The 57671-nt window shown below is 64.0% G+C and carries 50 protein-coding genes and 1 tRNA gene (1 of these 51 running past the window's edge); 14 read left to right on the forward strand and 37 right to left on the reverse strand.

Going from position 1 to position 57671, the window contains the following annotated elements; genetic code table 11:
* The first annotated feature begins 129 nt into the window (after positions 1-129).
* The gene (locus tag F1735_RS13480; protein WP_187364239.1) at positions 130-339 is read left to right on the forward strand and encodes a type II toxin-antitoxin system RelE/ParE family toxin; all 210 of its coding nucleotides are present in this window, start codon (positions 130-132) and stop codon (positions 337-339) included.
* Between the two features lie 162 nt (positions 340-501).
* A complete protein-coding gene (locus F1735_RS13485; protein WP_167237417.1) occupies positions 502-1323 on the forward strand; it encodes a hypothetical protein in 822 nt (273 codons plus the stop codon).
* A gap of 74 nt (positions 1324-1397) precedes the next feature.
* Here the strand turns inward: F1735_RS13485 and F1735_RS13490 are convergent.
* Both F1735_RS13490 and F1735_RS13495 read right to left on the reverse strand, forming a co-directional pair.
* A tRNA-Asn gene (locus tag F1735_RS13490) sits at positions 1398-1473 on the reverse strand.
* Positions 1474-1588: 115 nt separating this feature from the next.
* Positions 1589-2803: an amino acid aminotransferase gene (locus F1735_RS13495; protein ID WP_167237418.1), complete on the reverse strand. Its 1215-nt coding sequence runs from the start codon at positions 2801-2803 to the stop codon at positions 1589-1591.
* A gap of 113 nt (positions 2804-2916) precedes the next feature.
* Between F1735_RS13495 and uvrB the strand changes: the two genes are divergently transcribed.
* The gene (gene uvrB, locus F1735_RS13500; protein ID WP_167237419.1) at positions 2917-5004 is read left to right on the forward strand and encodes an excinuclease ABC subunit UvrB; all 2088 of its coding nucleotides are present in this window, start codon (positions 2917-2919) and stop codon (positions 5002-5004) included.
* Positions 5005-5061: 57 nt separating this feature from the next.
* Here uvrB and F1735_RS13505 read toward each other — a convergent pair whose 3' ends face one another.
* Positions 5062-5574 carry a hypothetical protein gene (locus F1735_RS13505; protein ID WP_167237420.1) on the reverse strand — a complete coding sequence of 171 codons (513 nt, stop codon included), beginning with the start codon at positions 5572-5574 and terminating at the stop codon, positions 5062-5064.
* A 196-nt stretch (positions 5575-5770) separates the two neighbouring features.
* Positions 5771-6370 (reverse strand): MarC family protein, encoded by a 600-nt coding sequence (locus F1735_RS13510; RefSeq protein WP_126074293.1) that lies wholly within the window; start codon positions 6368-6370, stop codon positions 5771-5773.
* A 481-nt stretch (positions 6371-6851) separates the two neighbouring features.
* Here F1735_RS13510 and F1735_RS13515 point away from each other — a divergent pair, with 481 nt between their 5' ends.
* On the forward strand, positions 6852-7616 hold the full coding sequence (locus tag F1735_RS13515) for a hypothetical protein (protein ID WP_167237421.1): 765 nt from the start codon (positions 6852-6854) through the stop codon (positions 7614-7616).
* 87 nt (positions 7617-7703) lie between these two features.
* Here F1735_RS13515 and F1735_RS13520 read toward each other — a convergent pair whose 3' ends face one another.
* From F1735_RS13520 to ndk, 17 genes are all read right to left on the reverse strand, one after another.
* Entirely contained in the window at positions 7704-8846 is a 1143-nt protein-coding gene (locus tag F1735_RS13520) for a hypothetical protein (protein ID WP_167237422.1), read from the reverse strand.
* A gap of 234 nt (positions 8847-9080) precedes the next feature.
* Complete coding sequence (locus F1735_RS13525) at positions 9081-9626, reverse strand: phosphoribosyltransferase (RefSeq protein ID WP_166881114.1); 546 nt, start codon at positions 9624-9626, stop codon at positions 9081-9083.
* Between the two features lie 36 nt (positions 9627-9662).
* Complete coding sequence (locus F1735_RS13530) at positions 9663-10976, reverse strand: adenylosuccinate synthase (RefSeq protein WP_166881113.1); 1314 nt, start codon at positions 10974-10976, stop codon at positions 9663-9665.
* A gap of 5 nt (positions 10977-10981) precedes the next feature.
* A complete protein-coding gene (locus F1735_RS13535) occupies positions 10982-12142 on the reverse strand; it encodes an ATP phosphoribosyltransferase regulatory subunit (RefSeq protein WP_167237423.1) in 1161 nt (386 codons plus the stop codon).
* A gap of 295 nt (positions 12143-12437) precedes the next feature.
* On the reverse strand, positions 12438-13337 hold the full coding sequence (gene hflC, locus F1735_RS13540; RefSeq protein WP_167237424.1) for a protease modulator HflC: 900 nt from the start codon (positions 13335-13337) through the stop codon (positions 12438-12440).
* A complete protein-coding gene (hflK, locus tag F1735_RS13545; RefSeq protein WP_167237425.1) occupies positions 13337-14614 on the reverse strand; it encodes an FtsH protease activity modulator HflK in 1278 nt (425 codons plus the stop codon). Before hflK ends, hflC begins: the two co-directional genes overlap by 1 nt.
* A 1-nt stretch (position 14615) precedes the next feature.
* Complete coding sequence (hflX, locus tag F1735_RS13550) at positions 14616-15851, reverse strand: GTPase HflX (protein ID WP_167237426.1); 1236 nt, start codon at positions 15849-15851, stop codon at positions 14616-14618.
* 48 nt (positions 15852-15899) lie between these two features.
* The gene (gene hfq, locus F1735_RS13555) at positions 15900-16136 is read right to left on the reverse strand and encodes an RNA chaperone Hfq (protein WP_026354376.1); all 237 of its coding nucleotides are present in this window, start codon (positions 16134-16136) and stop codon (positions 15900-15902) included.
* Between the two features lie 266 nt (positions 16137-16402).
* Positions 16403-17746, reverse strand: coding sequence for a ribosome biogenesis GTPase Der (gene der / locus F1735_RS13560; RefSeq protein WP_166894064.1), 1344 nt, complete (start codon positions 17744-17746; stop codon positions 16403-16405).
* A gap of 7 nt (positions 17747-17753) precedes the next feature.
* The gene (bamB, locus tag F1735_RS13565; protein WP_167237463.1) at positions 17754-18908 is read right to left on the reverse strand and encodes an outer membrane protein assembly factor BamB; all 1155 of its coding nucleotides are present in this window, start codon (positions 18906-18908) and stop codon (positions 17754-17756) included.
* 46 nt (positions 18909-18954) lie between these two features.
* Complete coding sequence (locus tag F1735_RS13570) at positions 18955-19608, reverse strand: YfgM family protein (protein WP_167237427.1); 654 nt, start codon at positions 19606-19608, stop codon at positions 18955-18957.
* Between the two features lie 55 nt (positions 19609-19663).
* The gene (gene hisS, locus F1735_RS13575; RefSeq protein WP_167237428.1) at positions 19664-21019 is read right to left on the reverse strand and encodes a histidine--tRNA ligase; all 1356 of its coding nucleotides are present in this window, start codon (positions 21017-21019) and stop codon (positions 19664-19666) included.
* A gap of 88 nt (positions 21020-21107) precedes the next feature.
* Positions 21108-22376: a flavodoxin-dependent (E)-4-hydroxy-3-methylbut-2-enyl-diphosphate synthase gene (ispG, locus tag F1735_RS13580; RefSeq protein WP_167237429.1), complete on the reverse strand. Its 1269-nt coding sequence runs from the start codon at positions 22374-22376 to the stop codon at positions 21108-21110.
* 22 nt (positions 22377-22398) lie between these two features.
* Positions 22399-23388, reverse strand: coding sequence for a helix-turn-helix domain-containing protein (locus F1735_RS13585; RefSeq protein ID WP_167237430.1), 990 nt, complete (start codon positions 23386-23388; stop codon positions 22399-22401).
* Between the two features lie 13 nt (positions 23389-23401).
* The gene (gene pilW / locus F1735_RS13590) at positions 23402-24265 is read right to left on the reverse strand and encodes a type IV pilus biogenesis/stability protein PilW (protein WP_187364240.1); all 864 of its coding nucleotides are present in this window, start codon (positions 24263-24265) and stop codon (positions 23402-23404) included.
* Complete coding sequence (rlmN, locus tag F1735_RS13595; protein WP_167237431.1) at positions 24262-25431, reverse strand: 23S rRNA (adenine(2503)-C(2))-methyltransferase RlmN; 1170 nt, start codon at positions 25429-25431, stop codon at positions 24262-24264. The genes pilW and rlmN overlap by 4 nt, the downstream gene beginning before the upstream one ends.
* A 107-nt stretch (positions 25432-25538) precedes the next feature.
* On the reverse strand, positions 25539-25964 hold the full coding sequence (gene ndk, locus F1735_RS13600; RefSeq protein ID WP_167237432.1) for a nucleoside-diphosphate kinase: 426 nt from the start codon (positions 25962-25964) through the stop codon (positions 25539-25541).
* 228 nt (positions 25965-26192) lie between these two features.
* Here ndk and F1735_RS13605 point away from each other — a divergent pair, with 228 nt between their 5' ends.
* Positions 26193-26870: a Bax inhibitor-1/YccA family protein gene (locus F1735_RS13605; protein ID WP_167237433.1), complete on the forward strand. Its 678-nt coding sequence runs from the start codon at positions 26193-26195 to the stop codon at positions 26868-26870.
* A gap of 102 nt (positions 26871-26972) precedes the next feature.
* On the opposite strand, the gene rlmD is transcribed toward F1735_RS13605, so the two are convergent.
* The 7 genes from rlmD to F1735_RS13640 all read right to left on the reverse strand — a co-directional run bounded on the left by rlmD (position 26973) and on the right by F1735_RS13640 (position 35386).
* Positions 26973-28325: a 23S rRNA (uracil(1939)-C(5))-methyltransferase RlmD gene (rlmD, locus tag F1735_RS13610; protein WP_373888517.1), complete on the reverse strand. Its 1353-nt coding sequence runs from the start codon at positions 28323-28325 to the stop codon at positions 26973-26975.
* A gap of 72 nt (positions 28326-28397) precedes the next feature.
* Entirely contained in the window at positions 28398-29441 is a 1044-nt protein-coding gene (gene rpoS / locus F1735_RS13615) for an RNA polymerase sigma factor RpoS (protein WP_167237435.1), read from the reverse strand.
* 46 nt (positions 29442-29487) lie between these two features.
* Positions 29488-30441, reverse strand: a complete 954-nt coding sequence (locus tag F1735_RS13620; protein ID WP_167237436.1) for a peptidoglycan DD-metalloendopeptidase family protein — start codon at positions 30439-30441, stop codon at positions 29488-29490.
* Between the two features lie 85 nt (positions 30442-30526).
* On the reverse strand, positions 30527-31426 hold the full coding sequence (locus tag F1735_RS13625) for a protein-L-isoaspartate(D-aspartate) O-methyltransferase (RefSeq protein ID WP_167237437.1): 900 nt from the start codon (positions 31424-31426) through the stop codon (positions 30527-30529).
* On the reverse strand, positions 31423-32160 hold the full coding sequence (gene surE / locus F1735_RS13630) for a 5'/3'-nucleotidase SurE (protein WP_167237438.1): 738 nt from the start codon (positions 32158-32160) through the stop codon (positions 31423-31425). Before surE ends, F1735_RS13625 begins: the two co-directional genes overlap by 4 nt.
* Positions 32161-32238: 78 nt before the next feature.
* Positions 32239-34638, reverse strand: a complete 2400-nt coding sequence (locus tag F1735_RS13635; protein ID WP_167237439.1) for a tetratricopeptide repeat protein — start codon at positions 34636-34638, stop codon at positions 32239-32241.
* Positions 34639-34648: 10 nt separating this feature from the next.
* Positions 34649-35386, reverse strand: a complete 738-nt coding sequence (locus F1735_RS13640; RefSeq protein ID WP_229505757.1) for a toll/interleukin-1 receptor domain-containing protein — start codon at positions 35384-35386, stop codon at positions 34649-34651.
* A 54-nt stretch (positions 35387-35440) separates the two neighbouring features.
* On the opposite strand from F1735_RS13640, the gene F1735_RS13645 reads away from it, so the two are divergent.
* Positions 35441-36421, forward strand: a complete 981-nt coding sequence (locus F1735_RS13645) for an NADPH:quinone oxidoreductase family protein (RefSeq protein ID WP_167237440.1) — start codon at positions 35441-35443, stop codon at positions 36419-36421.
* Positions 36422-36569: 148 nt separating this feature from the next.
* On the opposite strand, the gene F1735_RS13650 is transcribed toward F1735_RS13645, so the two are convergent.
* The 3 genes from F1735_RS13650 to F1735_RS13660 are packed head-to-tail and all read right to left on the reverse strand — an operon-like array spanning position 36570 to position 40713.
* Complete coding sequence (locus F1735_RS13650; protein ID WP_167237441.1) at positions 36570-38420, reverse strand: DUF885 domain-containing protein; 1851 nt, start codon at positions 38418-38420, stop codon at positions 36570-36572.
* 3 nt (positions 38421-38423) lie between these two features.
* Positions 38424-40457 (reverse strand): ATP-dependent DNA helicase, encoded by a 2034-nt coding sequence (locus tag F1735_RS13655; RefSeq protein WP_167237466.1) that lies wholly within the window; start codon positions 40455-40457, stop codon positions 38424-38426.
* Positions 40458-40512: 55 nt separating this feature from the next.
* Positions 40513-40713, reverse strand: a complete 201-nt coding sequence (locus tag F1735_RS13660) for a YdcH family protein (RefSeq protein ID WP_166881122.1) — start codon at positions 40711-40713, stop codon at positions 40513-40515.
* A 222-nt stretch (positions 40714-40935) separates the two neighbouring features.
* Between F1735_RS13660 and F1735_RS13665 the strand changes: the two genes are divergently transcribed.
* Complete coding sequence (locus F1735_RS13665; protein WP_167237442.1) at positions 40936-41742, forward strand: PP2C family protein-serine/threonine phosphatase; 807 nt, start codon at positions 40936-40938, stop codon at positions 41740-41742.
* A 263-nt stretch (positions 41743-42005) separates the two neighbouring features.
* On the opposite strand, the gene F1735_RS13670 is transcribed toward F1735_RS13665, so the two are convergent.
* From F1735_RS13670 to F1735_RS13695, 6 genes are all read right to left on the reverse strand, one after another.
* Positions 42006-42707, reverse strand: coding sequence for a hypothetical protein (locus tag F1735_RS13670; protein ID WP_167237443.1), 702 nt, complete (start codon positions 42705-42707; stop codon positions 42006-42008).
* A 44-nt stretch (positions 42708-42751) separates the two neighbouring features.
* Positions 42752-43849, reverse strand: a complete 1098-nt coding sequence (gene zapE, locus F1735_RS13675; RefSeq protein WP_167237444.1) for a cell division protein ZapE — start codon at positions 43847-43849, stop codon at positions 42752-42754.
* Between the two features lie 68 nt (positions 43850-43917).
* Entirely contained in the window at positions 43918-45351 is a 1434-nt protein-coding gene (gene lpdA / locus F1735_RS13680; RefSeq protein ID WP_167237445.1) for a dihydrolipoyl dehydrogenase, read from the reverse strand.
* A gap of 16 nt (positions 45352-45367) precedes the next feature.
* Positions 45368-45709 carry a PspC domain-containing protein gene (locus F1735_RS13685; RefSeq protein WP_167237446.1) on the reverse strand — a complete coding sequence of 114 codons (342 nt, stop codon included), beginning with the start codon at positions 45707-45709 and terminating at the stop codon, positions 45368-45370.
* Between the two features lie 60 nt (positions 45710-45769).
* Positions 45770-47053 carry a 2-oxoglutarate dehydrogenase complex dihydrolipoyllysine-residue succinyltransferase gene (odhB, locus tag F1735_RS13690; RefSeq protein WP_167237447.1) on the reverse strand — a complete coding sequence of 428 codons (1284 nt, stop codon included), beginning with the start codon at positions 47051-47053 and terminating at the stop codon, positions 45770-45772.
* Between the two features lie 68 nt (positions 47054-47121).
* Positions 47122-49977, reverse strand: a complete 2856-nt coding sequence (locus F1735_RS13695; RefSeq protein WP_167237448.1) for a 2-oxoglutarate dehydrogenase E1 component — start codon at positions 49975-49977, stop codon at positions 47122-47124.
* 421 nt (positions 49978-50398) lie between these two features.
* Here F1735_RS13695 and F1735_RS13700 point away from each other — a divergent pair, with 421 nt between their 5' ends.
* The 7 genes from F1735_RS13700 to F1735_RS13730 form a co-directional block, all read left to right on the forward strand.
* Positions 50399-51037: a PepSY-associated TM helix domain-containing protein gene (locus F1735_RS13700; RefSeq protein ID WP_167237449.1), complete on the forward strand. Its 639-nt coding sequence runs from the start codon at positions 50399-50401 to the stop codon at positions 51035-51037.
* 34 nt (positions 51038-51071) lie between these two features.
* Positions 51072-51587 (forward strand): DUF2271 domain-containing protein, encoded by a 516-nt coding sequence (locus tag F1735_RS13705; protein ID WP_167237450.1) that lies wholly within the window; start codon positions 51072-51074, stop codon positions 51585-51587.
* Between the two features lie 9 nt (positions 51588-51596).
* The gene (locus F1735_RS13710; RefSeq protein WP_229505758.1) at positions 51597-52433 is read left to right on the forward strand and encodes a DUF4198 domain-containing protein; all 837 of its coding nucleotides are present in this window, start codon (positions 51597-51599) and stop codon (positions 52431-52433) included.
* Positions 52434-53444, forward strand: coding sequence for an FAD:protein FMN transferase (locus tag F1735_RS13715; RefSeq protein WP_167237451.1), 1011 nt, complete (start codon positions 52434-52436; stop codon positions 53442-53444).
* Complete coding sequence (locus tag F1735_RS13720; RefSeq protein ID WP_373888519.1) at positions 53444-54784, forward strand: sulfite reductase subunit alpha; 1341 nt, start codon at positions 53444-53446, stop codon at positions 54782-54784. The genes F1735_RS13715 and F1735_RS13720 overlap by 1 nt, the downstream gene beginning before the upstream one ends.
* Before the next feature lie 296 nt (positions 54785-55080).
* On the forward strand, positions 55081-56328 hold the full coding sequence (locus F1735_RS13725) for a sensor histidine kinase (RefSeq protein WP_167237453.1): 1248 nt from the start codon (positions 55081-55083) through the stop codon (positions 56326-56328).
* Positions 56329-56422: 94 nt separating this feature from the next.
* Positions 56423-57671, forward strand: partial view of a phosphoethanolamine transferase gene (locus F1735_RS13730; protein WP_229505759.1) — the 5' portion only. 392 nt of this gene lie beyond the right edge of the window; the window shows 1249 of its 1641 coding nt (coding positions 1-1249); the start codon lies at positions 56423-56425; its stop codon lies beyond the right edge, outside the window.

Consider the following 57671-nt stretch of genomic DNA (forward strand, 5'->3'; position numbering starts at 1 on the left):
TCGCCTACCTTCGCATGTCCAAGTTTAAAAACCTTCCGGCCAATCCACTACAACCAGCCGCCGCTCCGTTGCGATCTACCATCTACCGTGCCGGCTGTCCAGTTCCACTCAAAACGGCATAGAGCCGTCTTGAACAAGCCCGCAGCGGCGCGGACGCTAAAGTCACTGGTGACTGCCCCGGCAAGCCTGCTGAGCAATCCGCGCATTGGAGAAAAGCTCGACGAATTCGAACCGCGCGAGGTGCGCAGGATCTTGGCCGTCCACTACGAAATGCGCTATGAAATCGTGAGGGCGAATATCGTCATCCTGCGTGTGTGGCACACGCGCGAGCAACGCTGACATGGGCTCCTGACCTCCGCTTCGCCTGGGAGGGGATGACTTCGACACCGCGCAAGCCGGCAGCAGGATGACTGACGTAAGCTGGCCTTTCCGCGGGCAGATCAATAGGGCACCAACCACTCCCCGCCCGATTTTCTGGACATCAAGGAACAGGAGAACATCATGAGCGGCACCTTCCAGGTCAGCCTGCCCGCTACCGCAGCGCCGGTGGTGGTCGGCATCGCCAACCCGCCATCCCAACTGCTGCTGTTCGCGGGCATCGCAACAAACAGCAAAGGCCAAATTCTGGGCAATTGCGACGAGGACACCAGCCGCATGACGCTGACCCTGCATCTGAACCGGACCGCCACGCGCATCTTGCAGCACTCCTCCACTGCGGCGCTGGCCAGCATCAGCAGCGATGAGGGCGAATGGCAAGTCGCGGTCGACGCCAGCGAGGTACGGCTCGATCCTGCGACGGGCGAAATCCTGCTGGTGGTCGAACTGGCGGCGACCGGCGAATCGATGGGCTTTCTCGACGGCGCCACCTGCGTGTATATCGACCGCATTTCGTACACCGCCCACGTGCTGGTGGACATTCAGGCGCCGCTCATCGCCGGCACCGTACGCTGGCGGGCCAGCGATTTCGCGGCCCACGGCTGGCCCGCGCTGGCAGTCGTCGCCGGCTACTGGATCACGACACCGGCCAGCCCGGGATCCTTGTTCGGCAGCTCCACCTGGGTTGTGGTTGCCACCGGCATCCTCGAGCAGCCAATCCTGGTTGACGGAACCTACAGCGCCGATTATGTGATCCAGGGCGTGCCCTTCGGGCGACCGGTACAGGTCCTTCTGACCTCGCTGCCCAATTTCGTCGCCAGCGCGCCATCGGCGTCGCCGGGGTTTTGGCGCGAACACAATCTGCTCGATCCCATCATGCTCACCCCGGGACAGCCGCAACAGTTGAACGTGGACTTCATTGCCAACACGATCTTCCCGCCGCGCTAATGCACGACAGCGCTTCCTGACATGCGCGCACCAACGAAAAAAGCCACGCAAACGCGTGGCTTTTTTCTCAATTCTGGCTCCCCGACCTGGACTCGAACCAGGGACCTGCGGATTAACAGTCCGTCGCTCTACCAACTGAGCTATCAGGGAATAAAAGAAACATTATATGCTGTAATGATCAGACCATCAAGTTGTTGGCAGTAATCGCTGCAGCACCATGCTCTTCTTCGAATCCACCTTGCGATCAATTCGAAGAAGCAAGATCTTAAAGGACTTTGGCGATGGCGTCAATGACGCGGTCGATATTTTTCGAATTCAGGGCCGCCACGCAGATGCGGCCCGTGTCCACCGCGTAGATCGCATGTTCCGTGCGCAGGCGCTCGACCTGCTGCTTGGTCAGGCCCGAGTACGAGAACATGCCGACCTGCTCGCGCACGAATTCGAAATCGTGCGCCGGCGCTTTTTCCTTGAGCTTTTGCACGAAGGTGTTGCGCATCTCCTTGATGCGCACGCGCATGCCGGCCAGTTCGTCTTCCCACAACTGGCGCAGTTCCGGCGTGGTCAGTGCAAGGGCGACCACTTTGCCGCCGTGGACCGGCGGGTTCGAGTAGTTGGTGCGCACCACCCGCTTGAGTTGCGAAAGCAGGCGCGCCGCTTCTTCGGCGCTGGCGCCCACCACCGACAAGGCCCCCACGCGCTCGCCGTACAGCGAGAACGACTTCGAGAACGAATTCGAGATCAGCAGCGGTCCGCCGGCGGCGGCGAACTTGCCCACCACCGCGCCATCTTCGGCGATGCCGGTGCCGAAACCCTGGTAGGCCATGTCGAGGAAGGGAATCAAACCGCCCGCGCCGATGGCCGCGATCACCTCATCCCATTGGGCCGCGCTGATGTCGGCGCCGGTCGGGTTGTGGCAGCACGCGTGCAGCAGCACGATGGCGCCCTTCGGCATGGCTTTCAGGTCGCCCAGCATGCCGGCAAAATCGACGCCGCGCGTGGCCGCATCGTAATAACGGTAGGTGTGGACGGTGAAGCCGGCGCTTTCGAACAGGGCGCGGTGGTTTTCCCAGCTTGGATCGCTGATGTACACGTCGGAACCGGGCGCGAAGCGCTGCAGGAAGTCGGCGCCGATCTTGAGTGCGCCGGTGCCGCCGATGGCTTGCACGGTGACCGCGCGCTTGTCTTGAATAATCGCGCTGCCGGCACCAAATACCAGCTCTTGCACAGCGGCGTCGTACGCGGCCAGGCCTTCGATCGGCAGGTAGGTGCGCGGCGCCGGTTGCTCCATCAGCAACTCCTCGGCTTTGCGTACGCAAGCGAGCAGCGGCACTTTGCCATTGTCGTCATAATAGACACCCACGCCGAGGTTGATTTTGGCGGGGTTGGTGTCTGCATTGAACGCCTCGGTGATGCCCAGGATCGGGTCGCGCGGGGCCATGTCGATGGCGCTGAAGATGGTGGCGGAAGCTGTTGAAGTCATCGTGGTAGATTGAGTGTCGGCTGGGTTGTATAGACAGCGACCCATAGTCTGATTACTGATTGGGTGTTTCCTGGGCCGCGAGCGGGACACCATTCTAACAAAGGTCTGATCGTATGGCTGAATTATCCGTTGCACACGACCCGTCGCCGACGGTCGTCACTTTCCCCGATTCCCCGTTCAAGCTGCACCAGCCGTTCGAACCGGCCGGCGACCAGCCGAGCGCGATCGCCGGGCTGGTCGAAGGCATCAACGACGGGCTCTCGTTCCAGACCCTGCTCGGCGTGACCGGCTCCGGCAAAACCTACACCATGGCCAACGTGATTGCGCGCTGCGGGCGTCCGGCGATCATCTTCGCGCCGAACAAGACCCTGGCCGCGCAGCTGTATTCGGAGTTCCGCGAATTCTTTCCGCAAAACGCGGTCGAGTATTTTGTCAGTTACTACGATTACTACCAGCCGGAAGCCTACGTGCCGCAGCGCGACCTGTTCATCGAAAAGGACTCGTCGATCAACGAGCATATCGAGCAGATGCGCCTGTCATGCACCAAGTCGCTGATGGAGCGGCGCGACGTGGTCATCGTGGCCACCGTGTCGGCCATTTACGGCATCGGCAACCCGAGCGAATACCACCAGATGATCCTGACCTTGCGCGCCAAGGACAAGCTCGCGCAGCGCGACGTCATCGCGCGCCTGATCCAGATGCAGTACACGCGCAACGAAATCGACTTCGGGCGCGGCACCTTCCGCGTGCGCGGCGACACCATCGACATCTTCCCCGCCGAGCATGCCGAACTGGCGATCCGGGTCGAGATGTTCGACGATGAAATCGAATCCCTGCAGCTGTTCGATCCGCTGACCGGGCGCATTCGCCAGAAGATCCCGCGGTTTACCGTCTATCCGGGTTCGCACTACGTCACGCCGCGCTCGACCGTGCTGCGCGCGATCGAAACCATCAAGCTCGAACTGCGCGAGCGTCTGGAGTACTTCCGCAAGGAGAACAAGCTGATCGAAGAGCAGCGCCTCGAACAGCGCACCCGCTTCGACCTCGAGATGATGGCCGAAATCGGCTTCACCAAGGGCATCGAGAACTACTCGCGCCACCTGTCGGGCGCCATGCCGGGCGACCCGCCGCCGACCCTGGTCGACTACCTGCCGAAGGACGCGCTGATGTTCCTCGACGAGTCGCACGTGCTGGTCGGGCAGCTCAACGCCATGTTCAACGGCGACCGTTCGCGCAAGACCAACCTGGTCGACTATGGTTTCCGCTTGCCGTCGGCGCTCGACAACCGGCCGCTCAAGTTCGAAGAATTCGAGGGCAAGCTGCGCCAGACGGTGTTCGTCTCGGCCACCCCGGCCGACTACGAGAAAACCCATTCCGACAATGTGGTCGAACAGGTGGTGCGCCCGACCGGCCTGGTCGACCCGCTGGTGATCGTCAAGCCGGCGCTGTCGCAGGTCGATGACCTGATGTCCGAAATCGTCGACCGCGTCAAGAAAGACGAGCGCGTGCTGGTGACCACGCTGACCAAGCGCATGTCGGAGCAGCTCACCGAGTACCTGAGCGACCACGGCATCAAGGTGCGCTACCTGCACAGCGATATCGAAACGGTGGAACGGGTGGAGATCTTGCGCGACCTGCGCCTGGGGACCTTCGACGTGCTGGTCGGGATCAACCTGCTGCGCGAAGGTCTCGACTTGCCGGAAGTGTCGCTGGTGGCGATCCTGGATGCCGACAAGGAAGGCTTTTTGCGCTCCGAGCGCAGCCTGATCCAGACCATCGGACGCGCCGCGCGCAACCTGAACGGCGTGGCGATTTTGTACGCCGACCGGATTACCGATTCGATGGCAAAAGCCATCGGCGAGACCGAGCGCCGGCGCGCCAAGCAGATCGCCTACAACATCGAGCATGGCATTACGGCGGTGGGGATCAAGAAGCAGATCAAGGAATTGATCGACGGCGTCTACAGCCCGCAGCAGGCGCGCGAGCAGCTCGAATCGGCCAAGGAAACCGCCAAGGTCGAGTCGATGAGCGAGAAGCAGATCGGCAAGGAGATCAAGCGCCTGGAAAAACTGATGGTCGACCACGCGAAAAATCTCGAATTCGAGAAGGCGGCGCAGGTGCGCGACCAGTTGCACATCCTCAAGCAGCAGGCTTTCGGGGCGCCGGGGACAGACAACGTGGTCTCCATCCTCGGCAAATAAAGCGTCGTTGCATTGTTGTCGAGCCGGGCTTTGAATGCATGCGTCAGCCCGGTGCCCTCACTGCACCTTCATGAACTTGAAATTCAAAAACCATCCACGGTCCGTTTCCTTCAAATGAAAAACGGTCGTGATATCGCTGATTTCGCCCCGCACAAAGGTGCATGCGTCAACCTGGCCACCACCGTCGGGTACGCGGAGCCTGTCGTCGTCGAACAAATAGAGCTTGTACTCGTCGAACCTGCCAGCACCCGGTGTGGTGATATAACGTGCCCAGGTCGTCACGTCTTCCTGCACGGGCACGGGCGCTGTGCTGTCGAGATCTTCAAAATACCCGTAGGCATCCAGCGTATCAAACAGATGGTCGACGATCATCTTCACCCCAGCCGGATCGTTAGCCTCACCCTGTACTTCTTTTCCGTTCAACGTCAGCGCCGCGTTGGCATAGTCGAAAACAGGACACACTTCAAACGCTTTCCCGAATTCGCCTTGCGACATGCAGTGCATGAATTGCATCACCGCTTCCTGCAGTTCGGTTATCTGCGGTTTCTTTTCCCACGACTTGAAAGGCATGTTTCCTCCTGAGTGACAAAAAGCCCCTCAACACCAAGGGCCTTCGCAATGACGTATTCCGACGAATCAGTTCACTCGAATCGGGTTCGAACCGGACCTGCCGAGGGTACGCCCATCGTATTCTTTTGGCAAGTAACCATTATCGGCATCCGATCAGTTCGAAGTGGGTACAAGCTTGCGCTACCGGTGCAGCGGCTCACAGCGATTTGATGAATTCCCGTATCCCGGCCAGGAACATCTCGACCGCCATCGCGCTCAGGATCAGTCCCATCAAGCGCTCAAAGGCGGCCATCACCTGCGGGCCGAGCTTTTCCTGCAGGCGCTCGGCCGGCAGGAACACTGCCAGCCAGACCAGCGCCACCGCCACCAGCGCGCCGACGTGGATCACGATTTCGGTGGTCGTATTCGACGAGAACAGCAACACGGTCGCCAGCGCCGACGGACCGGCAATGGCGGGAATGGCGAGCGGCACGATGAACGGCTCGCCGCCCTTGCCGTTGTCGCCGAACATGCCGCCCGGCTGGGGGAAGACCATGCGCATGGCGATCAGGAACAAGATCACGCTGCCGCCGATGCGCAGCGAAATTTGCGACAGCTGCATGGCCGCCAGCAGGTGACGTCCGAAGAACATGAACAGCAGCAGCACGAAGAAAGCGATCGCGCACTCGCGCACCACGATCTTCCAGCGCCGCTGTTTCGGCACCTGGGCCATGGCGCTGACGAACAGCGGAACGTTGCCGAACGGGTCGGTGACCAGGAACAGCAGGATGAAGGTTTGAATGAAAGTTTGCGTCATCCCACATGATAACTTGCCGCACAGCACATGCACCAGCATGCTGGATGCGTGGCGAAAATCAGACAGTCATCCCTGCGCGCAGGCAGGCCACGATCTTGAACACGGCGCCCATGACAGCGCAGCAATGTGCGCGCTAACATCGGCTCCCGCAGGCGCCGCACGCATCTCTTTCCGTATTGACATTTGCAACACAGCCGCCTAGCCTGAATTTTGCACAAAAAAGGGCAAGAATGCAGTAAGTGATTGATAGAATGGGAATTATCTAAAAACCTACCCTATCAGCACGAACACACCTTGCCCGACATGAATTCTACCCCAGAGCAGCTCCGTTTTGCATCTATTCCCGCTCATAGCGTTCGCGCCGATTATGCGCAAGTGCTCATCAACCGCAAGAGCATCTACACCATCGCGGCCCAGAAGCACTATCAACCAGAACCCGGGCTACCGCAAGCACGCCACCGGCCTGGTCAAGAGCCACCAGGTGCGTGGACAAGCGTGGGCCTTGCGCTCGCTGACCCAGGCCGCTTACATTGCGCCGGACGATCACCCGCTCAAGGGATACTTCAACAAGATTGTCGACAATAACCTCGACTGGTACAACACGACCTTCGTGGCCGGCAATACCAACCAGTTGGGCTTCATCGACAACAGCGGCTTTGCGGCGGTGGCCTACACCGGCCCGGGCGGCCCGAAGACCGGCATGTCGCCATGGCAGGATGATTTCTTCACGTCCAGCATCGGCCAGGCGCACGAGCTCGGCTTCACCAAGTCCAAGACCTTGCTCGACTGGAAAGCACGCTTCCCGGTCGGCCGCCTGACGGCGCCCGGCTATTGCTGGGTCGATGGTGCGGTGTACGCCCTGTCGGTGCGCGCCACCGAAGCGTCGCCCTACTTCACGAGCTTCGCCCAAGCCTGGCAGGCGACGTTCCGCGCGCCGGACAACAGCGACCTGGTCAACAGCACCGGCCAACGTTATGTGGACCAGCCCTGCGCCAGCCAGTTGCAGGCCAACTGGCGCACCCAGCTCGAGATCGACAAACGATCGGGCCGCACGCCGTGGCTGGCAGGTGAGATGACGGGCTATGCCAGCTCGGCGGAAGGCTTCCCGGCCAATATGCAGCCGGCGGTAGCGATGGCGGCCAGCACCGGCATCCCGAACGCGCGCGCGGCGTGGGATGTGTTCGCGAAGCGTACCATCAAGCCGGACTACGGCCAGCGGCCGCAGTTCGCGATCGTGCCGCGCTGATCGTCGGGGCCGGCAAGCGGCCCCGGACAGAGAACGATGCGCCTGGCGCGCCATATCCTCTTCCACGGCGCACCCGCTGCTGCCGCCTCAATGCGCGCGCAGCACCGTGAGCGCCACCTCGAACTGCTTGCCGTCCAGCGTCAGCATGAGCTCATAAGTGCGGCCGACATCGATGCATAGTCGGTCCACGGACGACGCCGCCGCGAGCGGCCAGATGCGCCATCCACGACTATCTTGCTCGGCCGCCTCGGTCGAAAGGATGCTCACGTGCAGGTGCGCCGTGTGCGGATTGGCGCCGGTGTACTGGCGTGCGCGGAAGCCATAGGCGCGCGACCAGATGGTCTTGTTGAAAATGACGTAATTGGTCGATGGATGCAGCAGTGCCGCGCGCACCACTTCCATCGGCGCGATGCCGTCCTTGTCGACATCGAAGGCATTGACCGAGCCGCGCTCGTTGGGATTGTGGTCGCTGGGGCGCTCGCAGTGGCTCTGGTCGCCAATGGTGCCGTCGGAGCGCTTGTCGCGATCCGGCCAGCGCAGGTTGATCTCGGCACGCAAGCGCACCAGGGAAGGCGCGACATGCCAGGGCCGGCCGCTGCAATCGCCCGCCACCCGCACCTGCCTGGCGCCGCGATCGTCGGTGGCGTCGGGGTTGATCTCCATCACGTCGAGGGCGCGTTCCTCGTCAGCGCACAGCGCCGCTCCGACGAAGCGGGCCGGGTTGTCGTCTTCGCTTTCGATGGTGTAGTCGTTGCGCCTGGCGTCCTCGCTGTCGAGTGCGGCGATCTCGGCGTCCAGGTCGCCCCCGGCGGGCGGCGTGCAGGCCGTGCCGCCCGCAAGCGGGAAACATCCGCTGCCGACCAGCCAGCGGCCATACTGCGCAATGCCCGGCCTGAGCGTACCCACCGGAATCGCCAAGCCCTCCATGGGCGCATGGAGCAAACCCGCCAGCGATACCTCGTGCCGCAAGGTATCGGTAGCGAGCAGATCGATAGCGGCGGCGTCGGCGCCGATCACCACGCTCAGCGCCGCCGGCAAGCGCCGAAAGCCGAACTGCGCCGGACTGAAGGGAATCGAAAACGCGAGTGGCAGCGCGCGGCTGACGGGTTTCAAGATGACCGACCCCAGCACCTGGTCGTAGAACACGACGGCAACGCGCAAGTGGAAATGCGGATCGAACTGTTCGTCCGGGATCCGGCCAAGGTCCAGCGTTCCGGTCAGGGTAATCATCATCGGCTCCTGTTTGTGAAGGGGGATTCACTTCCACTGTAGGGATGTTCAGCCCGCGCGCCTATCAGTAAGTCGCCGCCGCTTGTGTCCCATCATGCGCGCGCGCGCATGCGCGATCAATCCGGACGCTTAAAAGAACCAGACGCAAGATTTCCGGCGCAAAGTGTGGCCGCAACGAAAAACGGCGGAAGGATCATGTGATCCTCCCGCCGTTGGCAAGCGTCAGCGACAGTCTTATGCCGGCTTGTCGAACTTCTTCATCCATGCCGACAACTGGTGCGGACGCAGGCCATCGTAATCTTCGAACGGCTGGTGAATCCACGGGTTGTGCGGCAAGTCTTCCAGGAAGTAATCCGGACGGATCGAGGACGTGCCCTTAACCCAGATCACCGCCGATTTGACTTCGGTCACGCCGGCGAAATTCTCGCTCAGGTGACGCGTGACCTTGTCGAGCGTGACGCCCGAATCGGCCAGGTCGTCCACCAGCAGGATCTTGCCGGCCAGCGGACCCTTGGTCATCGTCATGTACTTGGCGATGTCCAGGTCACCGCGCACCGTACCGGCTTCTTCGCGGTAGGAGCTGGTCGACAGGATCGCCAGCGGCACGTCGAAAATGCGCGAGAACACATCGCCCGGGCGCACGCCGCCGCGCGCCAGGCACAGCACCTGGTCGAACTTCCAGCCCGATTCGTAGACCTTGAGCGCCAGGCGCTCGATCAGGCGGTTGTACTCGTCCCAAGACACCCAGAGGTCGTTCTCGGTCGATGGAGGGGTGGTCATGATGATTCCTTATATTTCTTGTAAGTACTCGACTGATTATTCGAACGGATGGCGCAGGACGATGGTTTCGACGCGGTCGGGACCGGTGGAAACCATATCGACCGGCACGCCGACCAGTTCTTCGATGCGCTTGATGTAGGCGCGCGCGGTGGCCGGCAGCTCGGCCAGCGACTTGGCGCCGACGGTGCTTTCTTTCCAGCCCGGCATGGTTTCGTACACGGGCACGCAACGCGCCGCGTCTTCCGCGCCGACCGGGAAGATGTCGACATCGCGGCCGTCGATCTTGTAGCCGGTGCATAGTTGCAGCGTTTCCAGGCCGTCCAGCACGTCGAGCTTGGTCAGGCACATGCCCGAGACGCCATTGATCTGGACCGAGCGGCGCAGCAGCGCGGCATCGAACCAGCCGCAGCGGCGCGCACGGCCGGTGACGGTGCCGAATTCATGGCCGACCGACGACAGGTGATGGCCAACGCCGGCGTCCGTCGGCAGTTCGGACGGGAACGGGCCGGAGCCAACGCGCGTCGTGTACGCCTTGGTGATGCCCAGGATGTAGTGCAGCATGTTCGGGCCGACGCCGGCGCCGGCGGCGGCGTTGCCCGCCACGCAGTTCGACGAGGTCACGTACGGATAGGTGCCGTGATCGACGTCGAGCAGCGATCCTTGCGCGCCTTCGAACAACAGGTTGCCGCCGGCCTTGTGCGCCGCGTACAGCTGCGAGGACACATCGCCCACCATCGGTTTCAGGCGTGGCACCAGGGCCATCGCGTCGTCGAAGGTTTTCTGGAAGTCGACCGCGTCGGCTTTCAGGTAGTTGGTCAGCACGAAGTTATGGTAGTCGAGGTTTTCGCGCAGTTTTTCGGCGAAGCGCTCTTCGTTGAGCATGTCGGCGATACGGATCGCGCGACGTGCCACCTTGTCTTCGTAGGCCGGGCCGATGCCCTTGCCGGTGGTGCCGATCTTGTTGGCGCCGCGCGCCACTTCACGGGCCACGTCGATGGCGACGTGGTACGGCAGGATCGCGGGACACGCCTCGGAAATTTTGAGGCGCGACACCACTTCCACGCCGATGGCCTGGAGCTTGTCGATTTCGCGCATCACGTCGGGAACCGACACGACCACGCCATTGCCGATGTAGCAGGCCACGCCTTCGCGCATGATGCCCGACGGGATCAGCTGCAAGGCGGTCTTCTGACCTTTGATGACCAGGGTATGGCCGGCGTTATGGCCACCCTGGAAGCGAACCACGCCCTGCGCGTTATCGGTCAGCCAATCGACGATCTTGCCCTTGCCTTCATCGCCCCACTGGGTGCCGATGACAACGACGTTCTTTGCCACGTTTTTCTTTGACATCACACTTAGCCTAAGTTTTTGAGAATCCAGTTACTGTTTTCGAGGACGAGTACGCGATCGCACTCGAACTCGTCCTGCTCATTGTCGTGACCCGGCAAACTCTGGATCACAACCTCGCCTGCTTTGCGCAGTTGAGCGATTTTTTCACGCAGCTCGGGGGCATTGCCCCACGGAGCACGAATCGCGTGCTTGCGCTCGGCGGTCGGCAACAGCCGCGCCAGTTCGCGCAAGTCGAGCGAAAAGCCGGTCGCGGGCCGAGCCCGGCCGAATGCTTCGCCCACATGGTCGTAACGCCCGCCCCGCACCACCGCATTCGGCAGGCCGGGCACGTACAGCGCGAACATCGCGCCGCTTTCGTATTGGTAGCCGCGCAGGTCGGCCAGGTCGATCGCCACGTCGGCGCGGCCCAGGGCCGATCCGGCCAGCGCCGCCAGTTCGGCCAGCGCGCGCGTGATGCCCGGCAGCGCCGGCAGCACCTCGCGCGCACGCGCCAGCACGTCGATGTCGCCGTACAGGCCGGGCAAGGCTTTCAGGGCGGTGCGCGTGGCCGGCGCGTACGCCGCGCTGATCGCCTCTAACCCCGGGCTGTCCTTGGCGCGCAGCAAGGTGTACAGGGCCGCTTCATCTTGTTTGGCGACGGCGTCGTCGGCCAGCAGCGCGCGCAGCAGGCCAGCGTGCGACAGGTCCAGGCGCACCTGATCAAAGCCGAAGCCGGCCAGGGCCAGCGAGGCGAGCGCCAGTTCCTGCACTTCGGCGTCCGCTTCGAGGCCGGCGTGGCCGTAGATTTCGGCGCCGATCTGGAGCGGCTCGCGGGTCGCGTGCAAGCCGCTCGGGCGGGTATGCAGCACGCTGCCGGCGTAGCACAGGCGGGTGACCGAGTCGCGGTTGAGCAGGTGGGCATCGATGCGCGCGACCTGGGTGGTCATGTCGGCGCGCAAGCCGAGCATGCGGCCCGACATCGGGTCGACCAGCTTGAAGCTGCGCAGTTCGGTGTCCGGGCCGGCGCCGGCCAGCAGCGACTCGACGTATTCGAGCAAGGGCGGCATGACCAGCTCGTAACCGTAGGAACGGAAGTTATCGAGCATCAGGCGGCGCAGCTCTTCGGTCTTGCGCGCTTCGGACGGCAGGACGTCGGCGATATTTTCAGGCAGGAGCCAGTTCGGCATGGGCAAGGGGAGATAGTTAAAAATCGGACAATATGGCGCGCACGGTCGTGCTAAATGTAGCGCCGAATCAGCGATTTTACAGGAAAATGGTGTAGGAGCGCCAACAAATGTGCAAGAGGCAGTGGTGAGCTTGTTACGGTTGCTGCGGCCGCTACCCTCAGAGCCGTCTTCCCCGCCTGCGCGGGGAAGACGGTGCTAGCGGGGAACGACGATGGTGCTGGCGTGAACAAGCATCCAATGCAAACGGGCGGGCCTGGAATCGAGGCCCGCCCGTTATGTCATCCCGGCCGTGCGCTTACTTCTTCGGCGCGGCGGCGGGCGCCGACGCCCCGCCCGGCGCACGGAAATACTTGAAGAACTCCGAGTTCGAATCGAGCACCAGCACGTCGCCGTGGGTCTTGAAGGTCGCGCGGTAAGCTTCCAGCGAGCGGTAGAACTTGTAGAACTCCGGGCTCTTGCCGAACGCTTCGGCATAGATCGCCGAGGCAGCGGCATCGCCCTCGCCCTTGATCTGCTCGGCCTCGCGGTAAGCGGCGGCCAGCGTTTCGGTGCGTTTGCGGTCGGCGGCGGCGCGCAGCTTTTCCGACTCGGCCGAACCGGTCGAACGCAGCTCGTTGGCCACCTTCAGGCGCTCGGCGCGCATGCGGTCGTACACCGACGCATTGATCTTCTCGTCGTAGTCCACGCGTTTCAGGCGCACGTCGACGATCTGCACGCCGATCTGCTTGGCCTCGGCCACCACCTTGAGCTGGATCGCCGCCATCACCTTGCCGCGCTCGCCGGAGATCACTTCGCGCACCGTGCGCTTGGTGATTTCTTCGTTCAGCGCCGCCTTGACGATCTGGCCCATGCGGCCGCGGGCGCTGGCCTCGTTGCCGTTAAAGCTGATGTAGTACAGGCGCGGATCGACGATGCGCCATTTGACGAAGGCGTCGACCATGACGTTTTTCTTCTCGGACGTCATGAAGCGGTCGGCGTCGGGCGTATCGAGCGTGAGGATGCGCTTGTCGAGCTCGATCTTGTTCTGGAACGGCGGCGGCAGCTTGAAATGCAGGCCTGGCTCGCTGATGACTTCTTTCATCTCGCCGAACGCGAACACCACCGCGAACTTGCGCTGGTCGACCACGAACACGGTCGAGGACAGGAGCATCAGCGCGATGAAGCCCGCAACAAAAATGGTAACTAAGCGGTTCATTAACGGGTCTCCCGATCACGTGAGGATTCGCGGCTGCGGTTATCGCGCTGGCGCACTTGTTCGAGCGGCTGCAGCACGTCGGCCGGCAGTGCCTGCGACGGCGGCGCGACCTGCGCCGGTGTCATCGGCACCACGGGGCCCGACTTGGCGCCGATGGCGGCGTCGTTGGCGGCAGTCTGCGCGATCAGTTTGTCGAGCGGCAGGTACAGCAAATTGCTGCCGGACTTGACGTCGACCATGACCTTGCTGGCGCTGCTGAAAATCTGCTGCATGGTGTCGAGGTACATGCGGTCGCGCGTGACGCCGGGCGCTTTCTGGTACTCGGTCATCACTTGCGTGAAGCGGGCCGCGTTACCGGTGGCGTTTTCGGTCACCATCGAGCGGTAGGCCCGGGCTTCTTCCAGCAGGCGCACGGCGTTGCCGGCCGCGCGCGGCACCACGTCGTTGGCGTAGGCTTCGCCCTCGCTCTTGGCGCGTTCGTTGTCCTGGCCAGCCTTGTTGGCGTCATCAAAAGCACCCTGCACCTGCTCCGGCGGTTGCACGCCCTGCATGGTGACATTGCTGATCTGCGCGCCCAGGGCGTAGCGGTCGAGGATCTGCTGCATCAGCATTTGCGTGTCGAGCGCGACTTTTTCGCGGCCGACGTAGAGAACATAGTCCATCTTGCTCTTGCCGACCACTTCGCGGATGGCGGTTTCGGCCACCTGGCGCACGGTTTCATCCGTCTCCAGGTTGTTGAACAGCCAGGCTTTCGGGTCCTTGAGCGTGTACTGCACCGCGAACTGGATGTCGATGATGTTTTCATCGTCGGTCAGCATCAGCGACTCTTTCAGGTTTTTCGAGCGCACATTGCCGCTGTAGCCGATTTCCATGGTCCGCACTTCGTTGACGTTGACCTTTTCGTGGGTCTGGAACGGATACGGCATGCGCCAGTTCAGGCCCGAACCGGTGCTGTGGCTGTATTTGCCGAAGGTCGAGACGATCCCGGCCTGGCCTTCGCGCACGCTGAACACGCCGCTGGCGAGCCAGATGAAGCCGACCACCGCCACCGCCGCGCCGACCGTGACGCCGGCGCCCTTCATGTCGGGACGGTACGGACCGCCGCCGCCGGCGTCGCCGCCCGGCCCCTTGTTGCCGAACAGGCGATTGAGGCGCTGGTTGAAGTCGCGCCACATCTGGTCGAGATCGGGCGGGCCGTCACCGGGACGTTTGCTGTCCTGCAGCAGGACAGTAGGCGGCGGCCGGATGCCGACGCGTTTGAGTAATGAAGCAAGCATGCTATCGAGGTCCGACGTTGGTGGAGGTTGGAATTTCGGCCGGTTGCGCGTCTTGCTCGTGCGCGTCGTCGGCGTCGTCGGCCTGGTCCGCATTGTCTGCGTACCCGGCCTCGGCGTCGTCAACCGGTTCGGCATCGTCCTGCTCTTCGAAAAGGTGGCTGCGCGCCGGCGCGGCCCTGGCTGCTTCGACCACGGCTTCGCGCAGCATGTCGATCCCGGCGCCGGTGTGGGCGCTGATGAACACGCGCGCAATATTGCCCGCTTCATCGCGCTCGATCGCCGGCTCCAGGCCGGCGGCGTCGATCTTGTTCCACACAAGAATTTGCGGAATGTGATCGGCGCCGATTTCCTTGAGCACCAGGTTGACCTGTTCGATCTGTTCCATGCGCACCGGGCTGGCGCCGTCGACGACGTGCAGCAGCAGGTCGGCGTGGATGGTTTCTTCCAGGGTGGCGCGGAACGCCGCCACCAGCTGGTGGGGCAGCTCGCGCACGAAGCCGACCGTGTCGGACATGACCACGTTGCCGACCTCTTCGCCCAGGTAGACGCGGCGCGAGGTCGTATCCAGGGTGGCGAACAACTGGTTGGCGACATACACGCCAGCCTTGGTCAGGGCATTGAACAGGGTCGACTTGCCGGCATTGGTGTAGCCGACCAGCGACACCGAAAAGGTATGGCTGCGCCCGCGCGAACGGCGCTGGGTTTCATGCTGCTTGCGCAGCTTGGCCAGGCGCGCGCGCAGGGCCTTGACCCGCTCGCCGATCAGGCGGCGGTCGGTCTCGAGCTGGGTTTCACCCGGACCGCGCAGGCCGATACCGCCCTTTTGCCGTTCGAGGTGAGTCCAGCCGCGGATCAGGCGCGTGGCCAGATGCTGCAATTGCGCCAGTTCGACCTGCAGCTTGCCCTCGTGGCTCTTGGCGCGCTGCGCGAAGATGTCGAGGATCAGGCTGGTACGGTCGAGCACGCGGATATTCAGGCGCTTTTCCAGGTTGCGCTGCTGGGCCGGAGACAAGGCGTGATTGAAAATCACGATCTCGATGTTCTGGTCCACGCAGGCCAGGCCGATTTCGTCGGCCTTGCCGCTGCCGACAAAGTAGGCAGCGTCAGGACTGGAACGCTTGGCGGTGATGGTGGTGATCGGCTCGGCGCCTGCCGAGCGGGCGAGCAAGGCCAGCTCTTCAACACTCGCGTTGAAGTCGCCGGCGCCGAAATCGATGCCGACTAGTGCTGCGCGCATAGGCCTCCCTGCGGGGCCAGGCGACCCGGGGTGGCGACGCCCATGGCCTTACTCAGCTTCGGAATCAAGATTGAGATTGACAGCGCGTGCCGGCACAACGGTGGAGATTGCATGCTTGTAGACCATCTGGGTCACCGTGTTACGCAGCAGGACGACGTATTGGTCGAAGGACTCGATATGGCCCTGCAGTTTGATCCCGTTGACCAGGTAGATCGAGACGGGAACATGCTCTTTGCGCAAGGCATTGAGGAATGGGTCTTGTAACAGTTGCCCTTTGTTGCTCATAACAGCTCCGTGATGTTGTTGTAGTAAAGAATTGGAGGCGACTCGCTGGTTTTTCAAGTGCCGGGACCATCATTGTTGTGAGGCGAATGATGTCCCTGAGTTACTGTAACCTGTTTTGCAATTGTCTGTCGGACGGCGGGCGTGCCAACCTACTGCGCGACGCACTATTTGCCCGGCGATGCTCACCGTACTTGCGTACGGCTGCGCTTCTCGGACAAATAGTGCGCCGCTCGCTACGGTTGGCACGCCCGCCGTGACCTCAGCAATTACTTGGACGTTCGTGCGAACGGGTTTTTACCCACGCGCAGCTCGATCCGCAACGGCGTACCTACCAGATTGAAGGTGTCGCGGAAATGCTTCTCGAGGTAGCGTTTGTACGGCTCGCCAATGGCGTCGAGCGAGTTGCCGTGGATGACGATGATCGGCGGATTCTGCCCGCCCTGGTGCGCATAGCGCATTTTAGGACGGATCGAGCCCTTGCGGCGTGGTTCCTGCTTCTCGACCGCTTCGATCAGCGCGCGCGTCAGGCGCGGCGTGGACAGGTCGGCGGTGGCGGCGGCGTACGCCGCGTCGACCGACTTCATCATCGGGGCGATCCCTTGCGCCTTCAGGGCCGAAATGAAGTGGGTCTTGGCGAACGAGAGGAAATCGAGCTTGCGGTCGATGTCGATCTTGATTTCGTCGCGCTCATCGGTGCGCAAGCCGTCCCATTTGTTCACGGCCACCACCAGCGCCCGGCCCGACTCCAGGATGAAGCCGGCAATGTGCGCATCCTGCTCCGAAATGTCTTGCTGAGCGTCGAGCAAGAGGATGACCACGTGGGCTTCCGAAATCGACTGCAGCGTTTTGACGACCGAAAACTTCTCGATCGCTTCGAACACCTTGCCGCGACGGCGGATACCGGCCGTGTCGATCAGCGTGTAATTCTTGCCGTCGCGTTCGAACGGCACTTCGATCGAGTCGCGCGTGGTGCCCGGCATGTCGAAGGCGATCACGCGCTCTTCGCCGATCAGGGTGTTCACCAGCGTGGATTTACCGACGTTGGGGCGGCCAACGATGGCGATCTTGACGCCGCGCGCGGCCGGCTCGAGTTCTTCCTGGTCGTCCGGACGGCCGGCGAAGGCTTCGTTCAAGGCTTCCTCGACCAGGTCGGTCACGCCGTCGCCGTGGGCGGCGGAAATGACGTAGGGGTCGCCCATGCCGAGCTCATAGAAATCGGCCACGACGGAGCTGTACTTCATGCCCTCGCCCTTGTTGACGACCAGCATGACCTTGCGGCCCGACTTGCGCAGGAAGTCGGTGATGGTCTTGTCGTGCGGCGTCAAGCCCTGGCGGCCGTCGACGATGAAGACGACCACGTCCGCTTCGGCGACGGCCTGCTTGGTCTGCAGGGCCATCTGGAACATGATGCCTTCCTTGGCGACCGGCTCGAAGCCGCCCGTGTCGATGACGAGGAAGGGGCGTTCACCGACCCGGCCTTCGCCGTAGTGACGATCGCGCGTGAGACCTGGCAGGTCGGCCACGAGCGCGTCGCGCGAGCGGGTGAGGCGATTGAAGAGTGTCGATTTCCCGACGTTGGGGCGACCAACTAATGCGATTACCGGCTTCATGGTGTTTTTATTCGACCGCGATAGCGGTCACTGTCCCAGATTGTGTTTGAAAGATCAGGTTTGAACCTGCCACCAGGGGAGCCGACGTAACGGCGCTCCCGTCGGTGGCGGCGCGCGCCAGAAAGGAACCATCTTCCCGTGACAGGAAGTGGATGAAACCTTGATAGTCGCCAACGGCCACGGTGCGTCCGTAGGACACCGGGGTGGACAGGCGGCGATAACTTAATTTGTCGTTTTTCCAGGCGCTCACGCCGCCTTCGCGGTTAAAGGCCGACACCGCGCCCTTGTCGTCGACGGCGAACACAAAGCGCTGGTCGACCGAGACGCCGACGTCGGACGAGAGTTCCTTGGTCCAGCGCGCGGCGCCCGTGTTGACGTCGAAGCAGCCCACGCGGCCCTGGTAGGACACGGCGCACACTTCCTGGTCGATCACGACCGGGGTGCCGCCGATGTCGGTGACCCGTTCGAGTTCGGTCGCGCCGCGCGCTTCGCCGACCGCCACTTCCCAGCGCGCCGCGCCGGTGGCCATGTTCAGCGACAAGAGTTTGCCGCCCGGCTGGGCGACGATGACTTCTTTGCCGACCACCACCATGCCCGGCGCATTACGCAAGGTCAATGGCGGCGAGACGCGCTGCACGGTCCATTTTTTCTCGCCAGTCTTGGCGTCCAGGCCGACGATGCGGTTGTCGACCGAGCGCACCACCACGATGCCCTCGCCTACTACCGGGCTCGACAGCACTTCGCTCGAGGCTTGCGCCGTCCACAGCAGTTTGCCTTCGAGATCGTAGGCCAGCACGCCGCCCTTGGCGGCGCCGAAGACGAGCATGCTGCCGTCGGTGCCGACGCCGGCGGTCAGGCTTGTCGCGGCCTTGATGCGCCACAGCTGCTTGCCGCTGACCGCGTCGACCCGCGCGATGGCGCCGTCGGCGCCGGCCACGACCAGCGACTGGTTCACCAGCGCCGGGGTGAAGACGTAATCCTGGGCCTTGCCGATATCGAGCTTCCAGGCGGTGCGCACGGCCATCGAGCCTTTGAGCTCGACCAGCGGCGCGGGCACGTTGCCCTTGGATTTGGAGGCGAAAGGATTAAGCGAACTCAGGGTGGAGCAGCCGGCCATCAGGGCCAGCACACTCACACCGATAAGTTTCTGGGTAATACGCATAGTCATGACCTTGTTCTGGGTAACTCGTTACAGACCGCCAGGCCGCTCAGGCGGGCGCTTTGGTGTCGGGCATGGTGCCGCCGATGGCTTCGAGCTTGATCTGCACCAGCGCGCGGCCCGGATGCTTGGCGTCCATCGCGGCCAAAGCGGCCAGGTAGGCGCTGCGCGCTTCGGCGATCTTGTTCTGCGCCACCAGGATGTCGCCCTTGCGGTCGGCCACGGCGCCGGCGAACTGCGGCAGGAATGGCGTGGCCAGCAGTTTCAAGCCTTCATCGTAGGCTTTCTCGTCGAGCAATACGCCAGCCAGGCGCAGCTTGGCGATCGACTTGTACTCGTCGTTGCCATTGTCCACCACCCATTGCAGATGGGCCTTGGCGCCTTTCAGGTCGTTGGCCTCGAAAGCGCTCTTGGCGGCCGTGAGCGAGGTCATGGCGGCGTAGGCGCTTTTGGCGTACTTGGTGCGCACGTCGGCGGCGATGCGCTGCACCTTGGCGTTGTCCTTGGCGGTAGCGGCACTCTGGATCTGCGTGTACAAGGCCGATGCTTCAGCCGCGTTGACGCGCTCGGCGCGCTGCCACCAGGTGTAGCCGGCGTAGGAACCGGCGGCGATGATCAGCACCACCATCAGCATGTTGCCGTACTTGTTCCAGAAGGCCTGCATCGCGGCCAGTTGTTCTTGTTCTTCGAGATCGTATGCCATGTGTTTCTCAACAGTATTAGGTCAGGTTAATCGGGGTGTGGCGCAAGGCTGCTGCTTAGTGATGGTAATGCACGTGCTCGTGGTCGTGTTCATGCTCGTGGGCGCCGACGATCTGGTTGACCAGGTAGTCGACGACATCGTCGAACGGCACACTGGCCTGCTGCTCGCCTTCGGCCCCGCGCATCGACTTGACCGCCGCCGTGCGCTTGGCGATTTCATCGTCGCCCAGGATCACGGCAAACGCCGCGCCGCTGCCGTCGGCTTTTTTCATCTGGCTCTTGAAGCTGCCGGGACCGCTCGCAGCGGCGCAATGTAACACAACATCCAGGCCGGCATCACGGATGCGCTCGGCCAGCACGAAGGCCTGCATGCGCGCTTCTTCGCCCTGGTGCACCATATAGACATCGCATTCGGACGGATCGTTCGGTTCGCCCGCTTCTTTCATCAGCTCGACCAGGCGCTCGATGCCCATCGCGAAACCGACCGCCGGGGTGGGTTTGCCGCCGAAGCTTTCGATGAGCGGATCGTAACGCCCGCCCGCGCACACGGTGCCTTGCGAGCCGAGCTTGTCGGTGACCCACTCGAACACGCTGCGGTTGTAATAGTCGAGCCCGCGCACCAGGCGCGGATTGACGGTGTACTGGATATTGTTGTGATCCAAAATGCGCTTGAGGCCCTCGAAGTGCGTGACCGACTCGCCTTCGAGGTAGTCGAGCAGCTTGGGCGCATTGTTCACCAGGTCCTGCATGGCGGGGTTCTTGGTGTCGAGGATGCGCAGCGGATTGGCATGCAGGCGGCGCTTGGCTTCCTCGTCGAGCAGGTCGGCGTTCGCTTCGAAATACGTGATCAGGTCGGCGCGGTGGCGCTGGCGCTCGCCCGCGTCGCCGATCGAGTTGATTTCGAGGCGGATGTTTTCCAGGCCCAGGTCGTCCCACAGGCGGCGGCACAGCATGATCAGTTCGGCGTCGATATCCGGGCCGGCAAAGCCGACCGCTTCGGCGCCGACCTGGAAGAACTGGCGATAGCGGCCGCGCTGCGGACGCTCGTGGCGGAACATCGGTCCCGCGTACCAGACGCGGCGCGGGCCATCGTAGACCAGGTTATGTTCGATGACGGCGCGCACCACGCCGGCCGTGCCTTCGGGGCGCAGGGTCAGTTCGTCGTCGTTCATGGCATCCTTGAACGAGTACATTTCTTTTTCGACGATGTCGGTCACCGCGCCGATGGCGCGCTTGAACAGCGCCGTGTCTTCGACGATCGGGGTGACGATCTTTTGATAGCCGTAGCTTTTCAAGACCGAGTGTACGGTGTTTTCGAACAGCTCCCACAGCGGCGCGTCGGCCGGCAGGATGTCGTTCATGCCTTTGACAGCGGTGATCCTTGTAGCTTTTTCTTTTTTGTTATCAGACATATTCTAAAACTCTTCTGTATGTTAAGGAGTCCCGGCTTGCAAGCCGGAACCGCTGCGGCGGCAAGCGGCATGCCGCTTGAAACCCCGCCTACGCCATGAATTGCTTGCCATAAGTGGTTTGTACGTAGTTCAGGACAATCGCCTGGAATTCTTCAACAATCTTGTCACCGCGCAGGGTGACGGTTTTCTTGCCATCGACGAACACTGGCGCGGCCGGCGACTCGCCCGTGCCCGGCAGGCTGATGCCGATATTGGCGTGTTTCGATTCGCCCGGACCGTTGACGATGCAACCCATCACGGCCACATTCATGCCTTCCACGCCCGGATAGGCCTTTTTCCATTCGGGCATCTGCTCGCGCAGATAGGTCTGGATGTTGTCGGCCAGTTCCTGGAAGGTGGTCGAGGTGGTGCGTCCGCAACCCGGGCAGGCGATCACCATCGGCGCGAACTTGCGCAGGCCCATGGTTTGCAAAATCTCTTGCGCGACCACGACTTCGCGCGTGCGGTCGCCGCCCGGTTCCGGCGTGAGCGAAATGCGGATGGTGTCGCCGATGCCCTCTTGCAGCAGCACCGACAGCGCGGCGGTCGAGGCGACGATGCCCTTGCTGCCCATGCCCGCTTCGGTCAGGCCCAGGTGCAGCGGATAATCGCAGCGGCGCGCCAGTTCGCGGTACACGGCGATCAGGTCTTGCACGCCCGACACCTTGCACGAGAGGATGATCTGGTCGCGTCCGAGGCCGATTTCTTCGGCGCGCACGGCGTTGTCGATGGCCGAGGTGATCAGGGCTTCGTACATCACCGCCTGCGCACTCCACGGCTGCGCGCGCTGGGCGTTTTCATCCATGATGCGCGCCAGCAGCGACTGGTCCAGGCTGCCCCAGTTCACGCCGATGCGCACCGGCTTGTTGTACATGATGGCCGCTTCGATCATCTGGGCGAACTGGCTGTCGCGCTTGGCGCCCTGCCCCACATTGCCCGGATTGATGCGGTATTTCGACAGCGCGCGCGCGCATTCGGGGAAGTCGCGCAGCAGGGTGTGGCCGTTGTAATGGAAGTCGCCCACCAGCGGCACGTCGATTTCCATCTTGTCGAGCTGTGCGCGGATAAGGGGCACGGCGGCCGCCGCTTCGGGCTTGTCGACCGTGATGCGCACCATCTCGGAGCCGGCGCGCGCCAGTTCCTTGACCTGGATCGCGGTGCCGATCACGTCGGCCGTGTCGGTGTTGGTCATCGACTGCACCACCACGGGGGCGTCGCCGCCGACCCAGATTTTGCGTTCGCCGTGCGCGACCAGCACGCGGCGGCTTGCGCGCCGCGCGAGGGGACCGGAGGGAATCGCCAGATTCGAAGAAGACATGAACGAAGACCTAATTTGACTTTTACTTGAGTTTGACTTTGGCGGTGCGGCCGTTGTCCGGCAAACTGACCGCTTCGCCGCGCAGGGTGGCCGACACGCCGCCCGGCTTGCCGACCACCAGGGTGACCGGTTCGGTGATATCGAGCGTTTCGACGGTGCCGGCCTTGACCAGGCGCGACAGCAAAGGCGCTCCCTTGGCGCGCCGCACTTCGACCCAGGATTCTGCGCGCACATTGAGCACCAGCGGGTTGCTGCCGGGCACGGCGGCCGGCGCATTCGACGCTGCGGCCGCGCCAGGCGCCGTGACGGGCGCGCCGGCGACCGGAGTGGCGGGCGCGCTCGCCGTGCCGGCCGGCGGCAGCACCGACACCAGCGGCGGCGCCGGCGCGATCACGCTCTTGCGCTCGTCCGGCTTGACCAGGGTCGTTTCCAGCGGCGCGGGCGTGGCGGCGGGCGTGGCGCCCACCAGCGGCGCCGGCAGCACCGTGACACTCGCTTGCGAACCGGACGCGGCGGCAGGCGTCGCATGGCTGGCGCCGCCCAGCAGCGCCGCCGGCACCAGGCCGAACTGCCAGGCGCCGGCGGCGGCGGCGACCAGCAACACGGCCGCACCGATCAGGCCCAGCGGCAGGCGCGAGCGCTTGCCGTTGGTCGGGAAACGCACTTCGGAAAACGTGGCCGGCTTGTCGCGCCGCACGCTGCGGCTGCCGGGCTCGGTCAGCTCCGGGGTATCGAGCGAAATCATGGCCACCAGCGGGGCCGCGTCGAGCTTGACGACCTTGGCGTAGGCGCGCACGAAACCGCGCACCACGGCCGGTCCCGGCAGGTTGGCGTAATCGCCCGCTTCCAGCGCGGTGACCTGGCGCACGGCCATTTTCAATTGATCGGCCACTTGCTCGACTGTCCATCCCATTGCTTCACGCTGGGCGGCCAGGGTCTTGCCCGGCAAACCGTGGTTGGCGGCGTTCGCGTTTCCGCCCGCTGCTGCTTGTTCTGCCCACTCTGAACTCATTGTCGATCCTGTCTCACTCATCAAATGCACCGCGCTGGAAAGCTGCGAACTCGGGCGAACCGGGATGGCGCCGGCGCAGTTGCGTCACCAGGCTCGTCTCCGAGGCCGTCTCGCCCAGCTTGCGTTCGACACGGATCGCCAGCCACAGCACATCGGCGGGAAGGCTATCGAGTTTCGCCAGCGCTTTCACACGGTTGATATAAACTCCGGCGCGCACGTAGTCGCGCCGCTCGTAATAGACCCGCGCCAGGCCGGCTTGCACCGGGAGCAGGTCGGCTTCGATACGCAACGCCTGCAGCAGGTAGCGCTCGGCGGCGTCGTAATTTTTTTGCTTGATGCTGCATCCGCCCGCATTGACCAGGGCCTTGACCGGCGACTGGTACATGGGGTCTTTCAGGGCGATCTCGAACTGGGCGATGGCCGGCGCGAAGCGCCCGGTCTGGCACAGGAAGGAGCCGTAGTTGTTGTTGAGCTCGGGATTGCGCGGCGCCAGGCGCATCGCGCGCTGGTAGTTTTCTTCGGCCAGGATGTTCTCGCCCATGCTGGTGTAGATCAGGGCGCGCACGCTATAGGCGTCGGCCAACTCGGGATCGATGGCGATGGCTTGCTTGATCTCGTCGAGGGCGACCGCGTAGTTGCCTTCCTGGTAGTAGCCGATGGCCAGCTGCATGCGGATGCCGGCGCGCTTGTCCTTGTTGGTCTGGTCGGAGGCGGTCTTCAGTTCCGTGGTGCTGCCCTGCAGGCCGGCCGCGTCGGCCGAGGCGTTGCGGGTGACGGTGGTGGTGGTGCAGGCGCCCAGCGCCGCAGCAAAGCCGGCCACCAGGGCCAGCGCCAGCAGGCGGCGCGGGTGCGCGCCCGGCGTCACGCGCGCGTTCAAGAAGCAATCTCCACGATGCGCCCGAAGTCGGCGCCGAACTTCTTCTGGTATTCAGCCATTTTTTCCATGCGCTCCTGTACGCGGGTACGGTCTTGCACTTCGCCGGCCAACTGGCCGCAGGCGGCGTCGATATCGTCGCCGCGCGTTTTCCGAATCGTGGTCACCAGGCCGCCATCCATCAGCACCTGGGCGAAGGCCTTGATGCGCGGATTCTTCGAGCGCAACAAGCCGGACTCAGGGAAAGGATTGAAGGGAATCAGGTTGAATTTGCACGACACGCCGACGACCGGGTCGTTGACCAGGGCGACCAGCTCGCGCGCATGCTCGTCGCTGTCGTTGACGCCGTCGAGCATGCAGTATTCGAAGGTGATGAAGTCGCGCGGGGCAAACTCGAGGTAGCGGCGGCAGGCGGCCATCAGCTCGCGCAGCGGGTATTTTTTGTTCAGCGGGATCAGGCCGTCGCGCAGGGCGTCGTTGGACGCGTGCAGCGACACGGCCAGCGCCACCGGCACTTCCTGCGACAGCTTGTCCATCATCGGCACCACGCCCGAGGTCGAGAGGGTCACGCGGCGGCGCGACAGGCCGTAGGCGTTATCGTCGAGCATGAGCTTGAGGGCGGTGACGGTCGGTTCGAAATTGAGCAGGGGCTCGCCCATGCCCATCATCACCACGTTGGTGATCTGGCGCTCGCCCTTGGGACCGGGCTCGACGCCCTTGGTGCGGCGCAGCTCGAACTCGGCCATCCACAGCTGGCCGATGATTTCGGCCACGGTCAGGTTGCGGTTGAAGCCCTGCTTGCCGGTCGAGCAGAAACGGCAGTTCACGGCGCAGCCGGCCTGGGTGGAAATGCACAGGGTGCCGCGGTTTTCTTCCGGGATGAACACGGTTTCGACCGCGTTGCCATTGCCGACGTCGACCAGCCACTTGCGCGTGCCGTCAGTCGAGGTGTGGTCGCTGATCACGCTTGGTGCGCGGATTTCGGCGCGCGTGGCCAGCTTGTCGCGCAGCGACTTGGCCAGGTCGGTCATGGTGTCGAACTCGCTGGCGCCGAACTGGTGAATCCAGCGCTGCAGCTGTTTGGCGCGAAACGGCTTCTCACCCAAGTCGGCGCAGTAAGCGACGAGTTGCGCGGGATCGAAGTCCAGCAGATTGGTGAGAGTCGTCATAGTATTCTTTAGTGAGTCAGACAAAATCGGGCAAAAAACACATCCCGCCCGCCCGGCGAACCGGACAAGCGGTGTGACATACAGGTCAAGCAGTCAAACGTGACTGATTAACGGGAGTACACGTTCAGTGCTGGGAAGTAGTAAGCGATTTCCACAGCGGCGGTTTCAGCGGCGTCCGAGCCGTGCACCGCGTTGGCATCGATCGAATCGGCGAAATCGGCGCGGATGGTGCCTTTTCCCGCTTTTTTCGGATCGGTTGCGCCCATCAGGTCACGGTGGGTAGCGATGGCGTTTTCGCCTTCGAGCGCTTGCACCATGACAGGACCCGAGATCATGAATTCGACCAGATCCTTGAAGAATGGACGTGCAGCGTGCACAGCGTAGAAGCCTTCTGCTTCGGCGCGCGACAGGTGCATCATGCGGGCTGCGACGATTTTCAGGCCAGCGCCTTCAAAGCGGCTGTAGATTTGCCCGATGACGTTTTTTGCAACTGCGTCAGGTTTGATGATCGACAGGGTGCGTTCGATTGCCATGTGTAAAAACTCCAATAAAAAGAAAGGTTTAATGTTGGGTAACGGGACCCAATCAACCTTCGATTTTACCATATAACACCCCTTCCAGAGGGATATTGCACGGCCATCCGCAGAAGTGTTAGAGTGGCGCTTGTCAAAACACGCGGGCGCATGCGCGATTTTGCGCGTTTTTCCCGCGCCGTGCTATTCTTTTAGCGAGCGTTACTTTTTTATCAATCGGAGGCACTTATGTCAATCAGCTTGCAAGACTATGACCTGGTGGGAAGCCAGGAAGTACGTCATCGCGTACTGCGCAATACTTACTGGCTACTGGCCCTGTCGATGATTCCGACGGTGCTGGGCGCCGTCCTGGGGGTGATGTTCCACATTCCGGTGCCACGCGGCATCATCGGCTTCGTGCTGTTCCTGGCGTTTGCCTACGGTTTTATCTGGGGCATCGAAAAAACCAAGGAAAGCGCGATGGGCGTGGTGGTCCTGCTCGGCTTTACCTTCTTCATGGGCATCTGGCTCACGCCCTTGCTGACCCGCACCTTGAACTTTGCCAACGGCGGCACCCTGATCATGCTGGCCTTCGGCGGCACCGCCAGCATCTTCGCCGTGCTGGCAAGCATCGCCACCGTGAGCAAGCGCGATTTTTCGATGATGGGCAAATGGCTGTTCGCCGGCGTCATGGTGCTGATCCTGGCCACCCTGGCCAACTACTTCTTCCAGTTGCCGGCCCTGTGGCTGGCGATCTCGGTGATTGCGATCGCGATTTTCTCGGCATACATCTTGTATGACGTGCAACGCATCGTCAACGGCGGCGAGACCAACTACATCAGCGCCACCCTGAGCCTGTACCTGGATGTCTACATGATCTTCCAGCACCTGCTGGCCCTGCTGGGCATGGGTGGCGAACGCGAATAAGCGTTAGCTTCCCGGCAATAAAAAAACCGGCCTGCGGGCCGGTTTTTTTACGTCCGCGCCGATCGCGACCGGTTTGCCCGACGCGCGCGCGGACGGTGGCGCTTACACCAGGTCGAACACCGCCATCGATTCCACGTGCGAGGTGTGCGGGAACATATTGACCACGCCCGCCTTGCTCAGGGCGTAGCCCGCCTCGTGCGTCAGAATGCCGGCGTCGCGCGCCAGGGTGGACGGGCTGCACGAGACGTACACGATGCGCTTGGGCAGCAGTTCCGGGTGGCTCAGGCGCAGGGCGGCCAGGGCTTGCACCAGCGCCATGGCGCCGTCGCGCGGCGGGTCGATCAGCATGCGCTCGAACTTGCCGAGCGCGACCAGGTCCTCGGCCGTGACCTCGAACAGGTTGCGCGTCGAAAAGCTGGTCTTGTCCGACAAGCCGTTCGCGCGCGCATTCGACAGCGCCCGTTCGGTCAGGGTGGTGCTGCCTTCGATGCCGACCACTTCCCTGGCCTGGGTGGCCAGCGGCAAGGTGAAGTTGCCCAGGCCGCAGAACAGGTCGGCCACCCGGTCTTGCGGCTGCACGTCCAGCAGCTTGAGCGCTTTGCCGACCAGCACCCGGTTGATGTGATGGTTGACCTGGGTAAAATCGACCGGCTTGAACGGCATCTTCACGCCGAACTCGGGCAGGGTGTAATACAGTTCCTTGTCCAGAGGATAGAACGGCGCGGCCGTTTCCGGCCCCTTGGTTTGCAGCCACCACTGGATGTTCCATTGGTCGGCAAAGCGTTTGAGCAGCGTTTCATCGGCGCCGGTGAGCGGCGCCATGATGCGCAAGACCATCGCCGTGGTCTCTTCACCAACCGCGATTTCGATCTGCGGCATCTGGTCGAAAATCGACAAGGCGCCCACCAGCGCGCGCAACGGCAACAACATGGCGGCCACGTGCGGCGGCAAAATCTTGCAGTCGCTCATGTCGGCGACGAAGGCCGAGCGCTTTTCGTGGAAACCGACCAGCACCGTATCTTTTTTGGCAACATGGCGCACCGACAGGCGCGCGCGGTAGCGGTAACCCCAGGTCGGGCCGTACATCGGGCGCATCACATTGCCCGGCTTGACCTTGCCGATGTGCCACAGGTTATCTTCCAGCACGCGCTGCTTCATCGCTACCTGGGCCGACGGCTCCAGGTGCTGCATCGAGCAGCCGCCGCAATTGTCGAAATGCGGGCATTTGGGCGTGACCCGCATCGACGAAGCCTTGTGCAGCACGGTCATGCGCGCCGCTTCCCAGTTCTTTTTCTTCTTGAACGTATAAAAGCTGACTTTTTCGCCCGGCAAGGCGCCCTCGACGAAGATGACCTTGCCCGGCGAACCGTCCTCGTTGGCGAGGTGGCCGACGCCGCGGGCGTCCATGTCCAGGGATTTGATGTCGAGAATGGTGTCTTGCATGGCGAAATACACGCGCTGGGCGTGTGCAAAAAGAGGTTGAATGGGGAAAAGGAGGAGGCGCGCAGCCGTGTCAGCCCGCGCGCATCATAGCAAGGAATCGCGCACCACGCCACGGGCGGCCATCGCCCGTTTCAGTTTGACCAGCGCTTCCTGCTGGATCTGGCGCACCCGCTCGCGCGTGACGCCCATCTCGTCGGCCAGGGTTTCCAGGGTGGCCGGATCGTCATTGTCGAGGCCGAAGCGGCGCATGATCACGATGCGCTGCTTGTCCGGCAGGCGCGTGAGCCAGTCGCGCACCAGCACCGTCATTTCGTGGTGCTCGGCACGGCTGTCGGGGCCATCGTCGGCGTCGCCGGGCAGCATGTCCATCAGGCTCGACTGGGGATCGTTGTCGAGCGGGGCGTCGAGCGAGGTGGCATGCTCGGACAGGGCCAGGATATCCTGCACTTCCTCGACCGGGCGCCCGACCAGGTGGGCGATGTCTTCGGCGCTGGCATCCTTGCCGTTGCGGTGCTGCGCTTCGAGGTGGTACTTGGCGCGCAGGATCTGGTTCAGCTCGCGCACCATGTGGACCGGCAGGCGCACCGTGCGCGCCTGGTTCATGATGGCGCGCTCGATGCTCTGGCGGATCCACCAGGTGGCGTAGGTCGAAAAACGGAAACCGCGCTCGGGCTCGAACTTGTCGATGGCGCGCATCAGGCCGATGTTGCCTTCCTCGATCATGTCGAGCAGCACCACGCCGCGGTTGATGTAATGCTTGGCGATCGACACCACCAGCCGCAGGTTGTGCTCGATCATGGTCTGGCGCGCCGAAAAGTCGCCGGCCTTGGCCAGGGTGGCGAAATGGACTTCCTGCGGGGCGGTCAGCAGCGCGCGCATGCCGATCTGGTTCAGATAGTGCTGGGTGGTATCGGTCGAGAGCTCGGCCGCCAGCACTTTTTTCAGTTCATCGACGCTTTCGAGCACGGCGCCGGCCACCGGCACGCTGTCGGCGTCGGGGCCGGACTCGGCCTCGGGGTCGAGATCGACATCGGCCTCAAGCGCGGCCTCGAGCGCGGCCTCGTCCGGGTCGTCCGGAAACTCATCCGGACCCGGATCATCGCCCTGCTGGTAGCTCGAATGCGTCATGAAAGATCCACAATGCCGGTGTCGGTCGTCAGCGGGCGACAATTTCTCAGCGGTTAGGCAGGAAACGCGAAGGATCGACCGGCTTGCCCTGCTGGCGGATCTCGAAGTGCAGCTTGACCGAATCGGCATCCGAATCGCCCATTTCGGCGATCATTTCGCCTTTCCTGACGCTTTGCCCTTCCTTGACCAGGATGCTGCGGTTGTGGGCGTAGGCGGACAGCAGGCTGTTGCTGTGCTTCACAATCACCAGATTACCATAACCGCGGATGCCGCTGCCGGCATACATGACTTTTCCGGCGCCGGCCGCCATCACCTGCTGGCCCGCCTTGCCGGCGATATCGATGCCCTTGTTCTTGCCTTCGTCGAAGGTGGCGACGATCCTGCCGTCCGACGGCCACATCCAGCTCAGTTTTTCCTCGTCCGAGGCAGCCATCGGGTTGCTGACGGTGGCCGGCGGCGCCACCACGGCACTGGCCGGCGGATGGAGATCGGGTTTCTCGGGCGGCTTCGGCTCGGCCCTGGCCGGGGTCCCGCCCTCGCCTTTTTGCAACTCGGCCAGCACGCTGTCGCTGTAGGGACGCTTGTCGGCGCGCGGGGTGCTCTTCTTGACCACCACCGGCGCCGGCGGCTTGGCCGGTTCGGATGGCGGCGGCATGTCGATCCTGCTGGTGACCACGCCGCTACTGTCGCTTTTGCTATCGGGAGGCAGCACACGCAGCACCTGGTCGACCTTGATGTCGTTCGGGTTCGACAGTTTGTTCCATTCGACGATGTCGCGGTAATTCTGGCCATGGTCGAGCGCGATGCGGATCAGGGTGTCGCCCTTGCGCACCGTGTACATGCCGCGTTCATCCTTCGGTTCGTCGGCCGGGCGCGGCGCGCGGTTGTCGGCGGCCGGCAGGCGGTCGATCACGGGTGCGGGGCGGCGGGGAGCGGTGTTACAGGCGCTGAGCAAGCCCAGGGTCAGGAGCAGCAGGGGAAGATGGCTTGTGTATTTCATTCTCATGTTATGTGTGTCGTGTTCTGTAAGCGGAGGCGCGCGCCACGGGGCGCAGGCGGGCGAACCAGCCGAACGCAGGCGAACGCTAAACGGTGCCCGGGCGCAGCGGCACGAAGTGGCAGCCTTCCAGGGTTTCGCTCATCCATTCGGCCTTGCCGGTGCGGGTGATCAGCTGCAAGTGCTGGACCTGCGCGCCCACCGGGGCGACCAGGCGACCACCCACGCTGAGCTGCTCCAGCAGTGCCTGCGGCACCTCCAGACCGGCCGCAGCCAGAATGATACCGTCGAACGGGGCGGCCTGGGGCAAGCCTAGCATACCATCTCCGTAGTGCAAGCGCAGATTCACGATGCGCAGGTGGCGCAGATTGGTCTTGGCCAGCTCGTGCAATTGACGAATCCGTTCGACCGAAAACACATCCTTGGCGATGTGCGAGAGCACCGCCGCCTGGTAGCCGCAGCCGGTGCCGATCTCGAGCACGCGGCTCAACGGCTTGCCGTTGCGCAGCACTTCGAGCATGCGCGCCACGATGTAGGGGCGCGAAATGGTCTGGTGGTGGCCGATCGGCAGCGAGGCGTCGACATACGCCTGGGCCGACAGCGCCGGTTCGATGAAGCGGTGGCGCTGCACGCTTTCCAGCGCTTTGAGCACCACTCCGTCCTGCACGCCCTGCTTAGCCACGCGCGCCACCATGGCGCGCCGGATCGCGTCCGACACGCCGGTGTCGGGGCGCGGCGCGATCACCGGCAGCGGCAAGGCGCGCTGGTAGGCCTCGCTGTGCGCCTTGGACGGCGCGGCGCAGACGCGCGCCACGTAATTGTGGGCGCCGCCCTGGCCGCCCTGCGCGCCGCTGCCGGCGGCATTCCGGGTGGCCGTTTGCGGGGTTGCCACTTTGATGGGGGAAAACGCCGGGCTGGCGCGCTTGTCCCCGGTCACCGACGACAGCGGCAGCGGAAACGTGCTGCGTTTGTCGGGTTTGTCGCTCATGCCAGTACGCGCGACAGCAGCGCCAGCTGGTCGCGGTGGGTCAGGTCGACCTGGAGCGGGGTGACCGAGACCTCGCCTTGCGCAGTGGCATGGAAATCGGTGCCCTCGCCGGCGTCGCGCGTGGCGCCCGGCGGGCCGATCCAGAAAATCTCGCGTCCGCGCGGGTCGCGCGCGCGGATCACCGGTTCGGCCTGGTGCCGCTTGCCCAGCCGCGTGGCGCGCACCGTACCCAGCGCTTCGTACGGCAGGTTGGGGATGTTCACATTGAGCAGGTAGGGCGTGGGCAGCTCGTCGAAGCGGCGCAACACGATGTCGCGCGCCAGCCGGGCCGCCGCATCGATGTGCTCCCAGCCGTGCGCCACCTGCGAAAAGGCGATCGCCGGAATGCCGAACAGATATCCTTCGGTGGCCGCCGCCACGGTGCCCGAATACAAGGTGTCGTCGCCCATGTTCTGGCCATTGTTGATGCCGGAGACGACCAGGTCGGGCCGGTAGTCGAGCATGCCGGTCAGGGCCACGTGGACGCAATCGGTCGGCGTGCCGTTGACGAAGTAAAAGCCGTTGGCGGCCTTCTGCACCGACAGCGGACGGTCCAGCGACAGCGAATTGGAGGCGCCTGAACGGTTGCTGTCGGGCGCCACGACGACAATCTCGGCCACCGACGCGAGCGCGTTGGCCAGCGCTTCGATCCCGGGGGCGAGGTAGCCGTCGTCATTGCTGATAAGAATTCTCATCCCCAGATTTTACCTGAAGCAATGAGCCTCACGCTGGCCCCGCACCAACATTTTATGCGCAGTGCGCGCCAGAAACATCTACTGCGTGCTCACCGGGCGCCCACCGACGGCGTCGTTGAGCGCTTCCTGCAAAAACGACACCTCGTCCTGGGCGAAGGCGAGCAAGGCATCCTTGTCGTTGTGGCGCAAATAGACCTGGCGGATCAGGGCCATGCCGCGCCTGCGCAGCGGCGGCGGCACGTTACGGCGCAGCACCGGTTTGCGCAGGCTGTCGGCCAGCGCGCGCGCCTCGCGCTCGCTGCCCGTCTCGATCAGTTCCTGCAGCTGCGCCAGCTTGTGGCTGAGGGTGTCGGCGCCGCCGCTGTCGGGCGGCGCGTCGAGGATGCTGGTCGGGCGCGCGCCGCCGTCCAGGCGCGCCGCGCCGGGGCGGGCGCCCTGCCCCGGATGCGACAAGGCCGCGGCCGGCGCGCCCTTGCCCTGCGCCGTGTCGGGATCGGCGCCGGCCAGCTTTTGCCGCAGCCGCCGCGCGGCGTCGAGGTCACCCTGCTGGCTCAGGGTCGAGGCCAGCCGCAACTGGCTGCTGAGGGTGTCGGGATGGGCCGCGCCCAGGCTGCGCTCGCGGCTGCGCGCCAGCAGTTCGAGCATGACGCGCACGCCGGCCAGGTCGCTCTGGGCGGCCATGATTTCGGCCAGCAATTCGCGTGCCTGCAGCGTCGCCGGATGGTCGGGGCCGGCATGGCGCTCGCGCGCCGCCACCACGCCTTCCTGCAACTTGCGCGCGTTGCCCAGGTCGCCCAGCTCGCGCAGCAGGGTCGACAACTCCTGGGCGCAGCGCAGGGTGTCGTCGTGTTCGCTGCCGAGCAGGCGTTCGCGCCCGTCCAGCACGCGCTCGTAGACCATGCGCGCGCGGCTGTACTCGCCGTGGCGGGCCAGGGTACTCGCCTGTTCGGCCAGGCAGTCGAGGGTGTGCGGGTGGGCCGCGCCGTACAGGCGCTCGCTGGCCTCGATGACTTGCTCGTGCAGCGCCAGCGCCCGTCCGGCGTCGCCGCGCCGGGCCACGGTGGCGGCCAGCGCGGCGCGCGCCGCGAGCGTATCGGGATGGTCGGGGCCGAGCAGGCGCGCGCAATCGTCGAGCAGCAGTTCGTGCAGGAACTGGGCCTCGGCCAGGCGCCCGTCGTGGCGCAGCAGGACGGCCAGCTGGGCGCGCCCGGCGCGCGTGTCGGCGTGCTCGTCGCCGAGCAGGCGCTGGCGCAGGCCGATGCTCTCTTCGAAGCAGGCGATGGCCTCGGCGGCGCGCCCGGCGCTCCGGTACAACACGCCGAGCTGGTGCAGGTCGCGCGCCAGCGCCAGCGACAGCGCCAGGTTGACGCCGTTGGCGAGCCGCGCGCGCGCCGCGCCGATCGCGCTGGCCAGGCGCACTTCGACCAGCGATTGCCAGGGGAAATAGTTGCCGAGAAACCAGTCGAGCAAGGTGTCGAAGGTGCGCGTGAGCGAAAAGCGGTCGGCGTCGCGTTCGCCGCCGTGGGCCAGGTGCTCGGCGCCGGCCATCGGGTGCAGCTGGGGCAGCTGGACTTCGTCGAAATAGCTGTCGAGCGAGACCCGCGACACCCCGTAGCACTGGCGCAGCAACTGTTCGATCGTGCTCTGGTAGCCGGCCACCGCCTTGTGCGGATCGCCGCGCCGCCACAGCAGGCGGCGCGCGCTGTCGGCGCTGTCGATCGCGGCCGGCAGCGGGTACACCAGCAGCGGGCGCTGCTCCTGCTCGTGGCTGCAGCGGTACTCGATGGCGCGCGTGACCACGCCGGCCAGGCCGTCCAGGCTGCGCTGGGTCGGCGTGAACACCGTCACCAGCCGGCGCGGCAGCAAGGTGGTGCAGATGCTGACCGCGGCCGAGCGCCCGCTGCGCGCGTCCACCAGCACATGGGCGAAGCGCTGCGCCATGAAGTCGCCGAAACAGCGGAACAGGGCCGGACAGAGCTGGAACAAGCCATCCCAGTCGAACTGGTCCGCACGCTCGCCGTAGCTGTCGTCGAAGTTGCCGGCGCGCATAAGGTACAGCGGCCGGCTGTGATCGACCCGCTCGACGAACGGTTCCCAGTCGACCGCCTCGAGCACCTGGCGCGCCAGCGCGGCATCGTCAAGGCCGTCGTCGACGCCGTCGCGCTCGTTGCCGGCGCCCCGGCGCGCGGTGCGCGCCGGATGGCCGGGCCCGAGCACGCGCAACTGCTCGCGGCAAGCCTGGAAATATTCGAGCACGCCGGGCCGCTCGCCACGGCGCTCGAAATAATGGTGCAGGCCGGGCGACTCGGTGTCGAAATCGATCATCAGCACCGGCACGGTGGCGCCCTGGCGCCCCGCCAGCAGCAGCGCCATGGTCGCCAGGGCCACGCTGCGCGCGCTGGCGCTCTCGAAGGAGTAAAAGGTGGTCACGTCGCCGGGACCGGTACGCGGCGGCAGGGTAAGGCGTTGGATTTCCATGTTGCTCCTCTTATTTTTTCGGAAAAGACAGATCCGGCAGATCGCGCCACTCGGGTGGGACATCGGGAAGCACGAATTGGTTGCAGTCATGGCCGACGGGCGTGTACTTTTTTTGATACTGATAATGGATGACAATCCGGTCCACGATCTTTTTGATATCCGGCAGAAAATCCGGATGCGCTTTCAAGTCGCCCGTGGCCATCGTGAAATGCGAAAAATCCACGTAGAAGCTCGATGCCGCGATCTGCGGCGGCAGGCGCACCGGATGCATGGTCATGATCACCGGAATGATCAGATGGCTGGGCATGGCGTACCACTGGCTGCGCTCGGCCTCGATGGCCTGCATCGCGGCGAACTCGCGCCGCGTATAGCCATGCGCCTCGTACTTGGGGGTGTAGATCAGGATCATGGTGACGCTCTCGCACAGGGCGCGCGCGATGCGGCGGTCCAGGTCGTCGCCACCACCAAGTTGTTCGGTGTCAATGAACAACTCGTCTTCATTGTCAAAATAGGGTTCCAGATAGCAGCGGATGGCATCGGACAGGGAAGCCTTGAACCGGTTCATCAGCTCATAGCGTCCGTGGGCGTAACTAAAGAAACAGCCGTAACGGATTGCCATGTCAGCCTCCCTGTTCTGTGGTCCCACCAGCGCGCTCGCGCTGTCGACTTTAACAAGCGCGACGGACGCGACCTTGCGCACGCGCAAATGGCCGGGCCGCCCGGCCCTGCGCGCAGAAAATTGAGGCATAATCAAAAATCATACGGTCGTACTATTTTTTAACAACACTCATCGGAGACAGCAATGAAAGCCGTGGTTTGCAAAGCGTGGGGGCTGCCCGACAGCCTGGTAGTGGAACAAGTGGCCGCCCCGGTGGCGGCAGCGGGCCAGGTGCTGGTCGAGGTGCGCGCGGCCGGGGTCAATTTCCCCGACCTGCTGATCATCCAGGGCAAGTACCAGTTCAAGCCGGAATTGCCCTTCACCCCGGGCAGCGAACTGTCGGGCGTGGTCGCGGCGCTGGGCGAGGGCGTCACCAACGTCAAGGTGGGCGACCGGGTGATCGCGTTTTCCGCCCAGGGCGCGTTTGCCCAGCAGATCGTGGTGCCGGCCCAGGCCGTCATGCCGATGCCGCCCGGCATGGATTTCGACACCGCCGCCGCCATCACCCTCACCTACGGCACCTCGCACCACGCGGTGGTCGACCGCGCCGCGCTCAAGGCCGGCGAAACCATGCTGGTGCTGGGCGCGGCCGGCGGGGTCGGGCTGGCCGCCATCGACATCGGCAAGGCGCTCGGTGCGCGCGTGATTGCGGCGGCCTCGAGCGACGAGAAGCTGGCGGTATGCCGCGAGCACGGGGCCGACGCCACCATCAACTACGCAACCGACGACTTGCGCGAAGCGATCAAGGCCGCCACCGATGGCAAGGGCCCGGATGTGATCTACGACCCGGTCGGCGGCGTGTATGCCGAACCGGCGTTCCGCTCGATCGGCTGGCGCGGACGCTACCTGGTGGTGGGCTTTGCGAATGGCGAGATTCCCAAGCTGGCGCTGAACCTGACCTTGCTCAAGGGCGCCTCGCTGATGGGAGTATTCTGGGGCGAGTTCGCCAAGCGCGAACCGAAGGCCAACCTGGCGGCCATGCGCGAACTGATGGGATGGCTGGCCGAAGGCAAGATCCGCCCGCGCATCTCGGCTCGTTACACCCTGGAACAGAGCGCGCAAGCCTTGAACGACATGGCCGCGCGCAAGGTCACCGGCAAGGTCGTGATCCTGCCGCAGGCGTAACAGGCGTCGCCACCCCGACGGACCGGCTCATGCCGGACTGGCCGACCACGCTTTCGCCCCGGGTTTGCTTGAGCAGGATGGCACGGGCCCGGATCGACGCGATCCGGAGCGATGAATTGAGCAACTTCTTGACGTTTGCAAACACCAGTCAGCGGGCCTGCTCGGCGATCCAGGCATTCATCTTGGTTTCGAGCAGCGCCAGCGGCAAGGTGCCGTCGGACAGCACCGCGTCATGGAATTTGGCCAGGCTGAATTTGTCTCCCAGCGCCATCTGGGCGCGCTGGCGCAGTTCCATGATTTTCAGTGCGCCCACCTTGTAGCCGAGCGCCTGGGCCGGCCATGCCATGTAGCGCTCGGTCGCATTGCGCGCGTCGTCTTCCGTATTGCCGGCCTCGTCGACCAGGAAACGGATGGTCTGCTCGCGCGTCCAGCCCTTGGCGTGCAAGCCGGTATCGACCACCAGCCGCGCCGCCCGCATCATGTCGAGCATCAGGTGGCCGGCGTAGGCGTTCGGGTCCTCATACAGGCCCATTTCCTTGCCCAGCGATTCGGCGTACAGCGCCCAGCCTTCGACATACGCATTGTTGCCGCCGAACTTGCGGAACTTGGGAATCGGCAGCTCCTGCTGCTTGGACAACTGGAAATGGTGACCCGGATGGCCTTCGTGCAGGAACAGCGAGGTCATGCGCGTGCTGGCGTACTTGGCCGGATCGGGAATCACGGCCCAGAAGATGCCCGGACGCGAGCCGTCGGCGGCGGCGGCGGTGTAATGGTCGGAGGCGGCATCGCGCGACAGCGGCGGCTCGGCGCGGATTTCCAGCGGCGCCTTGGGCAAGCTTGCAAACAGGCGCGGCAGCATCGGCAAGATGCGCGCGTTGAGCGCCCGGTACGCTTGCAGCACCTCTTCCTCGGTCTTGAACGGACGATACTTCGCTTGCTGCGCCAGCCAGCGCGGCAAGCCGGCCGGCGCGCCGGTGTAGCCGAGCTTCGGCGCCAGCCTGGTGAATTCGGCATTGATGCGCGCCATCTCGGCCAGGCCGATACGGTGGATTTCTTCCGGCGCGAGCGTACTGGTCGTTTGCGAGGCCACCCACGTGCGATACCAGTTGCCGCCGTCGGGCAGGCTGCCCCAGCCGGCGCTCGCGCGCGCGGCCGGCAGGTAGTCGGTTTCCAGGAAACCGGCCAGCTTGCGCAGCGACGGCAGCACCTGCACCCGCACCGTTTCGCGGTAGGCGCCCGTCATGCGCGCCTTCTCGCCCTTGGAAAAGCTGGCCGGCAGCGCGCGCGCCGGCGCCGAGAAGGCGCTGGTCTCGACCGTCGCGGCGGCCAGCGCCTTGATCTGCGGCAGCAGCGACTGCACCAGCGCCTTCGGCAGCACCACGCCCTGCTTGATGCCGCTGCGCATATTGGCGATCGCCGCGTCGGTCCACTGCGGCAGCGCCGTGATGCGTTTCAGGTAAGCCTGGTAATGGGCCACGGTGGCCAGCGGCTGCGAACCGTCGCCGGCGCCAAAATTGGCCAGCAGCACCGGCAGGCTGTCCATGTGGTTCATCGGCAGCAGGTAATCCTTGAGCGGCTCGAAGCGCAGCAGGTTGTTGACTTCGAAACCGAGGATGTCGTAGGTGGTCAGGCCTTCCGGCGCGAGCTTGCTGCGGTCGATCCGTGCCAGCTCGTCGCGCACCTCGTGCAGCATGGCGAACTGGCGCGCCCGCACCGACGGCACGATGGTCATCGGCAGCAGGTCGTCGAAACGGTTGTCGCCCGAAAAAGTGGCGTTGATCGGTTCATAGCGCGCCTGCTCTTCGTAATAGCGCTCTGCCAGCCGCGCCAGTTGCGCGGCCGGATTGTTGGCCGGATTCGCGCTCGCCCCCGCTTCGGCCGCCAGCGGCGGCGGCGCGGGGACCGGGGCGGGGCCGCTGGCAACGGCCTGGCCGACGGCGCCGGCGGCCGCGGTCGTACTCAGCAAGGCGGAAAGTAACAGCGAGCGCAGCACAGTCATGGCTTAGTCCTGGGGTTCTTGAGGTGGTTTGAAAAAGGCGATCACGTCTTCTTGCAGGCGGGTGCGCTTGAACGACGGCAGGCTCTGCCACACGCGCTTGCCGTACGACTTGGAAATCAGGCGCGGATCGCAGATCATCAGCACGCCGCGGTCGGTCTCGTCGCGGATCAGGCGCCCTGCCCCCTGCTTGAGGTTGATGATCGCCTCGGGCAAGGTGTGGTGCATGAAGCCGTTCAAGCCCTGCTTTTCCATCACGTCGATGCGCGCGGCCAGCACCGGATCGTCGGGCGGGGCGAAGGGCAGCTTGTCGATGATGACCAGCGAGAGCGCATCGCCGCGCACGTCCACGCCCTCCCAGAAACTCTGGGAGCCGACCAGCACGCCGTTGCCGGCATTGCGGAACGAGTCGAGCAATTCGGTGCGGCCGCGCTCGCCCTGGACGAACAATGGAAAGTCGAGCCCGCGCTTGGCGAACTCGTCGCGCAAGCGTTCGGACACCTGCTTGACCGCGCGGATCGTGGTACACAAGAAAAAGGTGCGCCCGCCGGCCGCTTCGATCACCGGCAACGCGCTATCGATCACGGCGTCGGTGTAGCCGAAGGAATTCGGTTCCGGCAAGCCGTTCGGCACGTACAGCAAGCCCTGCTGTTCATAGTTGAACGGGCTCGGCCAGGTCTTGGCCGGCTCGCCCGTCAAGCCCATCTGGTTCGAGAAATGCTTGAAGTCGTTCTTGACCGCCAGCGTGGCCGAGGTAAAGATCCAGCTGCGCGGCGTGCCTTCGCGCTGGTTGTTGAAGATCGGCGCGATCGACAGCGGCGTCTTGTGCAGTTGCAGGGACGACGAAAACGCCTCGACCCACAGCACCGCCTGGTCGCCTTCGACCAATTTGCTGGCCGGCGCGTCGCGCCGGATGCCATCCTGCTTCCAGCCGTCCAGCGAGGCGGCCAGCTCGACCGCACGCACCCGCACCTGCTCGATGGTCTCGGCGCGCGCGGCCTGGTCTTCGAGCACGTCGATCATCTCGGCCAGTTTTTCCTTGAGCGTGTTCAGCGCAGGAAAGAACTCGGACGACGGCATGATCTGCGCCAGCGACAGGCGCATGATGTCTTGCGGGAAGGTCAGGCGCAGGTCGCGCGCGGCCTTTTCGAGCACCATCACCACCTTGGCCCAGTCCGGTCCGCCGCGCGCGTGCGCCAGGCCCTCGGCCAGCACGTCGCGGCACAGTTCGAGTATTTGCGAGGTCGACACCGTCTGGCCGAAGAACAGGGTGGCCGTGTCGGGCAACTGGTGCGCTTCGTCGAAAATGATGGTGTTAGCCGACGGCAGCAGTTCGGCCACGCCGGTGTCTTTCAAGGCCACGTCGGCGAAGAACAGGTGATGGTTGACCACCACCACATCGGCCTGCTGGGCTTCGCGGCGCGCCTTCATCACGAAGCAATCCTGGTAGTACTGGCACTCGGCGCCCATGCAGGTGTCGCGGGTCGAGGTGACCAGGTTCCAGATCTGCGCGTTTTCGGGCACCTTGGCCAGTTCGGCCTTGTCGCCCGAACTGCTCATCTTGATGAAGCGCGAAATTTCGCGCAGGTTGCCGACATCGTCGCGCGAGGTCATGCGCCCGTTCTGCAGGGTGCGTTCCAGGTGGTAGTGGCAGACGTAGTTCGAGCGGCCCTTGAGCAAGGCCACCGAGACCGGCGCCTTGAGGGCGGCGCGCACGGTCGGAATGTCGCGCAAGAACAACTGGTCCTGCAAGTTCTTGGTGCCGGTCGAGATGATGGTCTTGCCGCCCCACAGCAGCGCCGGCACCAGGTAGGCGAAGGTCTTGCCGGTGCCGGTGCCGGCCTCGGCGATCAGGGTGCTCTGGTCGGCGATGGCCTGGGCGATCGACTTGGCCATCTCGGTCTGCGAGCGGCGCGGGCTGAAGCTGCCCACGGACGGCGCAAGCGGGCCGCCCGCGCTGAACAGGCGGTCGACTTCGGCATCGTGTATGCCTTCCGGCAGGGCCGGCACGGAGGGTTCGCCGTCGGCGCCAGGAGGCACCGCAGCTACATGTTGAGGGTCGGTCAAAGTGGCATTTCAGAGAAGCGAAGACGGATCAGGCCGGAACATCGGGCACTAATTGCATTTTCAACAGGGTAATATGGTCTTTCAGTTGCAATTTGCGCTTTTTGAGGCGGCGCAGCTGCAACTGGTCGTGGTGACCGTCCAGGGTCAACATGTCTATGACCGCATCCAGGTCGCGATGTTCCACATCGAGTTCGATCAGGCGGCGCTGGATAGTTTGGTCATCGTTCATGTGTGGCATTCCAGACAAGTTCATTTCAAAAATTTCATCAACTGCGGACGAAAAACGCATACAATCTGAAACAATTTTTGTCGCGCAGAAAATAGTCACTGCTTGCAACAAACAGCATACTCGGTGCATAGTTTAATCTACGGCGTCGTTGCAGCCAACAAGATAGAATACGGCAGCCACCAGAGCCGTATGGTAACGCAGCCAGGACATTACCCCAAGCATATGAACGTATACAAGATTGAAGCCGGTACCGCGCAACACATTGGCAACCGGCCGGAACAGACCAACCGCACCGCCCTGTTCACCGGCGCGCGCGCGCCCGGCTACATGATGGCGGTGCTGGCCGACGGCGTTTCCGGCGGTTCGTCGGCGTCGGACCAGGCCCTGCTGACGGCCAAGCAACAATTTGACCTGTTCAAGCCGGGCGACGATCCGAGCATCGAGCGCCTGCAGGCGCTGCTGCGCGACATCGTGCTGGAAACGCACGCCGTGCTCAAGCTCAACGCCATGACCAGCACGAGCGAGCCGCATGCGACCTTTGTGGGACTGGTCATCACGCCCAAGGGCACGGCGGTGTGGGCCCACGTGGGCGATTCGCGCCTGTACCGCTTCGTGCGCGCCGAGTGCGTGGTGCGCACCAGCGACGTGCCCTACATCGAGCACCTGGTCGGCACCGACAAGCTGCCGCTGGAAGCGGCCAAGAACCACCGCCACTCGAAGCTGCTGTTCAATGTGCTCGGCAACAGCCGCAAGGAGCCGTTCGTCGCTGTCGGCCACCACGAGAACCTGGCCGCGGGCGACACCTTCCTGCTGGCGTCGGACGGGCTGTGGCACTTCTTTACGGATGCCGAACTTGGCGCGGTGACCAGCAAGAACACGCCACGCCAGGCCTCGGAACTGCTGATCAACAAGGCGGTGGAGCGCGCCCAGGGCAAGGGCGGCAACTGCACCATGGCCATTGTGAAGCTGGTCAAGCCGCCCAAGGAAGTGCCGAACTACACGGTGGAACGGATGCGCCGGGCGGTGTAAGCTGCGTGCCGCGCCATACCCCTTACGTCCTCTGACCCGTCGTTCGCGGCCACTACCCCGTCGTTCCCGGCCACTACCCCGTCGTTCCCGGCCACTACCCCGTCGTTCCCGGCCACTACCCCGTCGTTCCCGGCCACTACCCCGTCGTTCCCGCGAAGGCGGGAACCCAAGTGTTTGGCGCAGTCGACGGCTAGGCAAACTTGGGTTCCCGCCTGCGCGGGAACGACGGGGCTGAAGTTAGTTTTGGAACAATAGCTATCAAGCTATTTGGAGATCTTCACGTCCTTCGGCCTGGCAGCGGCCTCGGCGTCTTTCGCCGCCTTCTCCGCCTTCCGGGCGCTGGCCGCCTTCTTCTCTTCGACCTTGCGCTGGCGCTTCTCCGAATCGACGCGCTTTTGCTCGAACGCTTCGGCGTTGGCCGCGCGTTCCGGCACGGCTGCTTTTTCTTGCGCGGCGATGCGCGCCAGCTTGGCCGCCTGCGCCGCCTGGCGCGCTTCCAGGGTCGGCTTCGTCGACAGCCCCTTCACCTTCGGCGCCTGCGCCACCGGCGCCGGGGCCGGATTGGCCGCCAGGCGCGCTTCTTCCGCTTCCGCCACGCGCACCGATTCGGCCACCGCCGCGTCGCGCGCGTCGGCCGAGGCCTTGCGCTGGAAATGCTTGGCTTCGTCTTCCACCGCGTTCAGGTAGGCCAGGGTCACGCGCCGGTATTCGCGCGCCTCATCGAGGCAGTCGTTGACGAAAAACTTGTCGTAGCAAGTCACTTCGCTGTTGGCGTAACGCGCCTCGGTGGCGGCGCGCTGCGCGCGCACCTGGTCGAGCTTGAGCGCGGCCTGTTCCAGGGTCGTGGTCAGCGGCACCTCGGGCGCCATGCTGGTCGGCTGCAGGCCGGGCGTGCAGGCGGCCAGGCCGGCGGCCAGCGCCAGCGCGGCAAGCCGGATCATGGGAAAAGCTAGGCGGTTGTTCATGTTCAGTGTCCTGTGGGCGGGTCGGCGAAGGGTCAGGAAATGGGTCAGGAAAGCGGGTCGGCCGCGCCGCGGCGCTCCGCATCCATGTATTCGCGCGACTGCATTTCAATAATACGCGAGACGGTGCGATGAAACTCGTTCGACAGCGTCCCTTGCGTGTACAGCTCTTCCGGCGGCACGGCGGCCGACATCAGCAGTTTAACCTTGTGGTCATAGAAGACATCGATCAGCCACGTAAACCGGCGCGCCTCGGACGACTGCGCCGCCGACATGGCCGGAATCCCCGACAGCACCACGGTGTGGAAGCGGCTGGCGATTTCGAGATAATCGTTCTGCGAGCGCGGTCCGCCGCACAGGGTCGCAAAATCGAACCAGATGATGCCGCCGGCGTGGCGCAGGGCGCGGATTTCGCGCTCTTCGATGCGGATGCGCGGGTCTTCGTCGGCCGTCTCGGCGATGCGCGCATAGGCCGTGCGCAGGGCGGCGTCGGAGGCGGCGTTCAAAGGCGTGTAGTAGCTCTCGACCTGCTCGAGCGCGCGCTTGCGGTAGTCGATGCCGGCGTCCACGTTCATGACGTCGAGTTTATCCTTGAGCAGGGCGATGGTCGGCAACATGCGGTCGCGATGCAGGCCGTCCGGATACAGCAGGTCGGGATCGTAGTTCGACGTCATGATGAAGGACACGCCGTTGTTGAACAAGGCGGTCAGCAAATTATACAAAATCATGGCGTCGGCGATATCCGAGACATGGAATTCGTCGAAGCAGATCAGGCGGTATTTTTTGGCGATGCGGCGCGCGACGTCGTCGAGCGGATCGGCCACGCCCTTGAGCTCATCGAGCTCGCGGTGTACGCCGCGCATGAATTCATGGAAGTGCAGGCGCGTCTTGCGCACCACCGGCACCACCGAGTAAAAACTGTCCATCAAAAACGACTTGCCGCGCCCTACTCCCCCCCACAGGTAGACCCCGCGCGGCACGTCCGGGCGGTTGATCAGGCGCTTGAAGGTGGACGAGCGCTGCGAGCGGAATTCGACCCACTCCTCGTAGGCGCGCTGCAGGCGGTCGACCGCGCGTTGCTGCGCCTCGTCCGAGGTAAAGCCGCGTTGGGATAAGGCGTGCTGGTAGAACTCTTGGACATTCATTTGGGGAGGCAATACAGAATGCCGGGCGCGCCGATGCAATGCTTCGGCGCGCCCGGCGGGGTACTTATTTAGAAGTTCAAGGTACGCTTGTCGACGGCGAGCGCGGCTTCCTTGGTCGCTTCGGACAGCGATGGATGGGCGTGGCAGATGCGGGCAATGTCTTCCGCCGATGCGCGGAATTCCATCGCGACGACCGCTTCCGAAATCAGTTCGGACGCCATCGGGCCGACGATATGCACGCCGAGGATTTCATCGGTGCTGGCATCGGCCAAAAACTTGACCATGCCCGAGGTGTCGCCCAGCGCGCGCGCACGGCCGTTGGCCATGAACGGGAAGGTGCCCGCCTTGTAGGCCACGCCGGCCGCTTTGAGCTGCTGCTCGGTCTGGCCAACCCACGCGATTTCCGGCGAGGTGTAGATCACCCACGGAATCGTGTTGAAGTTGGTGTGGCCATGCTGGCCGGCGATACGCTCGGCCACGGCAACGCCTTCTTCTTCGGCTTTGTGGGCCAGCATCGGGCCGCGCACCACGTCGCCCACCGCCCACACGTTCGGCAGGTTGGTCTTGCAGTCGTCGTCCACGGCGATGAAGCCGCGTTCATCCAACTTCAGGCCGACGCTGTCCGCGCCCAGGCCGATGGTGTTCGGCACGCGCCCGATCGAGATGATCAGCTTGTCGAACACGGCGCTCTGCGCTTCGCCGGCGGCGTTGGCATAGTCCACGGTGACGTTGTTGGCGCCGGCGGTGACTTTGCCGATCTTGACGCCCAGGTTGATCGCCAGGCCCTGCTTGGTAAACAGCTTGTGCGCTTCCTTGGCGATCTGCTCGTCGACCGCGCCGAGGAACGTAGGCAAGCCTTCCAGCACCGTGACCTTGGCGCCCAGGCGGCGCCATACGCTGCCCATTTCCAGGCCGATCACGCCGGCGCCGATCACGCCGAGGGTGGCCGGCACGGCGTCGATGGTCAGTGCGCCGGTGTTCGACAGGATCAGTTTTTCATCGAACGGTGCGCCCGGCAGTTCACGCGCGTTCGACCCCGTGGCGATGATGACATGCTTGGCCGCGAGCGTGTCGGCGTTGGCGCCGGTGACGCTGACCTGGTAGCCACCTTCAGCGGCGCCGGAGAACGCACCGCGCCCGTGGAAGAAGGCGATCTTGTTTTTCTTGAACAGGAACAGGATGCCGTCGTTGTTTTGTTTGACGACGGTGTCCTTGCGCTTCAACATTTGCGGCAGGTTCAGCGACAGGCCGGCGACGTCGATGCCGTGCTCGGCGAAAGCATGGCCGGCGTGCTCGAAGTGCTCGGACGATTGCAGCAGCGCCTTCGATGGAATGCAGCCGACGTTGGTACACGTGCCGCCCGGCGCCGGAGCGCCCTTGGCGTTGGACCATTCATCGATACAGGCCACCTTGAAACCCAGTTGCGCGGCACGGATGGCGGCGATGTAGCCGCCAGGACCGGCGCCGATGACAAGCACGTCGAATTGTTTTGCGTCACTCATTATTGATTCCCTTGATTTATTCTTCTGGTACGAATACCCACATCAGCAGGTAGATCAGCAGGCCAAGCAGGAAGTACAGGGTAAAGACCGTAAACACCAGCCGCCATACCCAGGCATCCATGCCCGATACCCTGGCCAGGCCGCCGCACACGCCCGAGATCCAGCGGTCGCCGCGGGTGCGGCGCAGGCGCGAGAACTCGCTGGCGAGGTCGCCGTTGCCGGGACCGGGACCGGGACCAAGGCTGGCCCGCTCTTGCTCGGCCAGCAGGCGTGCCTTGGCCTGTGAAAATTCGGCGTCGGAGAGCGCGCCGGCTTGATGCAGTTCGTGCAAACGCTTGATTTCGTCGGAGATATTCAATTATCCACCCATCCAAAACAAGGGCGAAGCACGCGCTGCAAGCGAGCGCACGCTTCGTGCTTACAGGTCCAGCAGCAAACGCGCCGGATCTTCCAGCGTTTCCTTCATCGTGACCAGGCCCAGGACAGCTTCGCGGCCGTCGATGATGCGGTGATCGTACGACATCGCCAGGTAGTTCATCGGACGCACCACAACGAGGCCGTTTTCGACGACGGCGCGGTCCTTGGTCGCGTGGACGCCCAGGATGGCCGACTGCGGCGGGTTGATGATCGGGGTCGACAGCATCGAACCGAAGGTGCCGCCGTTCGAGATCGAGAAGGTACCGCCGGTCAGGTCGTCCAGGGTCAGCTTGCCTTCCTTGGCTTTCTGGCCGAATTCACCGATTTTCTTTTCGATTTCGGCGATCGACATCTGGTCGGCGTTGCGCAGGATCGGCACCACCAGGCCGCGCGGCGAACCGACCGCGATGCCGATGTCGAAGTAGCCGTGGTAGACGATGTCGTTACCGTCGACCGACGCATTGATGATCGGGTACTTTTTCAGCGCGGCGACAGCGGCCTTCACAAAAAAGGACATGAAGCCCAGCTTGACGCCGTGCTCTTTCTCGAACTTGTCCTTGTACTTGTTGCGCAGGTCGATCACCGGCTGCATGTTCACTTCGTTGAACGTGGTCAGGATGGCATTGGTCGACTGCGACATGACCAGGCGCTCGGCGATACGGGCGCGCAGGCGGCTCATCGGCACGCGCTCTTCCGGGCGCTCGCCCAGGTTGGCGGCGGCAGGCGCTGCGATCTGCTGCAGCGGGGCCTTGGCCGGCGCGGCTGGCGCGGCCAGCGGGGCTGGCGCCGCTGGCTTGACGCCACCGGAGCTTGCGGAACCGAGCGCACCGAGGACGTCGCCCTTGGTCACACGGCCATCGCGACCGCTGCCGGCAACGTCGGAAGTGGTCAGCTTGTTATCGGCCAGCAGCTTGGCGGCGGCCGGCATGGCGACATTCGATTTCGAGGCGATCGCGCTGATCGCGGCGGCCACCGGATCGGCGGCGGCTTGGGCAACTTGCACCGGTGCGCTCGAGATTTGCAGCGGGCTCACTTGTGCGGAGGCTTCGGTGTCGATGATGGCGATGACTTCGCCGGCGACGACGGTCGCACCGTCGGCCTTGAGGATCTGGGTGATGATGCCGGCGTTCGGCGCAGGCAGTTCGAGGACGACCTTGTCGGTCTCGATATCGATCATGTTTTCGTCGCGCGCGACTGGCTCGCCGACTTTTTTGTGCCACGACAGCAGGGTCGCTTCCGCTACCGATTCCGACAGGACTGGGACTTTGACTTCAATTTGTGCCATGTAAAACTCCGTGTATTGTTTTTAGCAGCGCCCCGCCGAAGGGTGATCGCAGCGGCGGGGCGTGGTGATTATTTGGTCAGGATGAAACCCTTGAGCTTCGAGAAGGCCGTTTCCAGCAATTCCTTCTGCTGCGCATTGTGCTTGTCGCCATAACCGACGGCAGGCGATGCCGAAGCCGGACGGCCTGCGTACGCAAGGCGCTGGCCCGATTCGAGGCTCTCGAAGATGTTGTGCTGGATCTGGAACCACGGTCCCTGATTCTGCGGCTCATCCTGGGTCCACACCACTTCGGTCGCGTTCGGGAACTTTTTGAGTTCAGCCGCGAACGACTTGTGCGGGAACGGATACAGCTGTTCGACACGGATGATGGCGGTATCGAGCTGGTTGCGCGTTTTGCGGCTGTTGACCAGGTCGTAGTAGACCTTGCCCGAGCAGGCGATCACGCGCTTGACCTTCTTGGCATCGATTTTCTCGTCGACTTCACCGATCACGGTGTGGAAGACGCCCTTGGCCAGTTCGGTCAGCGGCGAGCTGGCATCCTTGTTACGCAACAGCGACTTCGGCGTCAGGATGACCAGCGGTTTGCGGAACTGGCGCACCATCTGGCGACGCAGCAGGTGGAAAATCTGCGAGCCGGTGGTTGGCTGCACGACTTGCATATTGTTGTCCGCGCACAGCTGCAGGAAGCGTTCAGGACGCGCCGACGAGTGCTCCGGCCCCTGGCCTTCGTAACCGTGCGGCAGCATCATCACGAGGCCCGACGCGCGGCCCCATTTGACTTCGCCCGACGCGATAAACTGGTCGATCACGACCTGGGCGCCGTTGGCGAAGTCGCCGAACTGGGCTTCCCAGATGGTCAGGGTATTCGGTTCGGCGGTCGAGTAACCGTATTCGAACGCAAGCACGGCTTCTTCCGACAGCACCGAATCGATGACCACGAACGGCGCCTGGCCTTCCGACACATTGCACAGTGGGACATAGGTGCCTGCATCCCAACGCTCGCGGTTCTGGTCGTGCAGCACGGCGTGACGGTGGGTAAAGGTACCGCGCCCGGCATCCTGGCCCGACAGGCGGATGGCGTAGCCGGACGAAACCAGCGAAGCGTACGCGAGATGCTCGCCCATGCCCCAGTCCAGGTTCAGTTCACCACGGCCCATGGAGGCGCGGTCGGCCAGCACTTTCTCGACCAGCGAGTGGACCTTGAAATTTTCTGGCAAGGTGGTGATGCGGGTCGCCAGGCGTTTGAGTTCCGTCATCGGCACGGCGGTGTCGGCGCTGTCGGTCCATTTGCGGTTCAGGAACGGCAGCCAGTCGACCGCGTACTTGTTCTTGAAGTTCGAGATGACCGGATCGATCGTGTGCTTGCCGGCGTCCATGGCGTCGCGGTAAGCGGACACCATTTTGTCGCCGCCGTCGGCCGCCAGGGTGCCCTGGGCGATCAGCTTGTCGGCGTACAGCTTGCGGGTGCCCGGATGCTGGCCGATTTTCTTGTACATCAGCGGCTGGGTCAGCGCCGGGGTATCTTGTTCGTTGTGACCGAGTTTACGGTAGCAGATGATGTCGACAACGACGTCTTTCTTGAACTGGACGCGGTAGTCGAGCGCGATTTGCGTCGCCAGCACGACCGCTTCAGGGTCGTCGCCGTTCACGTGCAGGACCGGCGCTTCGATCATCTTGACCACGTCCGAGCAGTACAGGGTCGAACGCGCATCGCGCGGGTCGGACGTGGTGAAACCGATCTGGTTGTTGATCACGATGTGTACCGTGCCGCCCGTGCCGTAGCCGCGGGTTTGCGCAAGGTTCAGCGTTTCCATGACCACGCCCTGGCCAGCGAAGGCGGCGTCGCCGTGGACCAGGATCGGCAGCACTTGCGCGCCATCCTTGTCGCCGCGACGCTCCATGCGCGCCTTGACCGAACCTTCGACGACCGGGTTGACGATCTCGAGGTGCGACGGGTTAAACGCCAACGACAGGTGGACCGGACCGCCGGCGGTCGAGATGTCGCTCGAAAAGCCCTGGTGGTACTTGACGTCGCCCGACGGCAGGTCGTCGCCGTGCTTGCCTTCGAATTCTTCGAACAGTTCCTGCGGCGACTTGCCCAGGGTGTTGACCAGGACGTTCAGGCGGCCGCGGTGGGCCATGCCGATGACGATCTCCTGCACGCCTTTTTCACCGGCGCGCTGGATGGTTTCGTCGATCGAGGCGATGAAGGACTCGGAGCCTTCCAGCGAGAAGCGCTTGGCGCCGACGTACTTGGTGTGCAGGTAGCGTTCCAGGCCTTCGGCGGCGGTGAGGCGCTCGAGGATGTGGGCTTTTTTCTCGGCCGTGAAGTTCGGGGTCGAGCGGATCGCTTCGAGTTTCTCCTGCAGCCAGCGTTTTTCCGCCGGATCGCCGATGTACATGAATTCGGCGCCGATCGAACGGCAGTAGGTATCGCGCAGGAAGTTCAGCAGGTCGCGCAGGGATGCGGTTTCAGGGCCGAAGTAGGTATTGCTGATGTTGAAGACGATGTCCATGTCGGCATCGGTGAAACCGTAGAAGCTTGGCTCGAGTTCGGGAATCATCGGGCGTTCCTGGCGCTGCAGCGGGTCCAGGTTGGCCCACTGCGAGCCGAGATAGCGGTAAGCGGCGATCAACTGGGTGACGGCGACCCGCTTGCGCCCCATTTCTGCGTCGGTGGACGCGGTCACGACACGGATCGGGCCTGCCTTGGCGCGCTCGGCGAACGAGGCGATGACGGAAGCGTGGGCTACGTCGGGTTTGTTGGAGCCGTCGACCGCAGGGACGTTCTGCATGGAGTCGAAATAGGCACGCCAGTTGTCCGGCACCGAGCCTGGGTTGTCGAGATAAGCCTCGTACAGCTCTTCAACGTACGGCGCGTTACCACCGAACAAATAGGAGTTCGCGGTTTGGTCTTGCATCATCTTGCTCACCTTTCTTCGCGCTTCGCGAGTTTGGCGGGTTAATCTAACCTTCCGCGACACGGCCTGACCGGTTAGCGGATCGCACATCAAGTTGTGGGGAAGGACTTGTAAAGCTCGCAGCATTCTTACGACGTCGGAAGAATAGCACGCGTATTGTAGCCTAACATTCCACCTTGCGAAAAAAGTTGCCGATCATCTTTTTGTCTTGGACGATAACAAAATCCCCGCAATGTCGCGAATTTGTGACATTGCACAAGTTTATCGCGCGTTAAGCGCGCGATTTCTTGCGCTAGCTCAGGGCCCATATCGGTCCGATATGATTGAAAACAAGTGATTGTTGCGTATTGTAAATGTCTATTGAAGCCATTGACCGCGCAAATGATAATAGTTATCATTTGCGTTTAGTTGACGGAAGCACCCGATGTCCACCCCCGCCACGCTCCCCAGCGCCAGCCGCGCCGCCTGGCTCAAGAACCTGCACCGCTGGCACTGGATCAGCTCGGCCTTGTGCCTGATGGGCATGCTGTTATTCAGCCTCACCGGCATCACGCTCAACCACGCCACCCAGATCGAAGCCAGGCCGGCCGTCAGCAAGCGCAAGGCGACCCTGCCGGCGCCGCTGCGGCGCGACCTGGAGCAGGCGGCCAGCCGGCACGCCGACGCCCGCGCCCCCCTGCCCCCGCGCGTGGCCGGCTGGGCCGAGCGCGAGTTCGGCCTGGACCTCGGCGCCAACGACGCCGAATGGACCGGGGAAGACGCGTATGTGGCCCTGCCGCGACCGGGCGGCGACGCCTGGCTGCGCATCGCCGTCGATGGCGCCGCCGAATTCGAAAAAACCGATCGCGGCATGGTTTCCTGGCTCAACGACCTGCACAAGGGCCGCAACGCCGGTCCGGTATGGGGCTGGTTCATCGATATGTTCGCGCTGGCCTGCGTGGTGTTTTCGCTGACCGGTTTTTTGATCATGAAACTGCACGCCGCCAACCGCCCGTCCACCTGGCCGGTGATCGGCGCCGGCATCCTGCTGCCGCTCTTGCTGGCCCTTTTGTTTACCCACTAATCCACTTACCAACTACCCACTACGCCTGCCACCCATGAAACTACAGCACACGCTTGCCCTTACCCTTCCCATGCTGAGCGGCTGGGCCGTCGGCGCCGATCTCGCCGTCAAGTTCGAGATTCCGCAACTGAACGTGGCCGAATACCACCGCCCGTACGTGGCCATGTGGCTCGAGCGCGCCGACCAGAGCGTGGCGGCCAACCTGTCGGTGCTGTACGACGTCAAGAAGAAAGACAACGCCGGCACCAAGTGGGTCAAGGACCTGCGCACCTGGTGGCGCAAGGCCGGGCGCGATGTGGAATTGCCGATGGACGGCGTGAGCGGCGCCACGCGCTCGGCCGGCGAGCAGACCATCAGCTTCGGCCCGGCCCGCACCGGCATCGACAAGCTGCCGGCCGGCGACTACAAGCTGGTGATCGAAGCGGCGCGCGAATCGGGCGGGCGCGAACTGGTGCGCGTTCCCTTCACCTTGCCGCTCAAGGGCAAGCAAACCTTCAGCGCGCGCGGCAAGGAAGAACTTGGCGCGGTTTCCCTCCAGATCACCCCTTAAGTGAAGACAATGACCAACACCATGATGAAAAAGACCCTGCTCGCGCTGACCCTGGCCGCCGTCTCCCTGAGCGCCTCCGCCCACCGTGGCTGGCTGTATCCGCAGTCGACCATGGTCGAGTCAAAAGAGCCATGGGTCACCATCGACGGCGCCATTTCGGAAGGCCTGTTCGAGGTCGACCACGTCGCCCTCAAGCTCGACGCGGCCACCGTCACCGATCCGGATGGCGTGGTCACGGCGGCGCCGGCCGGCTACATGGGCAAGCAGCGCAGCACCTTCGACCTGAAGATGGCCAAGAACGGCACCTACAAGATCAGCATCGTCAGCCGCAACGTGATGGCCAGCTACAAGGACAAGGCTGGCGAGACCAAGCGTTTCCGTGGCAGCGAAGAAGCCTTCGCCAGGGAAGTGCCGGCCGATGCGCCCGAACTGAAAACCACCTACGCGCACCAGCGCCTCGAGACGTTTGTCAGCGCCAACAAGACCAGCGACGGCGCCTTGAAGCCAAGCGGCGTGGGACTGGAGATGATCGCGCTGACTAATCCGACCGACCTGCGCGCCGGCGAAACGGCCAGGTGGCGCTTCCAGCTCGATGGCAAGCCGCTGCCGAAGTTCGCCTTCAGCCTGATTCCGGGCGGCGTGCGCTATCGCGGCGTGCTCGGTGAAGTGCGCCTGGAGACCGACGCCAAAGGCGAGGTGGCCGTGACCTTGCCGGCGGCCGGCATGTACTGGCTCAACGCGGGCTTTCCGGCGGCCCAGCCGAAAGGCCCGGCGGTAGCCGCCGACGCCCCGGCCGTGACGCGCCGCTACAGCTACGCCGCCACGCTCGAAGTGTTGCCAGAGTAAATGCGACGCCGCGTTCTCGTACCGCTGGCCATCGGGCCGGCCCTGCCGCCGCGCACCAGCGTGCTCCATGAGCTGGGCGGCGCCACCATGGGCACCAGTTGGTCGGCGCGGGTGATGGCCCCGCCCGACGCGAGGCCGTCCATGGCGGACGCCTTGCAGCGCCAGCTCGACCTGGTGGTGGCGCAAATGAGCCACTGGGAACGCGACTCGAACCTGAGCCGTTTCAACAGCGCCCCGGCCGGCAACTGGCACCGCCTGCCGGATGCCTTTTTCACGGTGCTCAGTTACGCGCTGGAGGTGGCCGAGGACAGCGGCGGCGCCTACGACCCGTGCGCCGGCGCCCTGGTCAACGCCTGGGGCTTCGGCGCGCGCCAGCGCTACAACGAAGCCAATTTCTACGCGCCGCTGCCGGCGGCTGTCCAAGCCATCGTGGCGCGCGCCGACCGCCAGCGCCTGCAACTGGATCGCGCCAGCCGGCGCGCGCTGCAAGCGGGCGGCGTGCAGATCGACCTGTCGTCGGTGGCCAAAGGCTACGCGGTGGACCTGCTGGCACGCTGCCTGGAAGCACAGGGACTGTTTCACTATCTGGTGGAAATCGGCGGCGAGCTGCGCGGCGCCGGCACCAAGGCCGACGGCCAGCCGTGGTGGGTCGCGCTCGAAGGCGTGCCCGGCGCGGGCGACGGCGCCGGCCCGACCACGGTGGCGCTGCACGGCCTGGCCGTCGCCACCTCGGGCGACTACCGGCGCTACTTCGAGCACGGCGGCCGGCGCGCCTCGCACACGCTCGATCCGCGCAGCGGCGCGCCGATCCGCAACGACGTGGCGTCGGTCACCGTGCTGCATGCCGAATGCATGGCCGCCGACGCCCTCTCGACGGCGCTGTCGGTGCTCGGTCCCGAGGAGGGTCTGGCGCTGGCCGAGCGCCGCAAGCTGGCGGCGCGCTTTTTGCTGCGCCATGAGGGCGGCCTGCGGGAAGTCGTCTCCAGCGCCTACCAGGAATTACTGCAATGATGACTGTCGATCCGGTCCGCTGGGGCGGCGCCGCCGCCTTTGTTGCGGCCTATGCGCTCATGTGCCTGGGCCTGCTGCGTACACGGCGCGCCATGCGCAAGGACAGCGGCGGCGCGCATGCCGACTGGCTGGTGGCCTATGCCAGCCAGACCGGCACCGGCGAAGCGCTGGCCGGGCATACCGTGGCAACCCTGCGCACCGGCGGCCTGTCGGCGCGCGCGCTCAGCGTCGAGCAACTTGACGAAGCCACCTTGCGCGGCGCGGCGCGCATCCTGTTCATCGCCAGCACCTATGGCGAGGGCGATGCGCCCGACAGCGCGGCGCGCCTGGCGCGCCTGCTCGACCAGCCGGGAATGGCGCTGGGCCAGCTGCATTACGCGCTGCTGGCGCTGGGCGACAGCAGCTACGCCAATTACTGCGGCTTCGGGCGGCGCCTGGACGCCGTCCTGCAAGCGCGCGGCGCCCAGGCGCTGTTCGCGCGGGTCGAGGTGGACCGTGGCCGCGGCGCCGCCATCGAAGCCTGGCTGCATCACCTGAGCCACCTGGCCGGCACCAGCGACGCCCCCGACTGGAGCGCGCCAGGCTATGGTCACTGGCGCATCGCAGCGCGCCGCCTGCTCAATCCCGGCAGCGCCGGCGCGCCGGTATACCGCATCGACCTGCTGCCGGCCGAAGGCGACTTGCCGGCGTGGGAGGCGGGCGACCTGGTGCAAGTGAGCGCGCCGGGCGACCCGGATTATCCGCGCGAGTATTCGATTGCCTCGACCATGGCCGAAGGCCGCCTGTCGCTGCTGGTGCGCCTGCACGTGCGCGACGATGGCAGCGTCGGACTGGCGTCGGGCTGGCTGTGCCGCGAGGCGCGGGACAGCGCGCCGGTGCTGCTGCGCGTGCGCCAGCACAGCCGCTTCCGGATTGGCGGGAACGCCGGCAGGCCCCTGATTTTGATCGGCAACGGCACCGGCATCGCCGGCCTGCGCGCGCACCTGAAAAGCCGCGTCGACGCGGGTCAGGCGCGCAACTGGCTGGTGTTCGGCGAGCGCAATGCCGCGCACGACCACTTCTGCGCCGACGACATCGCCGCGTGGCACCAGGCCGGCATGGTCGACACGCTCAGCCTGGTGTTTTCGCGCGACGGCGCCGCCGAACGCTATGTGCAGCACGCGCTGGCGGCGCAAGCCGCGCAGCTGCGCGACTGGGTGGCCGAGGGCGCGGCGATCTATGTCTGCGGCAGCCTGCACGGCATGGCCGGGGCCGTGCATGAAACCTTGGAAAGCGTGCTTGGCGGCGACACCCTCGCCATGCTCGACGAGAGCGGCCGCTACCGTCGCGATGTGTATTAAGCGTATTTTTATGTCCGAAATCTTTCGAACCTGAAAACCGGCCACGAGCCCCTTCCCGCCCGCTACCAGCGCGACGATGCGTCGAACGCGTTGCCAAGACTGTTTCTCGCGTAATGCGTGCGGCGGGCCGTGCTGCGGGCAAGCTGCGGCATGCCTGCCGCCCTGACGGCTGTCCCGGGAGCGCGTGACCTGGACGGAGGCAGTGTGCGGCAAAAATTTGTGCTTATGCAAAGGGATTTTGTTGTTTTTTCTCTTGTGTGTAGACTTGCTGCATTCTTCACGGCCGGTTTCCAGTCATGCATCAGCACTTTCACTCCCTAGGCCGGCGCATCGTGCGCGCCTATCTGCTCTTCTCGCTCGGTACCTGCATCCTGTTCTCGATTGCCGCCGCAATTGTCGTGGAAGGAATCGAATCGCGTCTGGTCGATGAGCGCTTGAAAGATATCGCTGCTTGGGCCTCGCCTCGCCACGCGGGCAGACTTCCGGTCGAAATGCCGGCAGGCGTGAGCTTTCATCACGGCCCATCGATTCCCCAATCGCTGCGCAATTTGCCCGCAGGCGTGCATGACGTGACGGTCGATGGCATCGGACTGCATGTCTTTGCCGGACGCGATGCCAGCGGCCCATTCGTCGTCGTCGACCATGCCTCCGATTACGAGGAGGTGGAGCTGGCGGTCTACAGCTTGCTGCTGGTCGGCCTTGTCGTTTTCATCGCCATGTCGCTCTTGCTGGGGCGTTTCGTGGGACAGCGCGTGGTCGGCCCGATCGCCGAACTGTCTGCGGCGGTGGCCGAGCGGCGCGGCGAACTCCCCTTGCAGGACAATCAGGATGAATTAGGCGTCCTGGCACGCGCCTTTGCCGGCCACACTGCGGAATTACAAGTCTTCCTGGAACGGGAGCGCAGCTTTACGGGAGATGTCAGCCACGAATTGCGCACGCCCTTGACCGTCATTGCCGGCGCCGCCGAAATCCTGGTCGAGGCCACGCACGGCCAAGCGCAGTTGCACGCGCCAGCCGAGCGTATCGTGCGCGCAGCAAAAGACGCGGCGGACAGCGTCGGCATACTCTTGCTGCTGGCGCGTTCGCCCGACCTGATCGAATCGGAGCCGATATCGATGGCGCAGCTTGCTCGGGAAGAAGTCGCGCGCTATCAGGGTTTGCTTGGTGACAAGCCGCTCGTCCTGACCTTTGGGGGCGGCGATGATTTTGTCGTGCATGCCCCGCTCCGTTTGCTTTCCGCGGCACTCGGCAATCTGATACGCAATGCCTGCCTGTATACCGATGAGGGCCGGATCACCGTTTTCCTCGAGGCCAGCACGATCGTTGTTTCCGACACCGGCCACGGTTTGCCCGCTGCGGTGCTGTCCATTTTAAACGACCCTGCCGCATCGGCCAGAACGCGGGGATCCGAAGGCACAGGCTTGGGACTGGCGCTGGTCAAGCGCATTTGCCGGTTTATGCATGCTGAATTTTTAGTCAGCAGCGTGGCGGGAGGCGGGACATGCTGCTATATTCGGTTTGCGGGAGATTTAACGAAAAATTAACATCTGTCTCACACGAAGTTGACGTCGTCTTGGGTAGTCTGCGGATCATACCGCCGGAATAGGCCGCTGGTCATTGGCACGCTGGGAAACGCGATTGAAACTGAGTATCTCCATCCGCATCAATACCCTCGCTGTTCCCCTGGCCGCTGCTGTCATTCTGGTAGGCGGCTACAATCTGGCGTTCTGGACGCGTTTTATCCACGCCACAGGCGGCTTGGCACTGCCTCATTTGCCGATACAGGCCGGCATGTTCCTGATGCTGGTACTGGCCTTCGGCGCCTGCCTTGCGCTGGTCAATTTTCGCTATATCTTCAAGCCCGTTCTGATCGCCCTGTTTCTGGCCACCTCGGCGGCGAGCTACTTCATGAACCAGTACGGCACCGCAATCGATTGGTCGATGGTGCAAAACGTCGTCGAAACCGATGCGCGCGAAAGCGCCGATCTGCTGTCGCTGAAAATGCTCGCGACAATGTTGCTGATGGGCGGCCTGCCGTCGCTGCTGCTGGCCGCCGCCGACCTGCGCTACCCGAGCGCCGGCCGCCAGCTGCTGCGCAACCTCGGTATCGCCATGGCCGCGTTTGCCGGAGCCATCATCCTGCTCATGCTCATGTTCAAGACACTGGCGCCGACCTTGCGCGAACACCGCGACCTGCGCTTCCTGCTCACGCCGACCAACTACCTCCAGGCGATCAATGGCTATGCCAAGCGCAAATGGAGCACGCCGATTGTCGTGTCGCCGCTCGGAACCGATGCCAGCAAAGGGCCGGCCTGGAACGGCATCGCCAGGTACACCGTGACCGTCATGGTGGTCGGCGAAACTGCGCGCGCCCGCAATTTTTCCTTGAATGGCTATGCGCGCCAGACCAATCCGCGCCTGGCGCAGCAGGAGGGCCTGATCAATTTCACGCGCATGCAGTCCTGCGGCACAGCCACGGCGGTGTCGGTGCCGTGCGTCTTTTCCGCCCTTGGACGGCATGGCTACTCGGATACCAAGGCGCGATCCCAGGAAGGATTGCTCGACGTCCTCAAACATGCCGGGATCGATGTGATCTGGCGCGACAACAATTCGGGCTGCAAGGGGGTGTGCGACCGGGTGCAATACGTGGATGTGTCCAAGCCGGAACCGGGCAACCCGCTTTGTCAAACGGAGGAATGCTTCGACGAACGCCTGCTGGAAGGCTTGCCGGAATTGATACGGAACGCCAAGCGCGACCTGGTAATCGTGCTGCACCAGAAAGGAAGCCACGGACCGGCCTACTGGAAGCGCTATCCTGCCCGCTTCAAGCAGTTTCAACCGACCTGTGAAACCAACGAGTTGGCAAAATGCAGCAGGGAAGCCATTG

Source organism: Massilia genomosp. 1 (genome assembly GCF_011682185.1).
GTDB lineage: Bacteria > Pseudomonadota > Gammaproteobacteria > Burkholderiales > Burkholderiaceae_D > Telluria_A > Telluria_A rubra.

What these genes read in the sequence shown, in the direction of transcription:
- F1735_RS13485 (WP_167237417.1), top strand. Translation starts at nt 502, where the DNA reads ATGAGCGGCACCTTCCAGGTCAGCCTGCCCGCTACCGCAGCGCCGGTG.
- F1735_RS13495 (WP_167237418.1), bottom strand. Translation starts at nt 2,803, where the DNA reads ATGACTTCAACAGCTTCCGCCACCATCTTCAGCGCCATCGACATGGCC.
- uvrB (WP_167237419.1), top strand. Translation starts at nt 2,917, where the DNA reads ATGGCTGAATTATCCGTTGCACACGACCCGTCGCCGACGGTCGTCACT.
- F1735_RS13505 (WP_167237420.1), bottom strand. Translation starts at nt 5,574, where the DNA reads ATGCCTTTCAAGTCGTGGGAAAAGAAACCGCAGATAACCGAACTGCAG.
- F1735_RS13510 (WP_126074293.1), bottom strand. Translation starts at nt 6,370, where the DNA reads ATGACGCAAACTTTCATTCAAACCTTCATCCTGCTGTTCCTGGTCACC.
- F1735_RS13520 (WP_167237422.1), bottom strand. Translation starts at nt 8,846, where the DNA reads ATGATTACCCTGACCGGAACGCTGGACCTTGGCCGGATCCCGGACGAA.
- F1735_RS13525 (WP_166881114.1), bottom strand. Translation starts at nt 9,626, where the DNA reads ATGACCACCCCTCCATCGACCGAGAACGACCTCTGGGTGTCTTGGGAC.
- F1735_RS13530 (WP_166881113.1), bottom strand. Translation starts at nt 10,976, where the DNA reads ATGTCAAAGAAAAACGTGGCAAAGAACGTCGTTGTCATCGGCACCCAG.
- F1735_RS13535 (WP_167237423.1), bottom strand. Translation starts at nt 12,142, where the DNA reads ATGCCGAACTGGCTCCTGCCTGAAAATATCGCCGACGTCCTGCCGTCC.
- hflC (WP_167237424.1), bottom strand. Translation starts at nt 13,337, where the DNA reads ATGAACCGCTTAGTTACCATTTTTGTTGCGGGCTTCATCGCGCTGATG.
- hflK (WP_167237425.1), bottom strand. Translation starts at nt 14,614, where the DNA reads ATGCTTGCTTCATTACTCAAACGCGTCGGCATCCGGCCGCCGCCTACT.
- hflX (WP_167237426.1), bottom strand. Translation starts at nt 15,851, where the DNA reads ATGCGCGCAGCACTAGTCGGCATCGATTTCGGCGCCGGCGACTTCAAC.
- hfq (WP_026354376.1), bottom strand. Translation starts at nt 16,136, where the DNA reads ATGAGCAACAAAGGGCAACTGTTACAAGACCCATTCCTCAATGCCTTG.
- der (WP_166894064.1), bottom strand. Translation starts at nt 17,746, where the DNA reads ATGAAGCCGGTAATCGCATTAGTTGGTCGCCCCAACGTCGGGAAATCG.
- bamB (WP_167237463.1), bottom strand. Translation starts at nt 18,908, where the DNA reads ATGCGTATTACCCAGAAACTTATCGGTGTGAGTGTGCTGGCCCTGATG.
- F1735_RS13570 (WP_167237427.1), bottom strand. Translation starts at nt 19,608, where the DNA reads ATGGCATACGATCTCGAAGAACAAGAACAACTGGCCGCGATGCAGGCC.
- hisS (WP_167237428.1), bottom strand. Translation starts at nt 21,019, where the DNA reads ATGTCTGATAACAAAAAAGAAAAAGCTACAAGGATCACCGCTGTCAAA.
- ispG (WP_167237429.1), bottom strand. Translation starts at nt 22,376, where the DNA reads ATGTCTTCTTCGAATCTGGCGATTCCCTCCGGTCCCCTCGCGCGGCGC.
- F1735_RS13585 (WP_167237430.1), bottom strand. Translation starts at nt 23,388, where the DNA reads ATGAGTTCAGAGTGGGCAGAACAAGCAGCAGCGGGCGGAAACGCGAAC.
- rlmN (WP_167237431.1), bottom strand. Translation starts at nt 25,431, where the DNA reads ATGACGACTCTCACCAATCTGCTGGACTTCGATCCCGCGCAACTCGTC.
- ndk (WP_167237432.1), bottom strand. Translation starts at nt 25,964, where the DNA reads ATGGCAATCGAACGCACCCTGTCGATCATCAAACCTGACGCAGTTGCA.
- F1735_RS13605 (WP_167237433.1), top strand. Translation starts at nt 26,193, where the DNA reads ATGTCAATCAGCTTGCAAGACTATGACCTGGTGGGAAGCCAGGAAGTA.
- rpoS (WP_167237435.1), bottom strand. Translation starts at nt 29,441, where the DNA reads ATGACGCATTCGAGCTACCAGCAGGGCGATGATCCGGGTCCGGATGAG.
- F1735_RS13620 (WP_167237436.1), bottom strand. Translation starts at nt 30,441, where the DNA reads ATGAAATACACAAGCCATCTTCCCCTGCTGCTCCTGACCCTGGGCTTG.
- F1735_RS13625 (WP_167237437.1), bottom strand. Translation starts at nt 31,426, where the DNA reads ATGAGCGACAAACCCGACAAACGCAGCACGTTTCCGCTGCCGCTGTCG.
- surE (WP_167237438.1), bottom strand. Translation starts at nt 32,160, where the DNA reads ATGAGAATTCTTATCAGCAATGACGACGGCTACCTCGCCCCCGGGATC.
- F1735_RS13635 (WP_167237439.1), bottom strand. Translation starts at nt 34,638, where the DNA reads ATGGAAATCCAACGCCTTACCCTGCCGCCGCGTACCGGTCCCGGCGAC.
- F1735_RS13640 (WP_229505757.1), bottom strand. Translation starts at nt 35,386, where the DNA reads ATGCCTCAATTTTCTGCGCGCAGGGCCGGGCGGCCCGGCCATTTGCGC.
- F1735_RS13645 (WP_167237440.1), top strand. Translation starts at nt 35,441, where the DNA reads ATGAAAGCCGTGGTTTGCAAAGCGTGGGGGCTGCCCGACAGCCTGGTA.
- F1735_RS13650 (WP_167237441.1), bottom strand. Translation starts at nt 38,420, where the DNA reads ATGACTGTGCTGCGCTCGCTGTTACTTTCCGCCTTGCTGAGTACGACC.
- F1735_RS13660 (WP_166881122.1), bottom strand. Translation starts at nt 40,713, where the DNA reads ATGAACGATGACCAAACTATCCAGCGCCGCCTGATCGAACTCGATGTG.
- F1735_RS13665 (WP_167237442.1), top strand. Translation starts at nt 40,936, where the DNA reads ATGAACGTATACAAGATTGAAGCCGGTACCGCGCAACACATTGGCAAC.
- F1735_RS13670 (WP_167237443.1), bottom strand. Translation starts at nt 42,707, where the DNA reads ATGAACAACCGCCTAGCTTTTCCCATGATCCGGCTTGCCGCGCTGGCG.
- zapE (WP_167237444.1), bottom strand. Translation starts at nt 43,849, where the DNA reads ATGAATGTCCAAGAGTTCTACCAGCACGCCTTATCCCAACGCGGCTTT.
- lpdA (WP_167237445.1), bottom strand. Translation starts at nt 45,351, where the DNA reads ATGAGTGACGCAAAACAATTCGACGTGCTTGTCATCGGCGCCGGTCCT.
- odhB (WP_167237447.1), bottom strand. Translation starts at nt 47,053, where the DNA reads ATGGCACAAATTGAAGTCAAAGTCCCAGTCCTGTCGGAATCGGTAGCG.
- F1735_RS13695 (WP_167237448.1), bottom strand. Translation starts at nt 49,977, where the DNA reads ATGATGCAAGACCAAACCGCGAACTCCTATTTGTTCGGTGGTAACGCG.
- F1735_RS13700 (WP_167237449.1), top strand. Translation starts at nt 50,399, where the DNA reads ATGTCCACCCCCGCCACGCTCCCCAGCGCCAGCCGCGCCGCCTGGCTC.
- F1735_RS13705 (WP_167237450.1), top strand. Translation starts at nt 51,072, where the DNA reads ATGAAACTACAGCACACGCTTGCCCTTACCCTTCCCATGCTGAGCGGC.
- F1735_RS13710 (WP_229505758.1), top strand. Translation starts at nt 51,597, where the DNA reads ATGACCAACACCATGATGAAAAAGACCCTGCTCGCGCTGACCCTGGCC.
- F1735_RS13715 (WP_167237451.1), top strand. Translation starts at nt 52,434, where the DNA reads ATGCGACGCCGCGTTCTCGTACCGCTGGCCATCGGGCCGGCCCTGCCG.
- F1735_RS13720 (WP_373888519.1), top strand. Translation starts at nt 53,444, where the DNA reads ATGACTGTCGATCCGGTCCGCTGGGGCGGCGCCGCCGCCTTTGTTGCG.
- F1735_RS13725 (WP_167237453.1), top strand. Translation starts at nt 55,081, where the DNA reads ATGCATCAGCACTTTCACTCCCTAGGCCGGCGCATCGTGCGCGCCTAT.